This window comes from Paenibacillus mesophilus (assembly GCF_005938385.1).
GTDB classification, from domain to species: Bacteria; Bacillota; Bacilli; order Paenibacillales; family NBRC-103111; genus Paenibacillus_AB; species Paenibacillus_AB mesophilus.
Window position 1 is genome coordinate 57672 of the sequence record NZ_VCRA01000023.1, and the last position, 52748, is coordinate 110419.

Genomic DNA, 52748 nt, shown 5'->3' on the forward strand with positions numbered 1-52748 from the left:
TTATCGAGCTGATGGAACGCGACGGTCTCGTACAGCGCTCCAGAGTGATCGGGGAAACGATCCGGACATTTTTCGAGTCGCTGCGGGAGGAAATTCCGCTGATCGCCGACGTCCGCGGACTCGGGGCGATGTGCGCGGTAGAGTTTATTCATCCGGACACGAAGCTACCTGCGAAAACGTTCGTTGCCGGGTTAACGAAAGCTTGTTATGAATCCGGTGTCGTTTTGTTGTCCGCCGGCGTTCACGGCAACGTGCTTCGTTTCCTGACTCCGCTCGTCATTACGGACGATCAACTGCGGGAAGGGTTGGACATAATCGGCGATGCCGTCAGATCGATGGTTTCGGCCGGTTAAGGAACGGGGGGAGAGCTTGTGAAGAAACATTTGTATATCAACGGTCGATGGAAAGAGGCGGCTTCTTATACGGAGCTCGCCTCTCCGTTTACGGGCGAAGTAATCGCTCATGTCGCGCAAGCGGATGAAGCGGATACCGATGAAGCGATTCGGGCGGCCAAGGCCGCTTCGGTCGTCATGGCCTCGATGCCGGCGCATCGGCGTTCCGCCATCCTGGAGAAAGCGGCCTCTTTGCTTGCGGACCGCAAAGAAGAGATGGCGCGCATTCTCGCGCTCGAAGCGGCCAAGCCGATCAAAACCGCGCGGGGCGAAATCGCCCGGACGATCCAAACGTATAAATTCGCCGCCATGGAAGCTAGCCGTATCCACGGCGAAACGGTTCCTTTGGACGCGGCGCCCGGCGGGGAAGGTCGAATTGCGTTTACGATGCGCAAGCCGATCGGCGTGGTCGGTGCGATTACACCGTTCAACTTTCCTTTTAACTTGGTCGCTCACAAAGTCGGTCCGGCGATTGCAGCCGGGAATACGGTCGTGCTGAAGCCCGCCAGCCAAACGCCGCTGTCCGCGCTGGCACTCGCCGATCTATTCGCCGAAGCCGGGCTTCCCGCGGGGGCGCTCAATATTATTCCCGGCAAAGGCTCCGTCGTAGGCGAGAAGCTCGTCAAAGATCCGCGCATCGCCGCAATTACGTTCACGGGCAGCCCGGAGGTCGGCATCGCGATGAAAAACAAAGCCGGCTTAAAGCGCGTTACGCTCGAGCTTGGCTCCAACTCCGGCTTGATTATCGACGAAACGGCGGACATTACGCAGGAACTGATCGACCGCTGCGTGCTGGGTGCGTTCTCATTCAGCGGCCAAGTATGCATTTCGATCCAGCGCATTTTCGTTCATGCGGCCAAATTTGACGAGTTTGCCGTCCGGTTCAAGGAAGCGACGGAGAAGCTTGTCGTCGGCGATCCTTTCGACGAACAGACCGACCTGTCCGCGATGATCTCGAACAAGGAAGCGGCGCGCATGCAGGAATGGGTGGATAGCGCCGTTGCCCAGGGCGCGGTTGTACGGACGGGGGGAAAGGCGGTTTCGTCCGGCGTTTTCCCGCCGACGATTTTGACGAATGTGCCGTCTCAAGAACCGGTTTCATGTCAGGAAGTGTTCGGTCCGCTTGTTGCGTTGTCTTCATTCGATCATTTGGATGAAGCGATTGATGCCGTCAACGATTCCCGCTACGGCTTGCAGGCCGGTATTTACACCCGCGACATCCAAGCAGCGATGCGCGCTGCCGAGCGTCTTGAAGTCGGTGGAGTGATGATCAACGATTTTCCGACGTTCCGGGTAGACAACATGCCGTACGGGGGCGTCAAGGAGAGCGGCTTCGGCCGCGAAGGGATCCGATATGCAGTCGAGGAAATGACGGAGCTGAAGCTGATCAGCATCAAATTATAGAAGCTATGCTGCGATCCATGGGAGGATGAGCGATTTGGCCTCAAATACTAGCATTATTATTCGGCTCGAGCTGGCGAAAACGCCCGGTTCCTTCGCGGAAATCGCCGGAGCGATCGGCGAGGCCGGCGGCGACATTATCGCCGTCGATATGATTCACGCCGGGAAACAATCGACCACGAGGGATATAACGGTCAATCTGATGGGTGTTCCGGCCAATGAAATTACGGATGCGATTCGCCATATGCCGGGCGTTACGCTTGTCAACGTATCCGATCCTACATTCCTGGCTCACCTCGGCGGTAAAATCGAAACTCAGCCGAAAATGCCGATCAAAACGCGCGACGATTTGTCCAAAGTGTATACGCCGGGCGTGGCGAAAGTGTGCATGGCGATCCATGAAAACCCGGCAAGCGCATTCTCGCTGACGATCAAGCGGAATACGGTAGCGGTCGTCTCCGATGGAACTGCCGTATTGGGACTCGGAGATATCGGCCCCGAGGCGGCTATGCCGGTCATGGAAGGAAAGGCGATGCTGTTCAAGCAGCTGGCGGGCGTCGATGCATTCCCCTTATGTCTCGCCTCCAAGGACACGGAAGAAATTATCCGCACCGTCAAGCTGCTGTCTCCCGCATTCGGGGGCATCAATTTGGAAGACATTTCGTCCCCTCGCTGTTTCGAGATCGAGGAGCGTCTTAAGCAGGAGCTTAACATTCCCGTATTCCATGACGATCAGCACGGTACCGCCGTCGTCCTTCTTGCGGGACTTCTGAACGCTCTGAAGATCGTCGGCAAAACGACCTCCGACATACGAGTTGTCGTGACGGGGATCGGCGCCGCCGGCGTGTCCATCGTCAAAATGCTGCTTGCCGCAGGGGTTAAACATTTGATCGCGGTCGATCGCGAAGGCGCTCTATGCCGAACCCGGACATATTCGAATCCGATGTGGTCGTGGATTGCGGAGCGAACGAACCAGGAGCTTAAAGAAGGGCTGCTGTCCGATGTCATTCCGGGTGCCGACGTGTTCATCGGCGTTTCCCGCAAAGGGGTGCTGAAGCTCGAAGATATTAGACGGATGGCGTCCGATCCGATCGTATTCGCGATGGCGAATCCGGAGCCGGAGATCGAACCGGAGCTGGCCGAGCCTCATGTGCGGGTTCTCGCCACCGGGCGAAGCGACTATCCGAACCAGATCAACAACGTGCTTTGCTTCCCGGGCATTTTTCGCGGGGCGCTGGATTGCAGAGCGACGACGATCAATGAGGAAATGAAGCTGAAAGCGGCTTGGGCGATCGCCTCCGTAGTCAGCGACGATGAATTGACCGACCAGTACATCATCCCGAGCATATTCAACGATAAAGTCGTTCCGGCCGTCCGCCACGCCGTCATTCAAGCGGCGATCGATACGAACGTGGCCCGGAGAATACCGCCGGAGTTTCGTCAGGTGAATTAACGGAAACGACCCGGTAAATTTACAAGCCCCAGCACCCTAGAGAAATCAGAGGTCAAGTTCGGCATTAAGCGCAGCCGGAATGCAAAAAAAGGAAAAGCCCCAGGCCGTAATGCACGGTCAAGGGCTTTTTTCCTTTGCGGTAACGCAGATTACGCCTCGAATCCGTCTTCCGTCTCCGAATCTTGTTCCCGGCTCGCGGCGATCACTTTCCGGTCCGCTTCGCTTCCGCCGATGATTTCTTCGGCCGCCTCGGTTTGCTGAGCGAGCTGCTCTTCGATTTGACCGATTCCGTGCGCTTCTTGCTGCTGTTTGTTTCTGGACATGGACGTGGCCTCCTTGTTAGTCGAAATGAAAATTTGCCCTACATACGATGCGCAGAAACCGGCATAAGTATGCAACTCCTTTTACCCGCTACGGTCCGAAAATCATTTTCATTTCCGAGGTTAATAATGGCAGCCGTTGAGAATAGTAAAGGGAAAATCGATCGAAGGAGAGTCTCCAATGAACTACCGATTTACGCTGCAAGCGGATGTCCGCCAACTGACCGGACGCTTTGGCGTCACGCAGGTGCTGGCTTATGATGCGAGAGAACGCGAGAAATGTCCGACCGATTACATCGCTTGCGTATATACACAAGGAAACGAACGGATACTGGACGAGTTCCGGTGGGGACTGCTGCCGTTCTGGGCCAAGAATAGCGTGCAGGCGGACGGACTGACGGTGCTCGAGAACAAATCGTTCGACTATGGATTGAAGCGGCAGCGCTGTATCATCCCTTGCAGCACCTACTTCAGATATATACCGGAGCAGGGGAGACGGAAGGCGGAGCGGTTTATGTTTCATCAAGGGGAGATGCTCGCTATGGCGGGCGTTTATGACATTCGCTTGAGCCCGCAAGGCGAGGAGCTGCAAGCGTGCACGATTTTATCCGTCAGGAAGGCCGCTCCCGGACAGGACGAAGAGGTGCCGATCCTGCTAGGGGCGAAACAAATCGAAGCATGGCTTTCCCCGGACTTTATGGACAGACGCAGCGTGATCGATCTGGTCGAAGCGATTGCCGAATCGCAACCGAAATCGCTGCTGCCGCCGACCAGTGCGGCCGTAAAGAATGGGAGCGAGGGCGGGTTGGAGCCGTTTCCCGCTTAGTCCGACTGCTGCCAGGGCGCGGCATAGCCTCGCTTATCTGTTCTGTCGCCACGCTGCTGTGGTATAATGGAGTTACAACGATGCGCGCATACAGGATGACATTCTGAACGGAACGGATTGAAGCTGTATGAGCGAAAAAACGAACAGGCGCAAGCAGGAAAGCATTAAGCTTGATCAAATGATGCGCGTATTATTTGGCCTCGCGGTTGCACAAGGAGACGGCATCGCATTGACACGATGACGCAGAAATGATATAAAATGATCAAACGTAATCCAACAATGCGAGGAAGGGAACAAGTAGCGCTTCGATATCGGAGTCCCAGAGAGCCGGCGGTTTGGTGCGAGCCGGTACACGAGCGAACGCGAATTACGTCCCGGAGCATCCGACCCGAAACCGCACCTATGCGGAAGGGGAGGACGGACAATCGGCCGTTATCCGATTCGAGTGGAAAGCGTCTCCGCGACGGGGCGTTTTCAATTAGGGTGGTACCGCGATGACTCGTCCCTGTTACGAACAGGAGACGGGTCTTTTTGTTTGTTCATCCCATTCAGGCGATACCGACACAACACCAAAGGAGAGATATGAATGACAACCACAAACATTACCGATGCGGCATTGCTGGAGGACTTGGAATACCGCGGGCTGATTTACCAAATGACGGACCGCGAAGGATTGAAGAAGAAGCTGGAGACGGAACGCGTCGTCCTGTACTGCGGCTTCGACCCGACGGCGGACAGCCTTCATATCGGCAGTCTGCTGCCGATCCTGTGTCTGCGACGCTTCCAGCTCGCCGGCCATATCTCGATCGCGCTCGTCGGCGGGGGCACCGGCTTGATCGGCGATCCGAGCGGAAGATCGACGGAACGGTCGCTCAATACGGCCGATACGGTGGCTCAGTGGACCGACAGCTTGAAGCGGCAGCTGTCCCGTTTTCTCGATTTCGATCTGCAGGATAACCCGGCCAAGCTGGTCAGCAACTACGACTGGCTCGCTCCGCTGGACGCGATCTCGTTTCTCCGCGATGTGGGCAAAAACTTCACCGTCAACTACATGCTGGCCAAAGATTCGGTCGACTCGCGTCTCGCGAACGGCATCTCGTTTACCGAGTTCAGCTACATGATTCTCCAGGCTTACGACTTCCATAAGCTGCATCAGGAGCACGGCTGCTCACTGCAGCTCGGGGGTAGCGACCAGTGGGGCAACATTACGGCCGGACTCGATCTCATCGGCAAAATGGGCGGCGGGGACGCCTTCGGCATCACGATGCCTCTCGTCACGAAAAGCGACGGCAAAAAATTCGGCAAGTCCGAATCCGGCGCGATCTGGCTCGACCGCAGCAAAACGTCCGCTTACCAGTTCTACCAGTTCTGGGTGAACACCGATGATCAAGATGTCATTAAGTTCCTTAAATATTTCACGTTCCTGACGCGCGAGCAAATCGGCGAGCTGGAGACGGAGCTGAAGGAGCGCCCGGAAAAACGCGTCGCCCAGCGCGAGCTGGCCCGCGAAGTAACCCGGATCGTGCATGGCGACGAGGCGGTCGAGAGCGCGGAAAAAATTACGCATGCGCTGTTCTCCGGCGATGTGACGCAACTGAACGAAGCCGAGCTTGTCGAAGCACTGCAGGATATGCCCACGACCGTGCTGGACAATGAGCCGGAAACGGGCTTGATCGATCTGCTGGTGGCTGCGAAGGCGGCGCCTTCCCGCCGTCAGGCGAAGCAGGATATCGAAAGCGGAGCCGTATATGTGAACGGCGAACGCATGAACGGCATCGACAGCGTGATCAAAGCGGAGCACCGTCTGCATGGCAAATATGTCGTACTGCGGCGGGGCAAAAAAAATTATTACTTGGTCCGGTTTCAATAAGGAACTTGTTCCTAAATTGCGGTGAAGTAGGAGCTCTCCCAACGGAGGGCTCCTGTTCCTGCTGCGGCTTTAATATTCAATTCACTTTTACTATAAATACATAGCTTGCATCCCCGTCAACATACTTATCCGATGTTTTCCATTGCGCAAAAAGGCTGTACACATAAACACCCTTTTCACTTGGAAAAGAAAAGACATTGTTTACTAAATGCTCCTTTGCGGCATCGATTTGCTTCCCATCTTCAACAAGGTATCTGGATAACTGTACGATTTTAGGTTTCGGGTAGTAATCAAAATAAATTACCGCCTCCGCTCCTGGATGTACTTCAACCGGTTTCTGCCCAATACTATCAATGTGTTTTATCGGACTTAGGTAATCGGCGCATCCCCTCCAGCAATACGACGATAATGTAACCGGTAATGTTGGATGACTTGTAATGGATGGTACTGGCGGAGTACTTCCTTTAATGGGAACAACATCAAAGTAATTCACTTTAAGTTCAAGACGTGAATAGCTCGTAAAATCTCCATCCCCAATAGCTTCAAATTCATGAATAACTCCAAGCTCATTTATTTTTCCATAATCTCTTCCGCCTTCTAAAACCAACCCTTTTTCAATTTGCCCCAGCTTCAGTCCTGACCGATCGTAGAAGCTTAAAGTGAAGAAACAGTAAAGAGGATCGTTTGACTCCCGATTCTTATCTATCAATAGTTGCCCCGACACTTTTTTATTATCATTTTTAGCAACTTCTATATTGCTAACCGCTATATTCGGAAAGTTAGGATCTTTTATTACGGCATGATCTTTGGAAAATAGTACAGAAACCGTTTCATTTTTTGCATTGTATCCAATGGCAGCTCCAACTGCCTCGCTAACATAACGAATTGGCACGTATAAATGTCCGTTGTAATTAAAAGCCGCGTACTCCTCTCCCATATTCGCTTTTTTACCGTTAAAAATTAGTTTAATCGGAGATGGAGTTATTTCTATCGTGTTGGATGCTACAGCAACAGATGTGAGAGAAAATAGGATTCCAACGAGTAGACCGAGTGCAAATTTTTTCATACATTTCCTCCATAAAAAAATAGTATGACTATATTATCATATTTATTTTTAAATTTTACAATATATTACATTCATTTCGGTCTGCTGTTGGGGGCGAAGGGCTCCTCTTCTTGCAGCGCCCCACTTGATTTTACAAACCCGTACCCATAAACTAACTTATAGGCCAATGAGAGAGGATCATTACAAGAAACAAGCCGGCCGCCCGGAGGAGCAGGAACGTGGAGCAGATCATTAGCGACGACTACATGCTGAAAAATATGGCGTGCTATAAAATAAAAGATTACGTAGCCGCGAACCGTCTTAAGCCCGGAGACAAGCTGCCGACCGAGAGAGATTTGGCCTTGGCCTTGGGTGTAAGCCGTCCGGTCATCCGGGAAGCGCTAGGCACGCTGGAAGCGCTCGGCTACATATACAAAAAGCGTGGAAAAGGGATTTTCGTCAAGGAAGCCGATCTTTCCTCACTATTTCAAGAGATGCTGTTTTTGTGGAGCCATGTAGACAACCAGTCGGACAATCTTCTTGAGTTCAGAATCATTCTCGAGCAGGCGGCGGTTGCGCACATCGTTGACCGAGCCGGAACAAGCGATGTGGATCTGGAGCGGATATCCCGTCTCGTTGATGAAGCGGAACGCGCTCCGTTAACGAAGAAAGAATTCGCCAAGCATGAATACAGCTTTCACCGGGAGCTGCTCAGCTTGACGGGGAACCCCATCTTCATCCAACTTACTGATGTGATCCATAAATATTTCCAAATGGTGGAGTTGAAAAATAAGGACAACGACAGCTCGGACGGAGTAGAGGGAAGCATCCGGGATCACCGGGCGATCGTCGAGCTATTGAAGAACAAAGATAAGAACGGTGCGGCCGGCATGATCCGGAGCCATTTATTGAAGCCGCTAGGAGCAAAATAGGCAATACAGCGGGGGGCATTAGGATATGCGGCAATTTGTTTCAAGTCCCCCCAAAAAAGAAATAGTTGAATTTCACTATCCCATGTATTATATTAGGTAATACCATAGTATATATGAAAGGGGGTGAGCGAAGAGCATGGACACCTTGATCCGGAAATCGCTAAAGGATGTTGCGATAGAGAAAATCAAGCAATATATCGTCGAGCACAATCTCCAGCCAGGTGATCCGTTTCCGAACGAGAAGGAAATTATCGAGCTTCTTGGCGTAAGCCGAACCGTTGTCCGGGAAGCGTTAAAGTCGCTTGAGACGATCGGGATTCTCAAGCTTAAGCCGGGTGACGGCATTTTCGTCAGCAACGCCTCTTTGGAGCAGCTGATGGATCAGTTCTACTTTCGCTGGTTCGGCAATCAGCAGAAAATGATGGAGCTGCAAGAGATTCGTCTCATACTCGAGGTCGCCGCTGTCGAGCTCGTTATTATGCGCGCGGAACCGCAAATGCTGAATGAGCTGGATGAATGGAACGACAAGATGGAACAGGCGATCCGCAATTCCGAGCCGCTTATCGAGCAAGATATCGGATTTCATCGCACATTGTTCAAATTGACGGGCAACGAGTCTTTTTACGAATTCAGCGAAGTCATCAGCAAGTTTTTTATGGAAGTTCGCCATAAACGGCTTTCTGCTTCAGGTGGCCGTGTAACGCTGGACGATCATAGACGGATTACGCAGAGCATCAAGGAGAAAAATATCGGGCAAGCGAAGGAGCATATGTTGAAGCACCTTAGCAAGTCCAGAGCTTTGAAGGAACCGGAAGGAAATGGGACTTAGCAAGCGGCACCCGGTTTGGCATGGGCTGATCGTTCTTGTTGTAGCCGATGCGGGCGGGTAAGGATGCGGATATACGCTATCCTTTCTATTAGGTATTACCATGCTATATTTAACGGAATGTTATTATGCATGAGTTATTCTCATTTCTGTAACTGAACTGCCGCCTCGAAACGATTTAGATGATTATAGGTATTACCATAGTATATTTAATAGTAGGGAGAGTCTTGGGAATGGACAAAATAGGGAAGGTCGTCCTGGAACTCGGTCCGTCGGCCGGCAATCCGCGAAACAGCGAAGGCGCGTTTATCGATCTGCCGGATGGGAGGCTGCTGTTCGTATACAGCCGATTTATCGGCGACTCCAATGCCGACGATGCGCCTTCCTGCATCGCTTCCCGATATTCCGGCGACGGAGGCGAGACTTGGTCCGAAGATACGATAATCGCGAAGGCTGAGGAGCATGGGGCCCGCAATATTATGAGCGTATCGCTCTTGCGGATGGAGAACGGGGACATCGGTTTGTTCTACTTCGTACGCCGGGCGAGAAATGACGGAAGACTCCACCTCCGGCGCTCGAGCGACGAAGGAAAGACATGGAGCGAAGCCCGGTGCTGCATCCCCGGACTCGGGTATTACGTGACGAATAACGATAGGGTCGTCAGGCTGTCCGGCGGGCGATTGATCATTCCGACTTCTTTTCACAAAATGGCCGGCGAAGAGGCCGATTACAGCGTTCCCCATCACCAGAACGATTCGAGAGGCATCGCCCACTTTTTTTTATCGGACGACGACGGACGGGCATGGCGGGAAGCGAAAACATTTTGCGCCATGCATGCCCCCCATGCCAAATCCGGCTTGCAGGAGCCGGGCGTGATCGAATTGACGACAGGCGTGCTGTGGTCCTGGGCACGGACGGATGCCGGCTGTCAGTACGAGATGTTCTCGATGGATAAAGGGGAAACGTGGAGTCAAGCGGCACCGTCACAGTTTTCTTCGCCCCGGTCGCCGTTATCGATGAAACGGATTCCCGCCAGCGGCAGCTTGCTCGCGGTATGGAACCCGGTCCCGAATTACCAGACGCGTATGCTAACCGGCAACAACGGGGGGCGTACGCCTTTAATAGCCGGCATCAGCAGAGACGATGGGCAAACGTGGAAGCGATTTTTTTACTTGGAGAAGGAAGAGGACAGGGGCGGTTACTGTTATACCGCCATCCATTTCGTCCACGACGCCGTCCTGCTCGCTTATTGCGCGGGATTGCCGGAGGACGGAAGCCGGCTCGCCCGGCTGCGGATACGCAAAGTCGGCTTGTCCGAGCTCGGGGCTTTATAAAGAGAGGAGAATGGGTGTTGGAGACGAATAATAGCAACAAGCTGAAGGGTGTCATTTGCCCGATGGTAACGCCGCTCGACGAGCGTGAAAATATCGATGAGGCCGGAGTGCGCAAGCTCGTATCCCGGCTAATCGACAAAGGCGTGGACGGCATTTTTCTGCTCGGGAGCATGGGAGAATTTCCGATGATCGTGGAGGAGGAGAAGGAGAGGCTCATTCAAATTACCGTCGACGAGGCGAAGGGAAGGGTTCCCGTCATGGCGAACGTATCCGCGGAAGGACCGCGGAAGACGGAACGGATGATGCGGAAGGCGATTGACGCCGGCACGGACCATGTCGTGCTCGTTCCCCCTTATTTCTATAATGTGCGGGACGAGAGGGAAATCAAACAGTATTACATTACGATGAGCCGAAATTCGGATAAACCGTTAGTCATTTATAATATCCCGGTGTATACGAACAACCCGATCCCGCCCGGCATGGTGGTCGAATTAAGCGAAGAACCGAACATCGTCGGCATTAAAGCCGATCTATTCGCCAACTTGCCCATGTTTAGACAGCTTAGAGGCCGAGACGACTTTTCCATCCTGCACGGAAATGAAGGGACGCTCGACTTGGCGCTCGAACTCGGGGCGGACGGGATTATCCCGGGCATATCGAGTCTGGCGGTTGACCGCTGCGTCGAGCTGTACCGGAAAGCCAGAGAAGGCGACACCCGCGCCGCCGGCAAACAGCAGTTGGAGCTTGCGAACATACAGGAAGCCGTATTCGGCAAGAAAGCGGCTCATTGGGGAACCGGGCATAAATATGCGCTTTCGCTTCTCGGACTGTGTCAACCGTTTGTAGCCACTACGCTGCTTCCGCTTGAAGAACGGCAGAAGGAACGGATCGCTGCAGCCGTGTCGGAGTACGGGCTATCATGATGGCGGAATACTCGGCCCATATCGTCATTGTCGGAGGTAGCACGGGGGGCTGCGCCGCGGCGCTGGCCGCTGCGCGCATGGGGCATAACGTGATCATCACCGAGGAAACGAGCTGGCTTGGAGGGCAATTGACGAGCCAGGCCGTTCCTCCCGACGAGCATTCGTATATCGAACAGTATGGTTGTACCCGCAGTTACAGGCGTTACCGCGATGGAGTACGGGCTTATTACAAAAATCATTTTCCGTTGACAGCAGAGGCGCGCACCGATAGCCGCTTCAACCCCGGCAGCGCGTTCGTAAGCGCGATCAGTCATGATCCGAGAGTCGGCGTCGAGGTCATACAAGAGATGCTTGCTCCGTACGTACATAGCGGACGAATCCGGCTATTGATGCAATACCGGATCGTATCGGCAGAGGCGGACGGCGACCGAGTACTTTCGGTCACGGCGGAGCATGCTCCATCGGGCGAGCGAGCGATCCTGACCGCCCCCTATTTTCTGGACGCGACCGATTGCGGAGATTTGCTGCCGCTTGCCGGAATCGAATATACGACCGGCGCGGAAAGCGTCAGCCAAACCGGGGAACCGCACGCGCTCCCGGGAGAGCCCGATCCGGCGGATATGCAGGCCATTACGTACTGCTTCGCGATGGACTACAGAGCCGGGGAGGACCATACGATCGACAAGCCGCGAGACTACTCCTTTTGGCGGGACCACTGTCCCGACATTTGGCCCGGCAAGCAGCTCAGCTGGGTCGCGCCGAATCCGCGAACGCTTGAGTCGCAGCAGTATACGCTGTTCCCGCAGGACGGTTTGTTCTCGCTATGGTTATATCGCCGCTTGATCGCTAAAAGCAATTTCGCGCCGGGTACGTTTGAAAGCGATATCACCCTCGTCAATTGGCCGCAAAACGATTACTGGCTAGGTCCGGTCATCGACGTAAGCGAGGAACGGAAGCGCGCGAACTTGGACGCGGCCAAGCAGCTAAGCCTTTCGCTGCTGTATTGGATGCAGACGGAGGCGCCCACGCATGACGGCAAGACCGGTTATCCGGGCTTGCGCCTGCGCAAAGATGTCACGGGTACGGAAGACGGATTGGCGATGGCGCCGTATATCCGCGAATCGCGCCGCATCCGGGCGGAATTTACGGTAATCGAGAACCATTTGAACCCGCAGCTTAGAAAAAACGGACGTTCCGAGTTTTATTTCGATTCGGTCGGAATCGGTCATTATGCGATCGATCTGCATCCGAGCACGGGCAACCGAACGTTCATCGACGTGCCGAGCATGCCGTTTCAAATCCCGCTCGGAAGCCTCATTCCGGTCCGGATGAACAATGTGCTCCCGGCGTGCAAAAATATCGGAGTTACGCATATTACGAACGGATGCTACAGGCTGCATCCGGTGGAATGGAATATAGGGGAAGCGGCCGGAACTTTAGCGGCATTTTGCCTGCAAAAAGGGTATTCCCCGCGGCAGGTCCGAAACGACCCGGAAAAGCTTGCATCGTTTCAGCAAATTCTAGTGCGCGAAGGAGTGGAATTGCAATGGCCGACATCCGCGACGTGATCGACTGTCTCCGGTACGGCATCATCGTCTCTTGCCAAGCGTTGGAGCATGAACCGATGTTTGGCTCCCATCATATGGCGGCCATGGCCGCGGCTTCGGAACAAGGCGGTGCGGTCGGCATTCGCGCCAATACCCCGGCGGACATCGCCGCCATCAAGGAACGCTGTGCATTGCCGGTGATGGGCATTTACAAGCGAGAGTATCCTGATTCCGGCGTATTTATTACGCCGACCTTTCGCGAAGCGAAGCAAGTCGCGGATGCCGGCGCGGAACTGATCGCCATCGATGCGACGCCGAGAAGGCGTCCCGGCGGGCTAACTTTGCGAGAGCTGGTGCAGGCAATCAGGGATTACAATCCCCGCATCGGCATCGTCGCCGACGTATCCACCTTCGAGGAGGGGGTTAAAGCGATGGAGCTCGGGGTCGATATGGTGTCAACTACGCTATCCGGGTATACGCCGGACAGTACGTACCAGGATGGACCGGATATCCGGTTGGTCCGTGAACTGTCTGCTCTGGGCAGAATTCCCATTGTAGCGGAAGGTCGCATATGGACGGCGGACGATTGCAGACAATGCAAGGAAGCCGGTGCATACGCCATTGTGATAGGGACGGCGATAACGAGACCCCGGGAAATAACGGGGCGGTTTGTGAGGGCGATGCAAGGTGGCGCATGAAGCTGCAATAGGAGTGGATATTGGGGGAACCAAAATTCATTTTGCCGTAGTGGACGACAACGGGCAGATCCGCTGTCAGGATATCGTGCCGACGAGGGGCGAACGGGGGGCGCAAGCCGTCATGGAAACGGTGCTGACCGGTATCGCAAGCATGATCGATATTCACGGCCGTCTGGAGGAGCCGCCCCCGATTACGGGAATCGGCATCGGCAGCGCGGGGCAAATTCATTACGCGACGGGGAACGTCGCGCACGCGCTGGATGGAATACCCGGCTGGATCGGCACCCCCATTAAACGTGCCGTGGAGCAACGGTTTCCTTATCCCGTCTACGTAGATAACGATGTCAATGTCATCGGCATCGCCGAGAAGCGGTTCGGCGCCGGGCGCACGCTTGACCATTTCATTTGCTTGGCGCTCGGTACCGGCGTAGGAGGCGCGATTTTCCATTCCGGCCGGCTCCTTCGCGGAGCTTACGGAGGGGCGGGCGAGCTCGGGCATATTTCCGTCGACTTCAACGGTCCCCGCTGCAGCTGCGGCAATTTCGGATGTCTCGAATTGTACGCCTCCGGAACGGGCATAGCGAGAATAGTCCGCGAACGAAGCGCGAAGCATGGCGTTTCCGACCCGGGTATCGATTCGAAGGATGTAATGGCCGCTTGGCATGCGGGAGAGAGCTGGGCGGAGGAAGTGATGCAAGTAGCGATTCGTGCTTTAAGCGTCGGAATAAGCGGTATCATTCATGCGTTTAACCCGCAAGCCGTCATAGTCGGAGGCGGAGTTGCCTCGAACGGCGACCTGTTATTGAAGGAAGTGTCCGAGCAGGTGAGGCAAACAACCGCTTCCGCGATGTGGAACGAGGTCAAGCTGCTGCCGGCATCGATGGGGGCGAGTTCGGGGGTCATCGGGGCGGCCGCGCAGCGATGGTTTTAACGATAAAGAAAGTGTAACTTCGCAGAAGCATTAAACCGGAGTGCGACTTTCTTTACTAAGAAAAGCTACACCTTACGCAGGGTCATTCGCCGTGGAAAAGGCTTCTGATTAGAAGCTTTTCTTATTCGACTTAATGGGCTGCACACAATACGATACGGGTGAGGGAGGCAAAAGGTATGGCTGGAAAGAAACGTATGCTTTATTGCTTAATCGGAAGCATGGTGCTTCTGCTGTCTGCCTGCGGAGGCGGTTCCGCGACCAAAACGGATCCGGGCGCCGGCGGGAAGGAAGCTCCTTTAACCCCCGAGGCGGAAGCGGCGCGAGTGGCGAACAGCAAGCTGGAGCTTACGTTCCTGTATCCTCCGTCGGGTACCGAGGAGCTGTTCATGGCGAGGTTCGGAGAACAAATTAAGAAGAAATTTCCGCAATATACGCTGAAATTCATCCCGAGGCAATCGGACAACTATGCGGCGCTGCTCGGCAGCAAGCAGCCGATCGATATTATGATCGTTGCGCTGAATACGACCGGCACGTACTTGACGGGGATGGGACTGGAAAGCGACATCAGCGATCTGATCAAGAAGTACAATTACGATTTGAATAAAATAGAACCTTCGCTGATCGAGATCCAAAGACGGATGGCGAACGGCGGCATTTACGGCCTGCCTTATACGCCCGGTGCCATGACCTTCCTGTTCAACAAAGATTTGTTCGACAAATTCGGAGTCCCGTATCCTCGCGACAACATGACGTGGGATGAATTGTACGAGCTCGCCCGAAGAATGACCCGTACCGACGGAGGCGTTCAATATAAAGGAATCGCCTTCGGATTCGCTTCCGTTATCCGTAGCAACCAGCTGTCCGCTCCGTATTTCGATCCGAAAACGAATAAAGCGATGTTCACGGACGACCGTTTCGTCCAATCGTTCGCGAATATCGCCCGCTTCTACAAAATACCGGGGATGGAGCTGCCGAACAACAAATACAGCGAGCAAGCGGACTTGTTCCTCAAAGATCAGACCGTCGCGATGATGATCCATACGGGCGGCTATGTGACGAGAACCGCGGAAGCGCTTAAAAATTGGGATATCGCCGCCATCCCGATGCTTAAAGAAAAGCCGGGCGTCGGTCTGCAGGCCGGTCCGGATTATATGTACATTACGAACAGAAGCGCGCAGCGGGACGCGGCGTTCCAGGTCCTCACCTATATTACGTCGGAGGAATATCAGGAATGGATGACCCGGAATTTGGCTTTCGTGCCGGTGCTGAAAGATGCGAAGAAGGCGATGCAAAGCTTCGGAGCGAGCGTGCCGGGCATTCAGGGCAAAAACGTTCAGGCGCTCATCCAAGCGTATGCCCCGATGTCGCTCGCGTCTCCCTTTACGGCGAATGCGAACAGCGAGATGAATAATGCGCTTAATGCCTTCAGTGCGGGCAAGGACGTCAATACCGCGCTTAGAGAGGCGGCCGAGCGCCTGGACAAACTGATCGAGCAGGAGATGAAAAAATGAACGCCACCGAATTGGACTTGACATGGCATTCTCCGGCCAATCCGCCTTTTCGCATCAACGGCTTCGCCTGGTACGGGAAGGAAGGCAAATACCGCAGATTGCCGCAAGCTCCGCGCGTCGTTATTCCGCCAGTCGTAGACAAATTCGCGAACTGCACATCGGGAGGGCAAATCCGGTTCCGGACCGATTCGTCGAGCCTTACATTGAGAGTCAAATTAAGCGGTTTGGCCGATTTGAACAACATGCCCGCGACGAGTCAATGCGGCTTCGATAGCTATATCGATATCGGTGAGCGGCGTTTGTTCCACAGCTCGTCCCGCTATGATCATACGAAGCGGGATTACGAAATCGTCATGTATCAGAAAATGAAGCGCCGGCTTCGCGACGTGACTTTATACTTCCCGCTCTATCAAGGAGTGGAGGAGGTTAACATCGGGCTGGATCGGGACGGAAACGTTGCCGAGCCGGCGGATTATGCGAGCGATAAGCGAGTGGTCGTGTACGGCACTTCCATTACGCAGGGTGCAAGCGCGGCGCGTCCGGGGATGTCCTATACGAATATTCTCAGCCGGAGAATTCCGCTGGAATTTATCAATTTGGGGTTCTCCGGGAGCGGACGCGGGGAGCCGGAGGTGGCGATGCTCGTCGGCGATATTCCGAACCCTGCTTGTCTTGTGCTCGATTATGAGGCGAACTGTCCGCGTCCGGAGCATATGGAGAAGACGCTGCCCGAATTTATACGGATTTACCGGGACGCTCATCCAGCCGTGCCGATCCTTGTAGTATCCAAAATCCGCTTCGCGCGCGAGCTGTTCGATGACGAGCTGCTGAACAAACGGCTGAGCATGCAGGCGATCCAGCGGGAGACGGTCGAGCGGTTGAACCGGCAAGGAGACCGGAACGTGTTTTTTTATGACGGCTCCGGCTTGCTGGGCGATCATTTTCACGAATGTACGGTTGACGGCGTCCATCCGACCGATCTTGGCTTCATGCGGATTGCCGACGGTTTGACTCCGGTGCTGCAAAAGCTGCTGCAATAGGAGGACACCGCTATGTTCGGAAGCCGGGATAAGGATCATCCGTGCGTAATGATCGTTAACGGACAAGTGGCCGGCACGGAAGATCGGTCGGATACGCTTGTTCTCGAAGACGGGATTATCCGCTATGCCGGTCCGAGGGAGCTGCTTCCCCGGGAAATTGCCGATCGTGCGGATATCGAGGTGGATGCCCACGGTGGGTGGCTGCTCCCCGGATTTATCGACGTCCATGTTCACGGCGGCTATGGTCACGATTTTATGGAAGCGGATGAAGCGGCATTCGACTCCATTACGCGTTTCCATAGCGCTAACGGGACAACGGCGATGCTGGCGACGACGTTGTCGTCGCCGCGGGAGCGGATAAGCGCCGTATTGGAAGCGGTACAGGCGTATCGGCAGGGAGGGATGCCATATGCGCAACTCCTCGGCGTTCACCTGGAAGGGCCGTTCCTGTCGCCGAAATGGCCGGGCGCGCAAAATCCAGCCTATATCGTGGAGCCTCGGCCGGAATGGGTCCGGGAATGGAACAGCCGATTCCCCGGGCTGATTCGCATGCTCAGCTTGGCTCCGGAACGGGAAGGCGCGCTTGAGCTGATCCGTGCCTTGCACGCCGAAGGGATTATCGCTTCATGCGCGCACACCGATGCATCCTACGAGGAAATCGGGCTTGCCGTTGAGCATGGCTTGCGTCATGCGGCGCACGTTTTTAACGCGATGACCGGACTGCACCATCGGAAGCCGGGAACCGTCGGAGCGGTTTTGACCGATCCCCGCATCTCGGCGGAAGTGATTTGCGACGGCCATCATGTGCATCCCGCTTGCATAGCGCTTCTCGCGGACGTGAAACGGCACCATAATCTGCTGCTGGTTACCGATGCAATTGCCGCAGCGGGACTCGGCGACGGCAAGTATACGGTCAGCGGATTGGACGTTGCAGTGGAGGGCGGCATTGCGCGCTTGGAGAGCGGCGGAGCGCTCGCCGGCTCTACTTTGACAATGATCGAAGCTTTCCGCTACATGGTACGGACAATCGGTCTGACCGTAGAGCAGGCCAGCCTTCTTGCCAGCTTCAATCCGGCTAAACGGCTCGGACTCGAAGTGGTGACGGGACGGCTGAAACCCGGCCTGCAGGCCGATGTTCTAATGCTCTCCGACGAGCTTGAACTGAAGCGCGTCTGGGTGAGGGGCCGCGAGATGCGGCACAGGCGCGGGAACGAGCAATCACAATAATCGAATCCGGTCAATGGAGGGATTTGGAGTGGACAATCCGAAATTCGGGAATGAACCACCGGTTGAAACCGATCGCAACGCGCAGCCAGGGAAAGCAGGGGCGGGCAAACGGATGAGCCGTCGAGCAGTGCTTGCCTCTTTGGGGGTGACCGGAGCGGCTGTCGTCTCCGGCGGACTGATGCGCACGATCCATGCAGGTGCGGGAGGCGAACCTTGCAATCCTTGCGCCGCTATCGGAAGCATGCCGAGTCTGAAAACGACCGAGAAATCCACGCTTGTCGGAGCGATTAATGAAAATCACGATCGGCTGAACGCCTCCGACCAGCTTGTCGAAGGTATCCGCAAAAAGACGATGAGGATGGTCAGTCTGGACGATTTCAACGCTTTGGGTAACGGAAGCGACGATACGGCGGCCATCCAGGCTGCGATCGATTACTTGGCTTCGTTAGGCGCAGGCGTCAAGAAGGCGCTGAAAATACCGAGAGCTTATTATCGGTTCACCTCCTTGTTCATCCCAAAGGCGGCCAACAGCCTGCTCATTTTCTCCGACGGCTTGAAGGAAGCCCGGTTGATCTGCACCGATGAGAGCGCCGCACCCGCCATACGCACGGAAGCTCCGAACGTGCAGTTCAAGAACGTCGATCTGGAAGGATCGCAAAACTATGATTTCAGAGTCGTGCCGAAAATCGGAATTTTGGCAAAAAGAGCGATAGGCGAACAAGCCGATATCGATATCGAGTTCAACGATTGCCGGATCAGCCGCTTCTACCATGGAATCGAAATATGGGGCAGAGGCTTGAAGGTATCCGGCACTTTGATGTCCAACTGCAATTTCGGCGTCAATCTGGAATGGCCGAATCTTTCGGATTATGTGGAGGGAGACGAAACGGCCCAGAAAGATTTGACCGGGTACCGCGGGTTCCAATTTACGAATTGCCGCTTCCATTCGGTAGGCATGGGCGCGATCCGAAACGCAGGCGCGAATGCGGCCAAAATCAACGGAATTGTGGCGAGCGGCTGTTTGATGGACATTGGCCGAACGTTTTGGACCGGAGTTATGAAGGAAGCGATCATCAGCGGCATTACGATTACGCAAACGCCTACAGTAGGTTTCGATTTGCACGGAGGGTCCAGAGATTACCAAATCTCGGACGTTATCGTGGCGGGGGACATCCAGACGGTGCCGCCAAGAAATACGGACAACTTCATCAAGCTGAGAGGCAATCATTCGAACGGTGTCTTTCGCGATATGGTGCTGAAAAATTGCAAAAAGCACGGCATCGATATCCGCGACGGCGTCGTGACGAATATGGTGTTCGAAAATATTTCTTTTATCGATCCATGCTCCGAAGCGGGCAACTACAGTCCGTTCGCGTTCGTCGGACCGGGTCACCGGGCTTTGGTGCGCAACATTACGTTCAGCTCCTCCATTGTTCTGGGCGGCATCGTTCGAACGCCGGACGCCGCGGCGGACATTCAGGTCGAGGGCGTGTTTACGTTCGGGAATATGACGCCGGTATTGGTCGGAAGCGGCAATCGAAGCGCGAGACGTATCCACGTTGCCGGTGCGAACGATCGCATCGAGGCGATTGGGTCCGGCTCACCCGAAGGGGTAGTCACCGCCGATATCGGTTCAACGTATCGTCGAATCGACGGCCTTGCAGGTTCCGTGTTCTATGTAAAAGAATCGGGCAACGGCACGAATACGGGATGGGTGGCAAAGTAGGACGAAAAGGTGGATAACGGACCGTCCCGGCGGTATAATGGAATCTTACCGCTATTGATACCGGGGTGTCCTTATCTTATGATTGACGCTTACTTGATTCCTATCCGCTATGCATTTCTGTCGTTTCCGATTTTGGCTTTTTTATTTACGCTGCCTTTCCTGATCGTCCAATACCGCAAATACGGTTATATCAATAAAATTCGCGTACTGGTCATATATTCGCTGCTGCTTTATTTGCTGACTGCGCTGTACCTGGTCATTCTTCCGCTTCCCTCGACGCGAAATACGTGCACGGGACTGCGGGAAACGTTCATGTCCTTTACGCCGCTCCAATTTGTGAGGGATATCGTGAAGGAAACGAGGGTCGTGCCCGGAGATCCCGCCACTTACTTGCTGCTGTTCAAGGAGAGGGCATTCCTGCAGGCCGCTTTCAACGTGCTGCTGCTCGTACCGCTAGGCGCCTATTGCCGCTATTATTTCCGCTTCGGCTTCATTGGTGCGGTAATGGCGGCGTTCGGCCTTTCCTTGTTTTTTGAAGTCACGCAAGTAACCGGGTTGTACGGCATCTACGATTGTCCGTATCGGCTGTTCGACGTGGACGATTTGCTGTTGAACACGATCGGCGGGATGATCGGGTTTATCGCCGCTCCGCTTCTCATGAGGCTGCTACCTCATGCGGATAGGCTTGACGAGCATATCGATCTGAAGTCAAAGCAGGTCGGGTTCACGCGGCGGCTCGTAGCGCTGCAGTTAGACGCGATCTTGTTGTTTCCGCTTCTTGCTCTGTTTTTGCGGGATCGGAACGTTTGGATGTATTTGGCGATATGCTTCGGTTACTTCGTGCTGCTGCCATATGTGACGAATGGACGAACGGTCGGCAAATGGATCGTCCGCATCCGGGTCAAGGGGCAGGAAGAACGGATCCGTTTCATGGAACTGCTCATCCGGTACGGATTGCTTTACGGGATCGTCGGAGGCGTAAACGCCATGTTGATCGGCCGGGCCATCCAGACTCTTCCGCCGATCGCGATGGTAGTCTGTTTCTTCGTTGCCGCTTTGATCAATTTGTCGTTCGGCGTGCACGTTTTGCCGCGGTTGTTCGGCAAGGAGAAGACGCTGATCTATGAGCGATGGAGTGGTACGAAGCATGAGATTGTGTAACAATTAGTAAGACAAATGACCGTTCCTTTAACCGGGGGGAACGGTTTTTGTTCGTCCTTCGAGCAGCTATCGAACCTACGTCATGGCTGTCCCGTCTTCTTAATAACCGCGCTATCGTCCGAGAAGCGGAATCCATTCTCAACCCGTATACCCCAAAATCTTTTTCTGTTATTCTATATAAGTTGAACGAAAATAGGATTTAAGTGGGACTTGTTCATGACATTTTTGAAAAAGGTGCAACTTTTTTCGGGGGACGCCCGTTTAAAAGGTTGCAAGAGAGGGGGATCCTTGTGGTAGCGCAGCAATTGATCAAAGCTGCCCAATCGGGCGATCGCGACGCTCTAATTACCCTATTGCGTGAAATCGAAACACACGTGTACCGGACGGCTTATTACATTCTGGGAAATGAGCAGGATGCCAAAGATGCCGCTCAAGAAGCGTTGATCCGCATATATACGAAAATTAACTCTTACGAAGAAAAGGCTCAGTTCAAAACGTGGGTGCAGCGTATCGTCACGAACATATGCATCGACAAATTCCGGCGTACGAAGGCGACCGTATCGATCGAAGAGCACAATATGGTATTTACCGCCGATAACAGCGTGGAAGACGAGCTGATGTCTACGTATGTAGCCAAAGATATACAGAAGGCGATCGATCTTCTCCCCGAGCACCACAGGACTGTAGTCGTACTCCGGTATTTGCAGGATTTCTCGTACAATGAAATCGCCGAATCCCTCGATCTGCCTCTCAATACGGTCAAATCGTATTTGTTTCGGGCGAGGCAGCAGTTGCAATCTTTACTCCAAGACTATCAGAAAGGCGGTGTGCGGGGATGAATTGTCATGAGGTGATGGAACTGATGCAAAGAGATCTGGATCTGGATTTGAACGACTCGGAGCATGAAGCCATGATGGCTCATTTGCAGCAGTGTCCGGATTGCGCGGAAATGTTCTCCAGGTTGCAGCAATTATCCCAAGAGCTGGCCAACCTACCGAAGGTGGCGCCACCTTTCAGTCTCGTCGATTCCATTCTGCCCCAGCTTGCGGAAATCGATCGCGCAGGCGAAGGTCCGATAAAAACGTCCGCGGCGACTTCCGTCGGTTCAGACGGGAAAGCTGCGGCAGTAATCCCGCTTGCGGCGGAACGTCCCAGACGGTTCCGGACGGCTTGGCTCGCGGCGACCGGCGGCATCGTGGCGGCCGGGCTGCTGCTGGCCGTTTTCATCCAGGATATGGACGGTACGAAGGTGGCGGATGACGCCCAGTTCATGTACAGCACGGCGGAGAGCCGCAGCGATACGGCGAAGTCGGCCGGAGCGAAACAGAAGAGCGCGGCCGAGGAATCGGCGAAATCGGCCGATAAGGCGGAGGCGCCACGCAGCAGCGCCTTGTCGAATTCGCAAACCGGAGGCGGCTCGGCAAGCGGGACATCGGGCACAGCCTCGGGAGGGGCGCCAACCGGCTCCACTTCCGGCAGCCAAGCTTCGAAGCCGGCGACCGAGCCGTCTCAACCCCAGACCGGTACGATGAACGATCAGCGCGGAACGGCCGTACAGAACGGAAAAACGAACGCCGGTTCCACGGATGCCGCAGCCGGCCAAGTCAATAAAAGCCAAGTTGCCGACAGCAATCCGAATGCGGCGGGGGCCGGGGCCGGCATTTCGGGCTCGACCGGTTCGCCGTCGTCCGGCGCAGTGAATCCGTTTCAGCCTGAATTAAACGATACAACGAAGAAAACGACACCCGAAAGCGGCAGTTCGCCTTCGTCCGAAAGATTCGGCATAGCCGCAACGCCGGCGCCGGAACCGGCGACGGATAGTGCCACAGCCGATACCGTCAACAAATCGACAGGCTCGGAACAAACGAAAGCAGCGGATGCCGATAAGTCGTCCGAGTCGAGCAAAGGACTGACCGAGCTGCCGGGTGCGGCCGGCTTGGTGGCGGTGCCTCCGACGTCCCAGCTCGTATCGGAAGACGGCCTTCTGGTCGCGATCATAGACAACGCCAAGCGCCGAATCGCGGTTACGACCGCAGACGGCAAGCAGACGGAGATGTTCTTCTCCGCCACTTGGAAGGAGCAGGATAAGGCCAAGCTGCTCAAATGGAAAGGCAGCGCCCAGCTGACCTACTCGATTACGTCGACCGATGGGAAAACGAAGACGATCGTCGTCGACATTGCCAAACGGACGGAGACCGTGCAGCCGTAAGCGTTACGCTTGCGGCTTTTACCGCTCTAGAAAAAAAAGGACGCTTCAATCAAGCACACTTTGCGGCTTGCTGCGTATTGTATAGTAACAAAAGAGTTCGATGACCTGCCTCGTATGACCGTCCGGTGAAGGTCGCCTGGGAACCGTCGCCGGATGTTTATATAGATGTGCTGGGACAAAGGGATGATGTCAAAGTCCGAAACGGCTTTGACGTGATCCCTTTGTATTTGTTATGATGAACATCATGAAGTTTGCGGGTTGAGGTGGGAAGCTTGGAGTACAAATCGGCGGCGCGCGATATCGGCAAAGGAAACGTATTGCCCGTTTATGTATGCTACGGAACGGAGTCTTATTTACTGCGCGAATTTATCGGGTATTTGACGCAGAAGCTGGTGGAGCCCGAATACCGGGAATTTGCCGTCAGCAAATACGACTTGGCGGAGACAAGCCTCGATGTCGTGCTTGATGATGCGCAGACGCTGCCGTTTATGGCGCCGAAGAAGCTGATCATCGCGGATAACGCCGTTTTTTTCACCGGGGCGAAAGAAAGCGGCAAAGTGCAGCATCAGCCGGAAAAGCTGCTCGAGTATATGAAGGCGCCTTCCGAATTTACCGTTATCGCGTTCACGGTCGATGCGGAGAAGCTCGATGAACGGAAAAAAATCGTCAAATCGCTCAAGGAAGCGACGATCCCGTTTCTGCCGATGAATGCGGAAAGCTTGCTCCAATGGGTGAACAAGCAGGCGGAGCGCAGATCGTTCCATTTCGCGGAAGGCGCGGCGGACCAGCTCATTCTGTATACGGGCGGGGGCTTGCAGACGCTTGCCGCGGAGATCGAGAAGCTGTCGTTGTTCGTAGGAGCCGGCGGCACCGTGACCGGCGAGAGCGTGGACAAGCTCGTGACGCGCAGTACGGAGCAGAATGTCTTTATCCTGATCGACGACATCGTAAGGCTTAGACTGAATCGGGCATTCTCGATCCTATACGATTTGCTGAAGCAGAGGGAGGAGCCGGTCAAGCTCGTGCTGCTGATCGCCCGCCAATTCCGCATCGTGCTGCAGGTGAAGGAGTTGTCCAAGCAAGGGCTGTCGCAGCAGCAAATGGCTTCCCAGCTCGGGCTGCACCCGTACGCGGTGAAAGTCGCCGCCGAGCAGGGCCAGAAGTTCGCTCCGGAGCGGCTGGAGCACATTTTGGAGCAGCTCGCCGAGCTGGACTATCGGATGAAGAGCGGGAAGGTCGACAAAGTGTTGGGGCTGGAAATGTTTCTGATGAAGCTCGCGGGGTAGTGCTCGCGCCAAAAAATAAAGTCCTTGCGTCGGATGAGCAAGGACTTTTTTCGCTTAGCCTTGTGCGGAAAGCGAGTTGAGTTGTTTCGCCAAACGGGATTTTTTGCGGGCTGCCGCGTTTTTATGAATCAAGCCTTTCGTTACAGCTTTGTCCAGCTTTTTGGAAGCTGTGATCAAGGCTTCTTTTGCCGATTCAACGTTTTGGGAAGCAGCTGCGTTTTCGAACGTTTTGACAGCCGTACGCAGAGCCGATCTTTGCGAAGCGTTCTGAAGGCGACGCTTGTCGTTAGTCTTTACGCGCTTGATGGCGGATTTAATGTTAGGCACGATCGTTCACCTCCTTAAAAAAACAAAAGCATCCATGCGACTATGTCCAAGACAACCGATCAAAGTATGTCAGGTCTGTCGACAACTTTATACATTTTACCATGGGCCAAGCCAAATTGCAATCCGATTCGAATAAACGGCTCCGATTCCTCACAAACTAAAAAGCAGCGCAGGCGGAAAGGAGAGACATGATATGGAGTTGGATTTAAGCGGATATTCGGTGCGGACCGATCTGGCTCTGGAAGCGAAGGAAATGGCCTCCGGCCGGCTCGGGGACGCGATACCGGGCGTACATACCGATACGTCGGAAGATGACGGGGATATGATCGTGACGAAGATGGACATAGCGAACGACGAAGGGGCGAGGGCGGTGGGCAAGCAGCCCGGACACTACGTCACGATCGAGGTTCCGCGGCTAAGGGAGAAGGATTCCGACCTTCAGGATCGCGTAGCGACGAGGCTGGCGCAGGAATTCGCCGCGTTTCTTGGGCGTATCGGCATCGGCAAAGACGCGAAAGTGCTTATAATCGGGCTCGGCAACTACAATGTGACGCCGGACGCTCTAGGTCCCCTTGTCGTCGAGAACGTGATGGTGACCCGTCATTATTTCGAGCTGATGCCCGAGCAGGTGAGTCCGGGCTACCGTCCGGTCAGCGCCGTGGCCCCGGGAGTGCTGGGCACGACGGGCATTGAGACGAGCGAGATCGTACAGGGCATCGTGGAGAAATCGCGGCCGGATCTCGTGATTGCCATCGACGCATTGGCCTCCAGGGCGCTGGAGCGGGTCAATACGACGATCCAGATAGCGGATACGGGCATTCATCCCGGTTCGGGAGTCGGCAACAAACGGAAAGGGCTGACGAAAGAATTTCTCCATGTGCCCGTCATCGCAATCGGAGTGCCGACAGTCGTATACGCGTCCACGATCGTCAACAGCACGATGGACATGATGCTGAATCATTTCAAAAACCAGACGAACAACACGAGTCAAATTTTCGGCATGTTGGACAGTATGGAGGAGAACGAGCGGCTTCAGCTAGTCCGCGAGTTACTCGATCCGATCGGCCAAAATTTGCTCGTTACGCCGAAGGATATAGACCAATTTATCGAAGATATCGCCAACATCATCGCGAGCGGTTTGAACGCCGCCCTGCACGAGGCGATCGATCAGGACAACGTCGCGGCTTATACGCACTAGTCGCTAAGCGAATGAACCTATATTATGCTGTCAGCCCGCTTGGCCGTTTCCGGTAATCAAGCGGGTTGTTTTTCGTCAAATGGATATTGACGATGCCAGTCAAAACCTGTATGCTAAAGTTATATAATGTATATTATGGTATGACCACGACTTAGTCCGGAAATCGTTCCTAACTAATATAAAATCATTTCCTAGATCGTATTTCTTACTGGAACTTGCGGGTGCGATTGTGGAGGGGCGTGTTTCTTTCGGGCTCCTCTTTTGTTTTGTCGGAGCAACAGGCAGGATCGCATATTTGTTTCGCGAATTCTAATGGGATCAACCTAAGGGGGAATCGGCGTTGAAACGGGATGCCCGCTCATACTTGTACCGGGTGGCCATCGTGCTCGTCGTGGTGTCCGTTATACCCGCTCTTTTATCAAGCGCTTACAATACGAACTTGTTCATGAAGCAGACGGTCCGATTGGTCGATTCGAAAAACGAGACCGAGCTGATCCGCACCGGCACCCTCATGGAACGGACGCTGCAGCAAATTATAGACTTCGCAAACGCTACGGCAGCCGATGCCCGCTTCGCCAACTTGCAAACGGCGACGGAACAGTGGAAGGCATGGTCCGAGCTCAACAAGCTTCTGTACGCCAACCCCTACATTGTGGAATATATGCTGTATAACGGCGGCGACCGCTCGCTGCTCATATCGAATTATGGGATCGAGCGGAATCCTGAACGGAGCAGCGTTCCCTGGATCGTCTCGGAAGCTCCCAAGCTTCCTTTGTACCAGTTCGAGCTCAAGAACGGACATTTCGGGCAAGGCAGGTCATTCGTTTCCATCGTCCAGAAGCTCCCCGGTCAGCAAAGAGAACCGAATTACTTTATATTCAATGTCGATCTGGATAAAATCTATCATTCCTTCTTGAGCGAGCTGAACGTGAGCGCCGAGCTGTACAATTACTACTTGACCGATGCCGGCGGAACGATCATGTACCACCGGGACAAGGAACACATCGGCAAACCGATGTCGGGTATCGGGAACGACGATTCGAACATCCGGATCAATCGGCATAAACTCGGTGCCTTCAATTGGGAATTAGTCGGAGAAGTCAATACGGAGCTGCTGTACAAGGACGTTACCGTCCTCAAAAACAAAGTATTGGCCGTCGTCTTCGCCGTCATCGCCCTCGTGGCCGTGTTCATTGTGTTCGGTGCGCGCGAGCTGTATAAGCCGTTCCGCCGCATTGTCTCCCGGGTCGCGGAGAGCGAAGAGCTGTTGAGAAAATCGCTGCTGCGCCGTTTGATTCTAGGGGAAACTCACGTAAATCCGTACACGGACAGGTTGTTGCACGATATGACGCCTCGACTCGTCGTTGCCATCCTTACCCCAGCGCCGCAAGAAGACAGCGAGAAGTCCGCGGAAGCAACGACGACGCTTATGCGAAGTCTGGAAAATCGCTTGACGGCATCGTTCCGGGCAGAGCTGTTCCGGGAACCGAACGGGGACGTCTTGGCGTTGTTTCAAGCGGAGCACGGGGATGCGAACCGGTTCGTAACCGAGCTGCTGCTTGCATTCGACGCCAAGCAGTTGGAATCGACCGTGATCAGCATCGGCGGCATCCACTCTCTCGAGGACATTCATAAATCTTATATCGAAGCTATGTATGCCTACAATATCGGCCGGATCTATACGACGGACAGCCGGTTGTACTGCTACAACAAGCTGCCGATGGACTACGAGGCCACCTTGAAAGCACCCGCCATCGAGGAACTGGAGCTGGCAATCCGGCAGCAGAACGAGCGGAGCTTCACGGAGACGCTGAACGTCCTGTTCTCCGAGCAGTTGACCGTCGTAGAGTACAACCTCAACTTCTATCAGGTCGTCTCGCTGCTGCTTCGCCTGTTCGGGCAGAACAGTCTTACGTTTCTGAACGAGCTGAACCGTCTTATTACGGACAAAGGGATTATGAACGTTACCGCCGTGAAGCAGTTCGTCTTCGCCAAATTTTACAGCTACCGGGACTATGCCGAAGAGACGAAAGATTATGCCGGCAAAATCCGCGATTATGTCGTCAAGCATTATACGGTCAATTTCTCGCTGGACGAGATGGCCGAACATCTCGGCATTACGAAGCAGCATTTGATTACCGTGTGCAAGAAAAGATATAACCGGACTCCGGTTGAGTATTTGAACGAATACCGCATCGAAGAAGCGAAGCGGCTGCTATCCGACACCCGGACGAAAATCGCCGACATCGGTACCCGTTCCGGCTTCAACAGCAACAGCTACTTCGCCAAAGTGTTCAAGCAGTACACCGGCATTACGGCTTCCGAGTACAGGGAGCTTCTCTTCAACCGCAAGCGGGAGCAAGGGATGCAAACCGCCGACAGCTAAACGATGTGCAAGCATGCCCGCCGACAGCACCGCTGTCGGCTTTTTTAACGTCCGGGGCTCCCCGCATTCGAACCGTTCCCGCACCCGTAACTGGAAAACATGCCGTTAATTTTTCGATTTATCGCTTCTTGTGATAGCTTAACTGGAAAACCTGTAGTATATTTTATCGAAGTTGCTTTTTGGGCCCGATTATGACGAATATAGCTGTAGGTTTTCCCGTTATTGCTTGCTATTTGATTTTTTCTAGTTACTTTTACTGTAGGTTTTCCATTTAGTGGATCGAGAACGGTCAAGTATATAGTTTGACTTGCAAAAAGAACGAGGAAATTCAGCGCAGTGCGTGATTTGATGCGATGGATGACGGGGAGCCGGAAGTGCTTTCCGCAGTACCGGCTGGAAGACAGGTTGAAGCTGAATAAAGTGGAAGGCAGCTCGTAAGAGATCAGAGGGAATGGTTATTGGATCGGAAAGTTTGGGTGTGAATTTGACATGGACCTTGCAAAATCACACTCGCGCCGCCTTTGAAGTCGTGTTGTTACCGCCAAGTCTAATCAAGACAACACGACAGTGGGCAGCGGTTGGAGTTCAATACCCCTTCCCTCCAACGCGCTAACGTTTGGGTTTGCACACTAATGGACCGTCCGGGCGTTTTTCCAGGACGGTTTTCTTACGTTGTATTACAATATTCAACTCGTTGTACCGGGCCCCGGAAACGGGCCATTTCAACGATATGAATATATTGTGATTGAACGGCGAGCGCTTCTTGGAGTAGGGTGAGGATGTTCCGGTGTCCGGGGCCGGAATCGAAGATATTGATAAAAATAGGGAGGTTGTTTCATGAAGGGACAGATCAGAACGATATCGCTATCGCTGATGGCTATTGCACTGCTTGCGGGCTGCGGCAGCGGGGCGGCAACCGGCGGCGACAAGGCCGACAGCGGAAGCCAAGATAAGGGCAAAGCGGCGGAAGGAAAAAGCAAGGAGCCCGTCGAAATTGTTTTCTACGCCCAGAACGGCATGACGCCGGCCGATTTCGACAATCGGTACGGCAACAGCTTGAGAAAGAAATTTCCCGATTATACGATCAAGTACATCCAAAACACGGGAAAAGGGATGGACGTCGCCGGCATGCTCGCCTCCGGTACGCATTACGATGTTTATTTCGCCAATGTCGGCTACTTCGAGGACGAATTCATCTCCTACAATTTGCAATTCGACATGTCCGATCTGATCAAGCAGCACAAGGTCGATCTCAACCGGTTCGACCCGTCGATCATTAGCGGCGTCAGAGCTTCAAGCTATGGCATTTACGCGCTTCCCGTCGTAACCGATTCGATCGGCATCATTTACAATAAAGATATTCTCGATAAATTCGGCGTCCCTTATCCGAAAAACGGCATGACCTGGGGGGAAATCTACGATCTGTCGCGCAAGCTGACAAGAACCGAGGGCGAGAAAAGCTATATCGGATATGCGCCGTTTGTCAATTACATGCTATCTATGAATCCGCTTTCCATTCCGCTTGTCGATGAGAAAACAGGCACACCCACGATGAACCGGGACGAGCGATGGAAGAAATTTTACCAGACCTTGCTCATCGCCCCCACCGAGGTGCCCGGCGTTCAGGATTTCATGAAGAAGCACGATGTGCTGAACGGCTTTTTCATAGATCAACAGGTGGCGATGCTGGGCGGCATGACCGCTTTCGTGGCCAGCAGCCGTGGCGATCAATTGAGCAAATTCAACTGGGACTGGGTAGCCATGCCTTCGTTCCAGGATTTGCCGGGCGTAGGGGGGCAGCCATATACCCAATATTTCGGCATTACGCGGATGGCGAAAACCAAAAATACCGCGGATGCCGCGATGGAAATGCTGAAGCATCTCGGTTCGGACGAATTCCAGACGGAAATCGCCAGGAAGGGCTTTATGCCGGTCCTGAAAAATTTGGACGTAAGGAAAGAATTCGGTCAGGATACGAAGTATAAGGATAAAAATTGGGGCGCCTATTTCTATAATAAAATGGCGGAAGTCCCGTATAAGAGCGTGTACGAAATCCCGATTTCCAATCTGTATGTGGCTAACATGAATCAGGTCATTAAAGGCGAGATAGACTTCAATACCGCATTGCGGCTATCGGAAGAGAGCGCGACGAAGAAACTGCAGGAGCTTAAAGCAAAAGCAAAGTAGACACAACCGCTTGACGCTTGATTGTCGAGGCGTCTTTCGGAGCAGAGGAGGCTTGAAACGATGAGATTGCGCCCATGGATCAGATCTGCGCTTGCCGCTATGCTCCCGGTTCTCGCCATCGCTGCGTCCGCCTGCGATTCGACCGCTCCGGAGCGTGACGGATCGAACAACGGCCAACCGCGTAATCCGGGGATCCAAATCGTCGGGCTGAACTGCAATCCGTCCTTCGACCGGAAAACGGCCGAGGAGAGGCGGGTGCACGACCGGATACGGGAACAAACGGGCGCCGATGTCCGCATCGTCTTCTCGGACGGAGGAGCCGGAGGACCGTGCAGGTCTAAGCGGAATATGATGCTCTCCTCCGGCGAGCAGTTGGATTTCGCCGAATTGTCCATATCCGAAGCCGTACAGGCGTTTAATGAAGGCCTCATTTTACCGCTGAACGGTCTGCTCGACAAATATGGTCCGAATTTAAAGAAGAACGTAGTTCCCGAGGCGTTCGAGAGAGCGACCTATGAAGGGAACATACTGGGCATTCCGATCGAGAACGGTCTTCTTACGCTCAATGCGCTGCAAATCAGGGCGGACTGGCTCGCAAAGCTGCAGCTTCCGATCCCGAAAACGGTAGACGAATACGAGCAAGTGCTGAAAGCGTTCAAGGAACGCGACCCGGATGGGAATGGAATGCCCGATACGGTTCCGCTTGCCGTCGCCTCGGGCAGCTCGTTCAACATGCTGGAAAGCGTTCTCGGTCCGAGCTTCCTTCCGCAGGCGTTCTGGTGGTGGCAAGACGCCGACGGCAGGCTGAAGCCCCCCGAGCTCCACCCCGGCTACAAAGCGTTTCTGGCCCGGCTAGTCGACTGGAACAATAAGGGGTATTTGTGGACGGATATGCTCCTGTCGACGACAACCAAGCAGCAGGAGCTTATTGCCGGTAACCGGGCAGGCTCGGTAGCGGCCACCTATTCGGGGACGATCGTGAACGCCGGCGAGATACTCCGGAAGACCGTGCCGGACTACAACTACATCCCTGTCGTGCTGGAGGGCGCACATGGCATCAATCGGTTGCCCGCCGCCCCTATCGCTTATGCGGTATGGGTCATTTTCAAGAAAAACGCCGATCCTGCAACCGTCATGAAATATTTCGATTACCAGGGAACTTACGAAGGGAGCATGTTGACCTGGTTCGGGATCGAGGGCGACAATTATACGACAGCCCCGGGAGGTATGGTCGAATTTATCGCGGAGGACAAAACCGATCTGGCCAAAGCGAACTACTACGCCAAATACAAAACGGTATACATCAACTGGCCCGGCAAGCCGGTGTGGCCGATCAACGCCTGGGTATCCGGGGAGTACAACCTGAAGAGGGAGCAGGTAAACCGGTTGCCCCGGTTCGAGCCTATCGACTCCGGCGTGTTTTATGACATGACCAAATGGGAGTCGTACCCGAAGCTGAACGACCTGAACGCTTATCTCAACGAGCAGAAGGTCAGAGTGTACAACGGCGAAATACCCGTCGACAGCTGGGACGGCATCATGGAGCGTTGGCTCGACATGGGCGGCCGGCAATTGATTGACGATCGCAACAGGCAGTACGCGGCTGCAGCCGACCGGCAGCGCCTCCGGTGAGAAGTCGACACGACCGGAAAAGGCTCCGGTCGAAAGGCGGAGCAATGAGGTATGACCATCATATAGAAATTGGCGGAATAAGGAGCAGCCATGAACAAATATCGAGCGGCCGTAATCGGGCTGGGCTTTATCGGACTGAAGGCGGATATCCCGAGGAAACATTTGCCGCAAAGCCATGCGCTTGCTTACCGGATGAACCCGGACATCGAATTGGCAGCCGCCGTCGGCGTTCGACAGGAGCAAGGCGACCAGCTTGCCCTCGTAGCTCCGGGAACGAACTATTACATGGATTTAGGCGCGATGCTGGAAGAACAGCGGCTGGATGTCATTAGCATTTGCACCCCGGAGCACGTTCGTCTCGACCTTCTTCAGACCGTGATGTCCCGTTCGGCGGCTCCCGTCCTGTTTTTGGAAAAACCGGTCGCGACAAGCGTTCAAGAAGCGGAGGAGATTGCGGCGCTCGTAAAGCGCCACCGGCGAACCGTCGTAGTCAATCTGTCGCGAAGATGGAGCGACGGGGTGCGCCAAATTCGGCAAGCCGTTCAGACCGAAGAGTTCGGAAGGCTGACCAACATCCATCTGCGGTATACGAGAGGCGTGCATAATATCGGCTCGCATTTATTCGATCTCGTTCGGAATGTAGCCGGAGAGATCGATCGAGTCCAGGTCGTTAGGCAAGTCGCGACGAACATGGATAAGAAGGGCGATTGGACTTTTTCCTTTCTGTTTTCGCTTACGAATGGCGTTCCCGGGTATGCGGAGGCATTCGACGACCGGAATTTCCTCATGTTCGAGATGGATTTGTTTTTTGAGAAAGGCAAGATCGAGCTGCTTCGGACAGGCGATGAAATCCGCTTCTATTCCGCAGCCGGGCATGCGTCGATTCAGGGATACCATCTGAGGCTGGAGCGGGAGGAGCAAAACTTGCTTGCCCGAACTAGCCATATTCAAAATGCGGTAGAACATATCGTCGATATTTTGCGAACCGGCGCCGAACCGGTAAGTTCGCTTGAGGATGGCATCTATCCGCTGTATGTAGCGGATGCCTTGATTCGATCTCACCGGAACGATGGATCAGTCGAGCCGGTACGGCAAGCCGGTTGTAATGGAGATTACAATGATTGACGCCGAGCTGTTCTCGTTCCGATTTCAATAACGATTCTTATTTGCCGTCAGCCCGCTTGGCCGATTTCCGGTAATCAAGCGGGTTTGTTTTCGTCAATTGCTTGAATACGCGTCCGAAATGCCCGAGATTCTCGTAGCCGACCGTCTCCGAGATACGCGTTACTTTCCACTCCGTCTCCTTCAGCAGCCGCTGCGCTTCCCTGACTCTCACCGTATTGACATACTCTACGAATGAAAACCCGGTTACCTTCTTAAACATCCGGCTAAGATGAAACGGACTTACATAATGCGATTTGGCTACCGATTCGAGCGACAGCGGAGCCTCGTATGCGCCGTTGATGTATTCGACGATTTCGGAAATTTTTTTGTGCGCCGGGCTTTCGTGCTCGTACGGGGCTTGCTCCTGCTCCTGGCGGTCCAGCCTCCTGCCGCACCAGAGAAGCAGCGTGACGAGCCTTGCCGCGAGCGACGCATCGCTTCCCAGGAGCTCCTCCCGATCCTCCTGAAGCATCTCGAACAGCAGACGTTCCATCCATTCCCGCTCCGGCAAGTTCAACCGCAGCCGCCGGATTTTGCGGCGAAACGGCTCGAACAGCAGCGGCTCATCGAATTTGTGCAGAAACCGCTCGCTGAAATTGATCAGGATGCGCTCATGATTCGGAACGCCAGCGTCGCCGGTTTTGTGCAGCTCGTTTTTGTCGATGAACACGATATCGCCCTTGCTGATCCGGTACGTATTGTCTTTGATGAAATAGTTTCGTTCCCCGGACAGCAAGTAATAAATTTCGTACGGCTCGTGAAAATGGTTGGACGGCATCGAATGATGGCCGGATATTTTGCTCAGATGGATGTAAAACGGTTCTTTCACGGTACAACCCCCCATAAACGAATTGTACTATATGACAGTGCGCCGCGTAAGACGGGTAAGCGCAAGAAATGTGAAAAAAAGCGGCAAATGCGCAATAAACCGGCAGAAACTCCGAAAATATTGCGTTAAAATAAAAACGTATTCAACCATAAACAAAAGGAGTGCCATCCATGACACGGAAGAAATTCGCCTTGGTCGGTACAGGGGGCAGAGCCGAGTTTTTCTACGGCGCGCTGGCCAGAAGCTTTCGCGACAAAAGCGAGCTGGTCGCATTCTGCGACATTAACCGGACCCGGCTGGAATATGCCAACCGGCTTCTGAAGGAGAAATACGAGCATCCCGAGGTGCGGCTGTACGGCTGCGAGCAGTTCGATGAGATGATCCGGCAGGAGAAGCCCGATACGGTCATCGTCACCTCGATGGACCGCACGCATCATACGTACATTATCCGCGCGATGGAGCTCGGCTGCGACGTCGTAACCGAAAAGCCGATGACGATCGACGCCGAGAAATGCCAGCAAATTATCGACGCGGTCAAACGGACCGGACGCGATCTGCGCGTCGCCTTCAATTACCGTTACGCGCCGCACAATACGAAAATCCGCGAGCTCATCATGGACGGCACGATAGGGGAAGTACATTCCGTACATTTCGAATGGCTGCTCAACACGATGCACGGAGCCGACTATTTCCGGCGCTGGCACCGCGACAAGCGCAATAGCGGCGGGCTGCTCGTCCATAAATCGACGCACCATTTCGATCTCGTCAACTTCTGGCTCGGTACTTCGCCGGAAACGGTATACGCCATGGGCGGTCTTAGGTTCTATGGCCGTGAAAACGCGGAACGCCGAGGCGTGACGAAGTTTTACCAACGCGCCCACGGAAGCGAAGCGGCCAAAGACGATCCGTTCGCGCTTCATATGGAGAAGAACGCTCACATGAAATCGCTCTATCTGGACGCCGAGAAGGACGACGGCTACCAGCGCGACCAAAGCGTGTTCGGCGACGGAATCAGCATCGAGGATACGCTCGGCGTCATGGTACGCTACAAGAACAAGGCGATCATGACTTATTCGCTCAACGCTTACTTGCCGTGGGAAGGGTTCAACGTCGTCTTTAACGGAAGCAAAGGCCGCATCGAGCTGAAGGTGGTCGAACGGGCGTACGTCAATTCCGGCGGCAAGAAAGAAGACGAGGGAGCGCTGTCCTATAAGCTGCTGACCGTGCAGCCGATGTTCGAGCGCCCGTACGAGGTGCAGATCGAAACGAGAGCCGGAGGGCACGGCGGAGGCGATCCGATCCTGCTGAACGATCTGTTCGGGGAGCGCGAGGAAGACCGTTTCCATAGAGCCGCATCGCATGTGGACGGCGCCGTCTCGATTTTGACCGGTATCGCCGGCAATATTTCGATGCAGACCGGCAACGCCGTTCGGATCGACGATTTGGTCAAGTTTTAACAGAAAACAATTCATTCGGAGCCGACCGGGTTTTTTCGGGTTCGCTCTTAACAATTGCGAACACGTGTAATATAATAGTTGGGAGTGAACCCGAAAGCTCGGAAAGGAAGATCCCGTCCCCATGAAAGTTACGATCAAAGATATCGCCAGAGAGGCCGGCGTCAGTCATCCGACGGTTTCGAAGGCGTTAAACGGTGCGCCCGGGGTCAGCGAAGACATCCGCAAAAAAATCGTCGCCATCGCCGATCGGCTCAATTATGTTCCGAATTTGGCCGCCAAAAGGCTGGTCGACCGCAAGACGAATTCGATCGGGCTCATCTGGCCGAAAATCGAAGGCTTGTTTTTTTACCATCTCGGCTTGCAAATTCAGAAGGAAGCGGCTTCGCGCGGACTCGACGTCATTATGTCGCTCGCCGAACCGCCGGATGCGCTGCGCATTTTCAACGAGCATTTCGTCGACGAAATCGTGTTCTGGTGCCCGCCCGGCTGGCTGCCATCAGTCGAATTCATCAAACAGCGCGAGCTGTTCCACGGAAATATGCTGCTCATGGGCGGCGGACGAATGGAGCAGACGCACTATATCGGGGTCAACCGAAAGGACGCGGCGTACGAAGCCGTCCGCTATTTGGCTTCACAAGGCCACCGCAAGCTAACGTTTCTCGGCAACCGCTCCGACAAATTGACCGGTTTTACGCAAGGACTGCTGGAGCTTAGGCTCGATTACCACGATCACTACTTCGTAGCGATCGAACCGGGCGATTCGGTGACCGAGGATAAATTGATCGATCTGTTCGAGAGCGCAGACCGGCCGACGGCCTTCGTAGTCGACAGCCAGACGTACGCTTTCGAGCTGCTAAAGCTATTCCGCAAACGAAAAATCCGCATCCCCCAAGATTTTTCGCTCGTGGTGTATGACGACATCCCGGAGATGGAACGGATGGAAGTTCCGCTCACGACGGTCGGACCGTCGATCTACAAGCTGGCTACCGCCGCTCTGGACATTTTGACCGGCCGGGACGGACGAGGAGAAGGGAAATATGCCGACGTCGAGATCGGCTGCGAGATGCACATCCGCAAATCGGTCGGCCGGATACAGCTCGAGACGCGCGCCGAAAATGCTTGACCCGTTGCGAACACGTGTAATAGAATGAAGCTGTTACCGTATCCGGTTCAGACAGGAGACGAAAGATTTAAAAGAATTTCCAAGAGGAAATTCCGCCTAATTGGAACACGTGTAAGTAAAAACATCACGAGGCCTTTATATACAGGGAGAAACCGTGTTTTCGTTATTTTACCCGCTATAGGATCATAAGAAAAACGTCTATCGACGTACTTCAAGGATGAGCGACCGCTACTCTCACCCCAAAAAGTGACGCTATCCTTCGAAGATTACGCCGGGTACTTTTCGGGGACCCCGAACACCAGAAGTTTTTCTTGGTAAAGAAAGTCTCACTTCGCTTTAACGCTTTAGCAATTTTAAACTTTCTTTATCGTTAAAAAAGGGAGGCACTAACCATGAAAGTGAACAAAACAGCAGTCCTGTCGATAGTGACAGCGCTTACGCTGTCGGCTTGCGGATCGGGCGGGTCCGGTCAAACTGAGAGCGCTTCCAATTCAGGTGCACCTTCGCAGCCGAAGGAAGTAACGCTGAAGATCGGCTTGCCGGGCGGCTACGACATTACGAACAAGAAAATCATCGACGGCTTCAAGGCGAAATTTCCGCATATCAAGCTGGAAATCGACGAATCGCCGTGGGCCGATTTTACGAAAAAAATCGTCACGAACATCGCCGGCAACAACCCGCCCGATATTTGGTTCCAGGAAAACGCGGTCATACTCGGCTACGGGAAGCGCGGGGTCGCCGAAAATCTCGAGCCTTACATCAAGCGCGATTTGAAAACGGCCGACTATATCGAGTCGCTGACGGCGGCCAAAGCCCCCGACGGCAAAATATACGGCATCCCCCACGGAATCAATTCCAGCGCGCTTGCCTACAACAAAAGGCTGTTCCAGGAAAACAACGTCCCGGCTCCGACCGACAATTGGACGTACCAAGACATGATCGACGCTGCCAAGAAGCTGACGAAAGATACGAACGGCGACGGCAAACCGGATGTGTTCGGCTTCAGCACCGCTTCGAGCATCGCGCTCGGCTGGATTCCGTGGATCAAATCGAGCGGAGGCTCGGCGATCAACTTGGCCGCGAACAAGGCGTCGTTCACCGATCCGAAAACAATCGAAGGGCTGCAAAGGTGGGCGGATACGATACATAAAGACAAAATCAGCCCGACCCGAGAGCAGCAGACGAGCGTCAAATATTTCGAAGAAAGCAAGTCGGCGATGACGTTCGTGCAGTTCGCCCAACAGGTTTCCTTGAACAAGAACAAGCCGGATCTCGACTGGGATGTCGTGAAGATGCCCACGGGATTTAACGGCAAACGATTCGTCCCGATCGTCGTCAACCAATGGCTCGTTTATTCGAAAGCGAAACCGGACGCGAAGGAAGCGGCATGGACGTTCCTCAAATATTACTTGAGCGACGAAGCGCAAACGTTCCTGTCGGAAAGCGGAGCGAGCATGCCGGTCAAGAAAACGACGCTGGAAGCGCTCGAGAAGCAGACGACGAAGCCGCTGAACAAGAAGGCGTTCACGAAAGGAACCGAGGAAGCGGGCGGAACACTGGATGAGAATCCGACTTGGAACGAATGGCGTGCGGCGGCAACCCCGATCTTGAACGACATTATGGACGGCAAGACGCAGGCCGCCGACGGAGTCAAGGAAATTCAGCAAAAGGTGCAGGCGATATTGGACGACGACAAGTAGGTCGCGCCATGTGCGGATCAAACGAGGTGTTTCGATGAGAAAGCAAGGCTGGTGGGGCTTCTGCTTCACCCTACCTTTTGTGCTGCAGCTGGCCGTATTTTTCTTCTTCCCGTTCGTGTTCTCGTTTTACTTGACGTTTACGAAATGGGATCTGTTCAATCCTCCCGCTTGGGTAGGCTTAAGAAACTGGATCCAAATGTTTCAGAACAACGTTTTTTGGCTATCGCTGCGCAACGTTTTTTATTTCGCGCTGTTGTTCGTTCCGCTCCAGACGATTGTGGCTCTGCTGCTCGCCTACTTGCTCAACCAGCAAATCCGCGGAAAATCGCTGTACCGCATGGTTTACTTTTTGCCGGTCATTACGCCGTGGGTGGCGGGCGGCCTCATCTGGCTGTGGATTTATAACAGCGAATTCGGCATTTTGAATTGGGTGTTGAATGGTCTCGGGCTAGACTCTGTCAAGTGGGTGACCAGCGACAAATGGTGGCTCGTGATCGGCTCGATCGCCGTCGTCAACATATGGAAGGGCGCCGGCTATTCGATGGTGCTGCTGCTCGCGGGCATGCAGAGCATCTCGAAGGAAACGGTCGAGGCGGCGAGAATGGACGGAGCGAACGGCTGGACCTTTTTCACGAAAATTACGGTTCCGATCGTTTCGCCGATGGTCTATATGACGATGATTTTATCGACGATCGCGGCATTCCACGCGTTCGACGTCTTTCTCGTCATGCTGGGCGACATTAACGCCGTCCACGACCGCAATATGGTTCCGAACATCCTGATTTACCGCGACGCGTTCCTGAACGCGAAGATGGGCACGGCGTCGGCATGGTCGTGGGGATTGTTCGCCGTCATTCTGCTCGTGACGTTGTTCCAGAAAAAGATGGAGAAGAGGTGGGTCCATTATGAATAAACCGTCCCGCGGAATGCAGTGGGCCGCCTACATCGTTCTGACCGCCGGCGCGCTGATTATGCTCGTCCCGTTCTACCAGATGATCTCGACATCGCTCATGAAGGCGGGCGACGAGCTGACCCTGCCGCCGAAGCTGTATCCGGACCCGGTCATGTGGAGCAACTTTGCCAAAGTATGGATCGAGGTCAATTTCGTCCGCTACTCGATGAACAGTCTGTTCGTCACCGTCCTCGATCTGATCGGGACAGTGGCATCCTGCGCGATAGTGGCGTACGGCCTCGCCTTCTTCGAATTCCGGGGCCGCAATCTCATCTTCATCGCGATGCTCGGTACGATGATGCTGCCGTCTCAGGTGACGATGATCCCGACGTACTTCATCTGGAAGGAGCTCGATATGCTGAATTCTTATTATCCGCTCATCCTGCGCAGCTTCTTGGGTACGGCGTTCGGCATATTCCTGCTTCACCAGTTTTTCAAAACGCTGCCGAGAGAGCTGTACGATGCGGCTTGGGTCGACGGGGCTAATCCTTGGAAAATATTTTACAAAGTCTATTTGCCGCTGACGACTCCGGCTTTGTCCGCCTTGGCGGTGTTCACGTTCATCAGCTCATGGAACGGGACGCTCGAGCCGCTCATTTATTTGCAGGACAAAAAGCTGTATACGCTGCCGCTCGGTCTGCTGTTTCTGAAAAACGAAGTGGACAACAAAATGACGCTCATCATGGCCGGATCCGTCATAACCGTTCTGCCGGTCATCATCGTATTCTTGTTTGCGCAGAGGCATTTCGTTCAAGGTATTGCGTCGACCGGCCTTAAAGGCTGAGTAGTCGTAAAATTACATGAATGGGGAGGAAACGGCAATGGAAACGATTAGCAGAAGGAAATTGTTGGCTTCGATCGGCATCGCAGGGGCGGCACTCGCGGCAGGCGGCCTAGTTAACGCCGGTTCGCAGGTCGCATACGGCAAGACGGACGTGACGGACAGCGTATACGGCAGCGACGGAAAGTTGCATTGGAAAGACTTGGAGAAGCTCGACTTCGTAGTGAAAGTAACGCTTGCCGAGCTTAGGGGCGGAGCGGATATCCGTCCGGAAGACGCTTATTATGTAACGGATGCCGGGATGGAAGGGATTTTCCTTTACGATCAGGCGGATACCGCTACTCCCGACAATACCGGTACGGTTGTCGTTACATCCGGGGGAAAACGTTTCAAACGGGTGTACGCGGGTACGGTAAGTTGCTCCTGGTTCGGTGCCAAAGGAGACGGGATTACGGTGGAGACGCAAGCGCTGCAAAACGCCCTGAACGCGTCGGCCGGCAAAAAGCTGTTCATCCCGAAGCAGCTAAACAGCCATTACTTGACAGGACAATTGTTCGTTCCGAACGATATCGTGATCGAGCTCGAGCCGGGCACGGTCATCCAGGCAGTCGATACGCTGCTGCGCAGCGCTCCTTATGAACGTCTGATCCGCATCAAAAATGTAAAAAATGTTGCAATCATCGGCAACGGGACGACGTTCAGAATGAACAAGGCCGCTTATACGACGGGCGAGCAGGCGCACATTTTCGACATTAGCGGTTCCGAGAATGTGACGATCGAGCGAGTCAGCGCAAACGACAGCGGCGGCGACGGCTTCTATGTAGGCAACTATGAGGCGGCAACGCCGTATTCCAAAAACGTCGTGCTTCGCGATTGCATATCGAACAACAATCGCAGGCAAGGCTTATCGGTCATTTCCGTTGACGGATTTCTCGCCGACGGCTGTCGCTTCACCAATACGAACGGAACGGCGCCGAAGAGCGGCGTCGACATCGAACCGAACAATAACAGCGGAGCGGATGTGCTGAAAAAAGTCCGGTTCGTCGGCTGCGCGGCCGAAGGCAATGACGGGCGGGGCTTCCTGATCAGTCTTCACCGGATGACGGCGGCGAACGAGCGGGTCGACATCACGTTCGAGAATTGTGTTACGAAAGCAAACTCGTTCGGCTCCTCCGTTAATTATGGCGGAGACGGGGCGAGAGCGGTCAAGGGCGAAATCAAATTTATCGACTGCACGGCGGAGAAGGAGCAGTACGCCGGCTTCTCTGTACTGTCCAACTCGTCCGAAAGCGTGAAGACGACTTACGTCCGCTGTAAGGCTGTCAACTGCAATACGGTCAATGCACCGAACGATGCTTACGGGTACGGCTCCTCCTTTATAATAACGACGGTCCCGCAGCAAGTCAGAGCCTCAATCGGCAACGTCGAATATGTCGGCTGCCAATCGATCGACGACAGAGCCGTCCCGCTCATCGTCCGCGGTTTCGCGGCGAAACGCAATGCGGGCGAAATCATCCGGAATGTCCGGTATGAAGATTGTAAAGTGTCAGGCGTGACGCAAAGCTTGTATTATATCGATCCCGTTACCGAGAATGTGCATGCATCCGGCGTTCCCGAGCCTTCCGTCGCAGCCGCCGCGTCCGGACCGGTCTTGCCCGGCAGCATCGGACATACGCTGACGAACGCAGGGGCGCCCGGCGATATCGAGCTTGCGCTTCCCCAAGCGAAAGCGGGCTACACATTCCGTTTCTTGGTGGAACGTCCTCATGCGATCAAATTGCTGCCTCGAGCCGGAGCTTCGATCCTGAAGCCGGCCGGTTCCGGCGCGAACGTCCAGTCATCGAACCCGGGCGATTCGATAGCGCTGCGCGGGCGGGCGGACGGCAATTGGGAAATTTCCGGCGTCGTCGGCTCCTGGTATTAACTGCGGCATTCGGTCTAATACACAAAGTTATTCTTAGTAAATGTCAATACGTCAACCTTCTTCCGAGGTTGGCGTATTTGTTTTTGGCATACCACATATTTTGCATGCTCCTGCAAACAATGATTAGGTAACGACATTTTATGGAGGCTTGAAGCATGACACACTTCATTAGCGCCGTCCGTTTTATTGCGGTCTCATCGATTATGCTCGGCGTCCTGCTTGCCGGAAACCCGATCGCGGCTGTGGAAGCGGGAGGCGGCGATTCCGTCACATTTACGATTGTGGTCAAGGTGAGTCCGGAAGCTTCGCATGCAACGAGCGAATCGGTGACACGCAAAGATTGGGAGCGTTCTTGGAAGGAAGCAAAGTTTGAAGAGCCGGCAACCCCCTCTTTCCCTTATACCGACGTCTATATGGAAATCGCCGAAGGCGGCGGCAAACGAATGTTTGCGATTAAGGAAGACGGAGTGCTGGTCGAGGCGGGTACGAACTTAACGGTGGCCATGCCTGCGAAAATTCGCCATCAGTGGCTCGAATATGCGGACTTGCTGCGCGATAAGCACTATGGCGACATGCTTGAATGGGGACAGGCGAAAAGCAGGGTGCCGCTTAAGGGCAAGCTGACCGTGTTCGATTTGGAGACGGGTCTTTCGTTCCAAGCGCAGCGGCGGGCCGGGAGCCATCATGCGGATGTCCAGCCATTGACGCGCGCCGATACGGCCGTAATGAAACAAATATATGGCGGTAAGTGGAGCTGGAAAAGACGCGCCATCCTCGTGCTGTCGGACGATCGGCCGATCGCGGCTTCCATGCACGGAATGCCGCACGGCGGGGATGGAATTCCGGACAACGGCTTTTCCGGCCATTTCTGCATTCATTTTCTCGGAAGCTCCACGCATCGCTCCGGTCAGGTAGATTTGGCGCACCAGTTGATGGTTCATAAGGCGGCAGGGAAGCTCCCGGAGCTGCTCGGCCAAGCGTCACCCGAACGGATGGCGGAATCGCTGTTCGAAGCGCTGCACCAGCAGGACGGCGCGCTTCTGAGAGCCGCACTTCATGGAGCGTCGGCAGAGACGCAAGAAAAGTTCGAGAAGCTTCTTCGGACCGTGGACGATGTTCGAGTCGCGCCGTTTAAGCAATCCCCGGACCGTTCCGAGTCCGTTGAGGCGGAAATCCCGGTAAAGGTCACGATTCAAGGGCGGGGCGGCGGATTGCGGGAAGAAACGTTCCGGCTGCAATTCGTGAGGGAAACGATCCAATCCCCATGGATATTGACGGATGCGGATTCGGGGAAAGGGCGATGATCCATGAACATTCCTAAGCAAATGAAGGCCGGGGCTCGTATGAGGCGCGCCGCGGCGCAGATCAGTCTTGCTGCGATGCTGACGCTGGCGTTATCCGCGGCCCATGCGTCGGCGGCGGCAGGGGATACGGGCGCAGGTACGAAACGGATCGCGATCGTGATCGACGATCTAGGCAACAATATGGCGGGAACCGAAGAAATCATGTCCGCCCCGTTCCGGCTGACGGTAGCCGTCATGCCGTTCCTGCCGACAACGAAGCGGGATGCCGAATGGGCGCATCGCGTCGGACACGACGTCATCGTCCATTTGCCGATGGAGCCTTTGCGGGGCAGGCGGAACTGGCTTGGGCCGGGAGCGATTATGACCGATCTTGCCGACGACGAGATACGCCGCAGAGTCGAAGCCGCAATCGACGAAGTGCCGTATGCGGTCGGCGTGAACAACCATATGGGGTCGAAAGTGACCGCAGACGAACGGGTCATGAGGATTGTGCTGGACGTATGCAAGAAGCGCGGGCTCTTTTTTCTCGACAGCAAAACGCATTACCGCAGCGTCGTATCCCGCATCGGTTCCGAGCTTGGCGTTCCGGTGCTGCAAAACCAGATTTTTCTGGACGATATCGCCAGCACCGCCCACATCTCCCGGCAGTTCGAGCTGATCCGGAAGCAAGTCGACGAGCAGCGGACTTGCATCGCGATCGGACATGTCGGCATTCCCGGCAAAAAAACGGCTGCCGTGCTTATTCAGTCGGCTCCGACCGTGTCCGGCGATACGCAGTTTGTCCGGCTGTCGGAGATGGTCCAGACCGTTTCACAGTCCCGGGGCAAATAATCAGCGACAACTCGATTTTAACGGAAGTGGAGCGCATTCCCCAACCTCTTGCCTTCGCCGCTGCATCTTTTTGCACACTTTCTCAACAAACTCAACCTCCCGTATAGGGAGGTTTTTTAGTGAACGGGATGTCATCCTTGATCCGGCAATTGAGCTTTGGCCGTTTCTATCGCCCCGCTGATTTGGATCTCCAAATTGTACAAATTTTGTTTATGCACGACAACCAGCCGGAAGTCGGCAAGTAGGTTGTCCAAAGTGGCCGACAAAGAATGAGCTTCCCCTTTTTTGACGAGCGGGGTGAACGCTTTCCAATTATCGGCGAACCGTTTCTTGACGGCTCCCGTCGAGCTTTTTTCCGCTTTGATCGCGGCTTCCAGCGGGTCGATGTCCGCCATCGCGGCCCGGACCTTTTTTTGTTTGGCCGTCGCGCTGTCTTTGGCGGTGCGGTAAGCGGCCTCTTTCGCTTTGATTTCCAGCTTGGCCAGCTGCACGAGAATTTTCATGCTGTCCGCGCGCATTCGCAGAAACGAAGTCAGCTCCTTGCCCGGCAGCGATTTTGCCGCGGATATTTGTTTGTTCAAGGCGGTGTACGAGTCCAGAATCGGCTTATACCGTTCCTTCGTTTGCTCCATTTCCGCTTTCAACTTGTCCAGCAGGGCGGAGTCGATTGCCGCGACATCGCGGCGCAAATCGCTCAGCGCTTCATCGTTCCGACTGCCGGCCGCCTTTGTCCAAACCTCCCAATCTTTGTCCTGCTGCTGCAAGCCGATCAGTTCGGCGTACTGGGCGTCCAACCGCGGATCGGAGCCGGCCAGCTTGTCGAAAGCGGTTTTCTGGGAGGCCGATAATTCGTAAGAGGCGGCGTTTGCGGCAGCGGACGCGAAAGCGGCAATCCAGAATGCCAATAAAACAGCTGTAAGCTTGCGTATGATCATCCTTCTTCTCCCCCCGGAGGTTGCGGATTACGACAAAAAAACACCGGCAAGCAAGGCATAGCTGCCTTACCCGACCGGTGCTTCCGTCGACACAACCCGTTTTGTTTCCTCCGCTTCCAATTTACTCCATTTGGCCGAAGGTGTCAAGTCCGAGAGAGCGGCAGTAGTCTGAAACCTATACCTCCGTCCCGTCCCCGGCATAGCATATGGGGAATCCATCCTTAGAAAGGAGAGGCATTGTGAGAATAGCGATTATAGCGCCCGGCGAAATCCCGGTTCCGCCCCGGGTGGGCGGATCGGTCGAACATTGCATCGCGGAGATCGCCAAGCGGATGGTGGCCTCCCATCAAGTGACGGTGTACAGCAGAAGAAGCCCCGGGTATTCATCGGTGACGCGAAAAGGCGGCTTGACCATCGTCCGCGTCCCCAGCGGGAAGGGCGGCCGTTATTTACGCGGCGTCCTGAGTACGATCGGAGGCAAAACTTTCGACTGGATCCAGATCGACAACCGCCCCTCCTTCATTCCGACGGTTCGCAGAGCGTTTCCCCGTTCGCGGATCGCCATATTCCTGCATTCCACCACGTTCGTTACGCCTCCCAAGGCATCAAGAGGCAATGGATCCCGTTTGTTGGCCCATGCGAACCTCATCGTAGCTAACAGCCGATCGCTCGCCGCCTGGCTTCGATCGATGTTTCCGGGTCTGAAACATAAGGTGAGGTATGTGCCGCTAGGGGTGGACCTTACCGAATTCAGAATGCCTACACAGGGGCAAAAGCAAGCCGTCCGGAATGCATACGGCGCTTCGGGCAAATTCTCGGTGCTCTTTGCGGGGAGGCTCGTTCCGGATAAAGGAGTGCCGGTGCTCCTAAAAGCTATGGAGCTCGTAAGCCGCTCGGTTCCGGGCGCCAAGTTGTATATCGCCGGAGGAGCGGGAAAGCGAGCCTACGTACGGCGCCTGAAAGGAATAGCCGCCGCCAGTCGCGTTCCGGTCCGCTTCCTCGGATATGTACCGCGTAAACGCATGACTCAATTGTATTGGCTGGCGGATTGTTTCGTCTGTCCTTCCCAAGGAAAGGAAGCATTCGGGCTCGTCAACGTGGAAGCGATGGCATCCGGCACGCCGTGTGTTGCTTCTAGCAACGGCGGAATTCGCGAGATCATCAGACACGGACGTACCGGACGGCTTGTAGCCCGTTACCGGAGCCCGCATGCTTTCGCCGAACAAATCACGGCTGTCGCCCGCAATCGTAAAATGGCGGCTGCGATGGCGCTTCGCGCGCGGGAGGACGTGGTTCGCCGCTTCGGCTGGTCGTCGACCGCCGCCAGACTGGCCGGGATTTATCAGGCCAACAGGTAGGCTGCTTTTTTTACGAATGCGGATCGTAAGAGGGCTGCGGAATGTCGCGGAGCGGACAATTCGGAATCTTACTTGACCGTATAATAGGTTTCGAGATTCATAGCACGACGGTTCCTTGAGCACGCACCGGAAGCCGTGATCCGTTACTTACGGGACGCGGCGAACACCGGGTGCGTTTTTTTTGCCGGGAACTGTTCTACCGGCCGCGAACGTTTCATAGATTTGGTAACAGATAGAGTCGATAGACAACAGGGAGGGATTTCGATGAAATGGGTAGTCGCCACGATGAACGTCAGCGCCGTCACCCGGACGCTGCGTGCCGTTCGCTCCATGAGCCGTCTGTTCGCCATTCTTTCGGTCGCCGCGCTTTTGTTTTTATTCGCAACCGGTCTGATGGGCCTTGCGCAGCATAAATGGTCGGCCGCCTCGTCCTCGTCGCTCCGAGGCGCCGCTTCGTCGCTTTCCGCTTCTTTTTTTATGGACATGCTTGCGATGGAGCTGCCGCACCTTCAAGGAAACATAACCACATCGACGTTCTCGCCGAAAAACACGGTTTCGTTTCTGTTCCGGTATACGCTCGGCGTCCATCCTTCGAGTCCGATCAGCCTTCTTGCAAGCGAATTGCCGGGGATGCGGAGCGAGTCGAGCGCGCTGCTGTATTCCGGACACGCGACTCAGGCAACCGATTATCCCGCCGATTTTACGCCGCCGCCCGATGCTTTCCGCCCGAGCGACAGTCCACCCGCGGCTCAAACGCCACAGCCTTCAGCGCAAGCGCCGGCACTGCAGCAGCCCGATACGGCGCCGGCCAATCCGGCCCAGGAAGCAGCTTCGAAGGAGCCGCAAATCTTTATCTACCATTCGCATAACCGGGAATCGTTCCTGCCCGAGCTGAAATCGAAGGGAATCACGAGTCCGGATCTGGCGTACGACACGGATGTGAACGTGACTCTGGTCGGCAAGCGGCTCAAGGAAAAGGTCGAGGCGCTCGGCATCCCGGCGCTGCAATCGACACCCGACTATCCGTCGACGGTCAAGTCGTTCAACTATGCGAAGTCCTATGCCTATTCGGCGGTAACCGTGAAGGAAGCGATGGCGCAGCACAAAAAGCTCGGCATGATCTTCGACGTTCACCGGGATTCATTGAACCGGGATAAAACGACCGTCCGCATCGGCGACAAAGATTATGCTCAAGTGTATTTCGTCGTAGGCAAAAAAAATCCGGGCTGGGAACAAAACTCGGAGTTCGCGAGCAAAATCCATTCGAAGCTCGAAAGTACGATGCCCGGCATTTCGCGCGGCGTATACGGCAAAGCTTCGAACGGCAACGGCGAATACAACCAGTCGCTGTCGCCGAACAGTATTTTGCTCGAGATCGGCGGACCTTACAATACGCTCGAGGAAATGTACCGTACGGCTGATCTGCTCGCGGAGATCATTGTCGACATGCAGCGGGATGCTCTTAAAGCAAGCGCGCCGGCGGGTTCGGCGAGGTAGGCTCCGATCGGTTGAAACTTTGTCCCGGTGCTGTCGAAGCCCGGACGCGGAAGGAGAAGCATCGAATGAATAGTTGGTCCAAATGGGGGAGCCTGATCAAATCCGCCGGTTCCGCTCCAGGGTATGGCGGCGTACTGCGGCGCATATTCGCCGCATACGCCGGGATCTCGCTGCTCCTGTTCGCGCTCGCGACGGCCGCGGCGCTGTGGCAGACGCAAGCAGCGGTTTCGCCGAAAGCGGCGATGAAGCGGATGGCGGCTTCCGTATCGCCGCAGTTTTTTATCGATATGATCGGCTTGGAAGCGGCCTCCTTGAAACGGTCCGGGGAAACGACGTTCTCCGGAGGCAGTGTCGGCCGTTATTTGGCGGAGAAGCTGCTTCATGTCAATCCGGTCGAGCCGAAGTCGCTGCTCGCCAGCGAATTGCCGGGAATGCGGGGAACGAAGCGATCGCCGGACGATCCGAAGCGTACGGATTCCCTTGTCGTCAACGGCAACGGCAATGCGGGACAGGGACAATCCGACGGCAATGCCGCAGGCAAGCCGGCCGATGGCGTTCAAACGCAGGGAGAAGCCGTCGCCGCTCCGGGTTCCGATGCCGGGAAAGAGCCGCCCTTGCAGCCAACCGGAGGTCAAGGAGCGAACGGCGTCCAGCCTGATCCGATCCCGGTCAAGCCGACTACCGCAGGACGTAAAGTCGTGTTCGTCTATCATTCTCACCCGCGGGAGTCTTGGGTTCCGGAATTGAAAGTATCGAGCGCGAATGAAGCGGAGGACTCGCAAAAAAACGTAACGCTCGTCGGCAAACGGCTGACGGACAAGCTGGAAGAGCAAGGGATCGGCAGCGTCCATTCCGGAGTCGACTATCCGACCAACGTGCCGGGTTACAACTGGAACTATTCCTACAAATATTCGCTGCAAACCGTGAAGGAAGCGTTCACGCAAAACAAAGACATCGCCTTCTTGTTCGACATCCATCGCGATTCGGCGGCCCGCGACATTACGACCGCTTCGATCGGTGGCACCGATTACGCCAGAGTGTATTTCATCGTCGGCAAAAAAAATGAACGTTGGGAGCAAAACGAAGCGTTCGCAAGAAAAATCCACAACAAGCTGGAAGCGGAATATCCGGGACTGTCGCGGGGAATATGGGATAAAGGAAGCGGGGGGCACGCCGAATACAACCAGTCGGTTTCCCCGAACAGCATTTTGATCGAGGTAGGAGGTCCGTTCAATTCCCTCGAGGAATCGTACCGGACGGCGGACATTTTGGCCAAAACGATATCGGGCTTGTACTGGGAAGCCGAGAAAGTAAATGCGACAGCGGGAGCAGCCGTCGCGGTCAATAAATAAGATGCTTTTGTCCGTGAGGGCATTTACAGGGTAGGACGCAGAATGCGGACGATTAGCCGAAGGGGGAGTTACTATGCCGCGTTATTCCGTAACGTTTATCGTCGTTGTCCTGATGCTGTGCTTCGGCATCTTTTTCGGAATCGAAATTGCGACGCGAGGAATGGCCAACATTCAGGGGCCGGCTGCCGGCTACGCCGTGCAAGGGCAAAACGGCGGCGGGTCTCAGCCGCCGACGCAGCCTGCAGCCGGCGTCGGGCAGAATGCGAATGCGGGCGCTGTCCGGCCGAACGGGACGAATGCGAATGCGGGTACGGCGCCCAATCCGGCTGCCGGAAGCGGTGTCGCCCAACAGTCGGCCGCCCCGGTCCGTCCTCAGCCGAAGCCGCAGCCCCAGCAGATTACGGAAGATTCCGGGGTGAACCGGGTCGGCAATCAAATCGGCGACATGCTCCAGTCGGCCGCCCATGGTACGATCCGCGCGATCGTATCCGTGCTTGACAGTATCGTGAACTAGGAAGAAAGACGAACCCCCTGGTAGTGAAGATCCGCTTGGCAGCTTATTCCGTCGGAGAAGCTGTGCTGCTCTCGCAACAATAGCTACAACGAAAATTCGAATGTACTTCACCGAACTGCATCGATCAAGCTATTGTTATTACTTCCGGAAGAGCCCCGTAATAACATAAAGCGGTATTGGCGGAAACGACCGTTCCGTTCATACCGCTTAACCGTGTTCTATCCCCTCACAGTGGAATCTTCTATTTCCGGCGCATGAATGGCAGGGCCCGCGAGGGCCGCGTTAAGCGGAATGGCCGCTCTTTTCCCGGATTTTGCATTTCATTTCTTCCCGCTGCGTTTCGTTCAGAATCGGGCAAGTGTAACACTTTACCCCGTTTTCTTTGCGGTACCACATACAGCACGAGGAGCGGACGATCAATTTCTCTTCCGCCTTGTACGGGCTCTCGATGTAGCGCGGAGTGTGCACATACGGATTTTTCCGGCGATTGAACATGTCCGGAGCAAGGGCGAGAAGTAATGCCCGATCGTGCATGTACTTCTCTTTCAGCGCTTCGTTCGGGGCGTGGCGGGCGACATAGTCGTTGACCGAAATCATCCGGGCTCCGAACTGGTTCCAGATCAGGTCGGGCTTGAAGCCCGCACATGAGGCGGCTGCCTCGACTACAGGCGTGACCGTATGGAGGAACAAGCCGGTCAGCTCCGTTATAATCGCTTCGTCCCGTCCGGTTTCCGGGAGCGGCTTCCAGCGAACTTCGTCGATTTTGAGCACGAGGTGTGCATGGTCGTCGTGCGTTTCCAGCTGGACGGTCAAATTGCCGAGCGACAAGTCCAATACGTGGTCATATTGCCACATATACGTATGGACGGCGGCGGGGATCCCGAAGAAGGCGAGTCCTGTAAACGATACGGCGATGTCCAGACCGAGCCCTTTCAGCATATCTCGTCCCCGGCTCAGCAGGTCTTTCATAATATCCGGCTTCAGCAATTGCGCGGCGGGCACCGAAAATACCGGGTGCTCGCAGCCGTTAGGCGTAATGTGAAAATATTTGTCGGCGAGCGAAATGTCAAACGATGGCTGCATATGAACGTTCCTCCCTGCAAGGCACTATGTACATTTGTATAAGGGGTCGGCGCTGATGGGTAAAACCGCGCGACAAATCCTAAGGCCGGTCGTCTCCGGTTAGCGGAGTGAAATAGAAGTCTTTTGGGACTCTTATCTGTTGCGTGACGCAGCCGGTGCGCGATCTAAGAGACGTTTGGACTATTTGGATAAAGCATCGTTTTTGCCCAAAATAAGAGGGGAAAATAGCTCTTATCGGGCAAATCTCCCGCGTGCCTCGGCTGATTATACGGGGAAAACGGCCTAAACATGATAACGATTATCATTATTACTACTTATGATAATCGAGCGAAGCAAATCGTGTCAATGGACGGTTTCGCGCCGATACGGAAACGTTAACGATCCGGTTCGAATCGGTTAAACAGCCGCTGGTTTGTCCGTTGCGCAAATGGTATGATATAGGGGTTTAGAGTGAAGGTTTACGAAGTCAGCTTTGCTGCGCAAAGCTCAGTAGCGCTTACGAAGATAGCTTTGCTTCGCAAAGCTCAGTAGCGCTTACGAAGATAGCTTTGCTTCGCAAAGCTCAGTAGCGCTTACGAAGATAGCTTTGCTTCGCAAAGCTCTAAGGAGGAATTCGACCATGATGAACCGGCGCTTTGTCATCGAAGCCGTGCTGGTTGCCGTATACGGTCAACTGCTGGTGCCGGGCCGTCCTGTGGAGTATTTGATCCCGTATTCCACCATCCAGGAGCTGTACGAAATGAGAGACAGCAACGAGCCCGTCATGCCGGAGGCGGACGACGACGCCCACGTCAAGCAGAAAATCGACGAGCTGATCGCATTTTTCGAAGAATCGTTCAACCGCAAAAAAATCGAGCGCGCCCTGCAAATGCCTTGGAAAAAAAGTCCGCCGCTGCTCGTGAACGACGAAGTGACGTTCACCGTCGTCTACGCGATCGATAACGCCCATTACGGAGAGACGTTCGATCCCGTGGAAACGGAGCTGATTTTGACGGCGCTGCATGAGAAGGCTCCGATCGTAACGGATCAGCTTGAATTTCTGGACAAAGTGATCGACGGGGAAGTGCCCGTTCAGACATACGACGTCGAGGATTTCGAATTCGCCCTGGAGGAACATTTGACGGAAGAGGACTGGAAGTCGCTCTAAGCTTCGGGCGGCAACAGCGCCGCTCCGACGAACATTCCGTCTGTCCGGTCCAGCCCAGCCCCGTAGCCAGCCTAGTACGGGTACGGCTTCGGCCGCACGCCAAAAACGCCCTTAATCGCCAAGCGCGGTTGGAGGGCGTTTTTGTTCTTGCTTCAACAGAACTAAAGCGTTAAGGGGTATCCATTCATACGTGCTTAAACTGAACTTCCGCTCCCCTAACTGGAAAACATGCCGTTATTTTTTCGAATTTATCCGCTTCTGCGAAAGTTTTACTGGAAAACCGAGACTGTCGATTAAATCGCCGAATCCATTTTGGAGAAAACGATTCAAAAAGGTCGGTTTACCTATTAAAAAACATATTTTTCTCCCATTTCCTCCATTTTACTCGGTATTTTGGTATAATATAAAT

The 52748-nt window shown here is 54.6% G+C and carries 44 protein-coding genes and 1 other annotated feature (1 of these 45 only partly in view); of the genes, 38 read left to right on the forward strand and 6 right to left on the reverse strand.

Annotation, left to right across the window (positions count from 1 at the left end):
* The 3 genes in view from gabT to FE783_RS28575 are tightly spaced (at most 34 nt apart) and all read left to right on the forward strand, a layout consistent with a single transcriptional unit that may run on beyond the window.
* Window positions 1-353: the 3' portion of a 4-aminobutyrate--2-oxoglutarate transaminase gene (gabT, locus tag FE783_RS28565; protein ID WP_420799780.1), read on the forward strand. The gene continues 934 nt to the left of window position 1, outside the view; the window shows 353 of its 1287 coding nt (coding positions 935-1287); its start codon lies off the left edge, out of view; its stop codon occupies window positions 351-353.
* A gap of 18 nt (window positions 354-371) precedes the next feature.
* Window positions 372-1796: an aldehyde dehydrogenase family protein gene (locus FE783_RS28570; protein WP_138882797.1), complete on the forward strand. Its 1425-nt coding sequence runs from the start codon at window positions 372-374 to the stop codon at window positions 1794-1796.
* A 34-nt stretch (window positions 1797-1830) separates the two neighbouring features.
* Window positions 1831-3246: an NAD-dependent malic enzyme gene (locus FE783_RS28575; RefSeq protein WP_420799779.1), complete on the forward strand. Its 1416-nt coding sequence runs from the start codon at window positions 1831-1833 to the stop codon at window positions 3244-3246.
* A 149-nt stretch (window positions 3247-3395) separates the two neighbouring features.
* Here FE783_RS28575 and FE783_RS38065 read toward each other — a convergent pair whose 3' ends face one another.
* Entirely contained in the window at window positions 3396-3569 is a 174-nt protein-coding gene (locus FE783_RS38065; RefSeq protein WP_202916284.1) for a hypothetical protein, read from the reverse strand.
* Between the two features lie 178 nt (window positions 3570-3747).
* On the opposite strand from FE783_RS38065, the gene FE783_RS28580 reads away from it, so the two are divergent.
* The gene (locus FE783_RS28580) at window positions 3748-4392 is read left to right on the forward strand and encodes an SOS response-associated peptidase family protein (protein WP_138882799.1); all 645 of its coding nucleotides are present in this window, start codon (window positions 3748-3750) and stop codon (window positions 4390-4392) included.
* Window positions 4393-4667: 275 nt separating this feature from the next.
* Window positions 4668-4902: a binding site (T-box leader), on the forward strand.
* A 76-nt stretch (window positions 4903-4978) separates the two neighbouring features.
* Entirely contained in the window at window positions 4979-6262 is a 1284-nt protein-coding gene (gene tyrS / locus FE783_RS28585; RefSeq protein WP_138882800.1) for a tyrosine--tRNA ligase, read from the forward strand.
* Between the two features lie 76 nt (window positions 6263-6338).
* Here tyrS and FE783_RS28590 read toward each other — a convergent pair whose 3' ends face one another.
* Window positions 6339-7328, reverse strand: coding sequence for a stalk domain-containing protein (locus FE783_RS28590; RefSeq protein ID WP_138882801.1), 990 nt, complete (start codon window positions 7326-7328; stop codon window positions 6339-6341).
* A 218-nt stretch (window positions 7329-7546) separates the two neighbouring features.
* Here FE783_RS28590 and FE783_RS28595 point away from each other — a divergent pair, with 218 nt between their 5' ends.
* The 15 genes from FE783_RS28595 (at window position 7547) to holA (ending at window position 24658) form a co-directional block, all read left to right on the forward strand.
* Window positions 7547-8239, forward strand: coding sequence for a FadR/GntR family transcriptional regulator (locus FE783_RS28595; RefSeq protein WP_138882802.1), 693 nt, complete (start codon window positions 7547-7549; stop codon window positions 8237-8239).
* A 136-nt stretch (window positions 8240-8375) separates the two neighbouring features.
* On the forward strand, window positions 8376-9068 hold the full coding sequence (locus tag FE783_RS28600) for a FadR/GntR family transcriptional regulator (RefSeq protein ID WP_138882803.1): 693 nt from the start codon (window positions 8376-8378) through the stop codon (window positions 9066-9068).
* Window positions 9069-9298: 230 nt separating this feature from the next.
* Complete coding sequence (locus tag FE783_RS28605) at window positions 9299-10399, forward strand: sialidase family protein (protein ID WP_138882804.1); 1101 nt, start codon at window positions 9299-9301, stop codon at window positions 10397-10399.
* Window positions 10400-10416: 17 nt separating this feature from the next.
* On the forward strand, window positions 10417-11322 hold the full coding sequence (locus FE783_RS28610; RefSeq protein ID WP_138882805.1) for a dihydrodipicolinate synthase family protein: 906 nt from the start codon (window positions 10417-10419) through the stop codon (window positions 11320-11322).
* Entirely contained in the window at window positions 11319-12890 is a 1572-nt protein-coding gene (locus FE783_RS28615; protein ID WP_138882806.1) for an FAD-dependent oxidoreductase, read from the forward strand. Before FE783_RS28610 ends, FE783_RS28615 begins: the two co-directional genes overlap by 4 nt.
* The gene (locus FE783_RS28620; protein ID WP_138882807.1) at window positions 12869-13567 is read left to right on the forward strand and encodes an N-acetylmannosamine-6-phosphate 2-epimerase; all 699 of its coding nucleotides are present in this window, start codon (window positions 12869-12871) and stop codon (window positions 13565-13567) included. The genes FE783_RS28615 and FE783_RS28620 overlap by 22 nt, the downstream gene beginning before the upstream one ends.
* Window positions 13557-14498: an ROK family protein gene (locus FE783_RS28625; RefSeq protein ID WP_138882808.1), complete on the forward strand. Its 942-nt coding sequence runs from the start codon at window positions 13557-13559 to the stop codon at window positions 14496-14498. The genes FE783_RS28620 and FE783_RS28625 overlap by 11 nt, the downstream gene beginning before the upstream one ends.
* 176 nt (window positions 14499-14674) lie before the next feature.
* On the forward strand, window positions 14675-16009 hold the full coding sequence (locus FE783_RS28630; protein WP_138882809.1) for an ABC transporter substrate-binding protein: 1335 nt from the start codon (window positions 14675-14677) through the stop codon (window positions 16007-16009).
* Entirely contained in the window at window positions 16006-17049 is a 1044-nt protein-coding gene (locus tag FE783_RS28635) for an SGNH/GDSL hydrolase family protein (RefSeq protein WP_138882810.1), read from the forward strand. Before FE783_RS28630 ends, FE783_RS28635 begins: the two co-directional genes overlap by 4 nt.
* Before the next feature lie 12 nt (window positions 17050-17061).
* Window positions 17062-18276, forward strand: coding sequence for an N-acetylglucosamine-6-phosphate deacetylase (gene nagA, locus FE783_RS28640; protein WP_238403293.1), 1215 nt, complete (start codon window positions 17062-17064; stop codon window positions 18274-18276).
* A 28-nt stretch (window positions 18277-18304) separates the two neighbouring features.
* A complete protein-coding gene (locus FE783_RS28645; RefSeq protein ID WP_138882811.1) occupies window positions 18305-20002 on the forward strand; it encodes a glycoside hydrolase family protein in 1698 nt (565 codons plus the stop codon).
* An 81-nt stretch (window positions 20003-20083) separates the two neighbouring features.
* On the forward strand, window positions 20084-21163 hold the full coding sequence (locus FE783_RS28650) for a VanZ family protein (protein ID WP_202916285.1): 1080 nt from the start codon (window positions 20084-20086) through the stop codon (window positions 21161-21163).
* A gap of 290 nt (window positions 21164-21453) precedes the next feature.
* A complete protein-coding gene (locus FE783_RS28655) occupies window positions 21454-22002 on the forward strand; it encodes an RNA polymerase sigma factor (RefSeq protein WP_138882813.1) in 549 nt (182 codons plus the stop codon).
* Window positions 21999-23372 carry an anti-sigma factor family protein gene (locus FE783_RS28660; RefSeq protein ID WP_138882814.1) on the forward strand — a complete coding sequence of 458 codons (1374 nt, stop codon included), beginning with the start codon at window positions 21999-22001 and terminating at the stop codon, window positions 23370-23372. Before FE783_RS28655 ends, FE783_RS28660 begins: the two co-directional genes overlap by 4 nt.
* Window positions 23373-23644: 272 nt before the next feature.
* Window positions 23645-24658: a DNA polymerase III subunit delta gene (gene holA, locus FE783_RS28665; RefSeq protein WP_138882815.1), complete on the forward strand. Its 1014-nt coding sequence runs from the start codon at window positions 23645-23647 to the stop codon at window positions 24656-24658.
* 54 nt (window positions 24659-24712) lie between these two features.
* On the opposite strand, the gene rpsT is transcribed toward holA, so the two are convergent.
* Window positions 24713-24985 (reverse strand): 30S ribosomal protein S20, encoded by a 273-nt coding sequence (gene rpsT / locus FE783_RS28670; protein ID WP_138882816.1) that lies wholly within the window; start codon window positions 24983-24985, stop codon window positions 24713-24715.
* A 193-nt stretch (window positions 24986-25178) separates the two neighbouring features.
* Here rpsT and gpr point away from each other — a divergent pair, with 193 nt between their 5' ends.
* The 5 genes from gpr to FE783_RS28695 all read left to right on the forward strand — a co-directional run bounded on the left by gpr (window position 25179) and on the right by FE783_RS28695 (window position 33513).
* Entirely contained in the window at window positions 25179-26183 is a 1005-nt protein-coding gene (gene gpr, locus FE783_RS28675) for a GPR endopeptidase (protein ID WP_138882817.1), read from the forward strand.
* A 340-nt stretch (window positions 26184-26523) separates the two neighbouring features.
* Window positions 26524-28569 (forward strand): helix-turn-helix domain-containing protein, encoded by a 2046-nt coding sequence (locus FE783_RS28680; RefSeq protein WP_138882818.1) that lies wholly within the window; start codon window positions 26524-26526, stop codon window positions 28567-28569.
* A gap of 837 nt (window positions 28570-29406) precedes the next feature.
* Window positions 29407-30756: an ABC transporter substrate-binding protein gene (locus tag FE783_RS28685; RefSeq protein WP_138882819.1), complete on the forward strand. Its 1350-nt coding sequence runs from the start codon at window positions 29407-29409 to the stop codon at window positions 30754-30756.
* Between the two features lie 60 nt (window positions 30757-30816).
* Window positions 30817-32388, forward strand: coding sequence for a type 2 periplasmic-binding domain-containing protein (locus FE783_RS28690; RefSeq protein WP_138882820.1), 1572 nt, complete (start codon window positions 30817-30819; stop codon window positions 32386-32388).
* A 90-nt stretch (window positions 32389-32478) separates the two neighbouring features.
* Complete coding sequence (locus tag FE783_RS28695) at window positions 32479-33513, forward strand: Gfo/Idh/MocA family protein (RefSeq protein ID WP_138882821.1); 1035 nt, start codon at window positions 32479-32481, stop codon at window positions 33511-33513.
* Between the two features lie 37 nt (window positions 33514-33550).
* On the opposite strand, the gene FE783_RS28700 is transcribed toward FE783_RS28695, so the two are convergent.
* Entirely contained in the window at window positions 33551-34381 is an 831-nt protein-coding gene (locus FE783_RS28700; protein ID WP_238403294.1) for a helix-turn-helix transcriptional regulator, read from the reverse strand.
* 170 nt (window positions 34382-34551) lie between these two features.
* On the opposite strand from FE783_RS28700, the gene FE783_RS28705 reads away from it, so the two are divergent.
* The 8 genes from FE783_RS28705 (at window position 34552) to FE783_RS28740 (ending at window position 44453) form a co-directional block, all read left to right on the forward strand.
* On the forward strand, window positions 34552-35838 hold the full coding sequence (locus FE783_RS28705; protein WP_138882823.1) for a Gfo/Idh/MocA family protein: 1287 nt from the start codon (window positions 34552-34554) through the stop codon (window positions 35836-35838).
* A gap of 121 nt (window positions 35839-35959) precedes the next feature.
* On the forward strand, window positions 35960-36961 hold the full coding sequence (locus tag FE783_RS28710) for a LacI family DNA-binding transcriptional regulator (RefSeq protein WP_138882824.1): 1002 nt from the start codon (window positions 35960-35962) through the stop codon (window positions 36959-36961).
* 392 nt (window positions 36962-37353) lie between these two features.
* On the forward strand, window positions 37354-38661 hold the full coding sequence (locus FE783_RS28715; RefSeq protein WP_138882825.1) for an ABC transporter substrate-binding protein: 1308 nt from the start codon (window positions 37354-37356) through the stop codon (window positions 38659-38661).
* Between the two features lie 34 nt (window positions 38662-38695).
* The gene (locus tag FE783_RS28720; protein ID WP_138882826.1) at window positions 38696-39574 is read left to right on the forward strand and encodes a carbohydrate ABC transporter permease; all 879 of its coding nucleotides are present in this window, start codon (window positions 38696-38698) and stop codon (window positions 39572-39574) included.
* Entirely contained in the window at window positions 39567-40397 is an 831-nt protein-coding gene (locus tag FE783_RS28725) for a carbohydrate ABC transporter permease (RefSeq protein WP_138882827.1), read from the forward strand. The genes FE783_RS28720 and FE783_RS28725 overlap by 8 nt, the downstream gene beginning before the upstream one ends.
* 37 nt (window positions 40398-40434) lie before the next feature.
* A complete protein-coding gene (locus FE783_RS28730) occupies window positions 40435-42318 on the forward strand; it encodes a right-handed parallel beta-helix repeat-containing protein (protein WP_138882828.1) in 1884 nt (627 codons plus the stop codon).
* A 155-nt stretch (window positions 42319-42473) separates the two neighbouring features.
* Window positions 42474-43622, forward strand: a complete 1149-nt coding sequence (locus tag FE783_RS28735; RefSeq protein WP_138882829.1) for a hypothetical protein — start codon at window positions 42474-42476, stop codon at window positions 43620-43622.
* Window positions 43623-43625: 3 nt separating this feature from the next.
* Window positions 43626-44453, forward strand: coding sequence for a divergent polysaccharide deacetylase family protein (locus FE783_RS28740; protein WP_238403295.1), 828 nt, complete (start codon window positions 43626-43628; stop codon window positions 44451-44453).
* A gap of 131 nt (window positions 44454-44584) precedes the next feature.
* On the opposite strand, the gene FE783_RS28745 is transcribed toward FE783_RS28740, so the two are convergent.
* Window positions 44585-45388, reverse strand: coding sequence for a hypothetical protein (locus tag FE783_RS28745; RefSeq protein ID WP_138882830.1), 804 nt, complete (start codon window positions 45386-45388; stop codon window positions 44585-44587).
* A gap of 239 nt (window positions 45389-45627) precedes the next feature.
* Between FE783_RS28745 and FE783_RS28750 the strand changes: the two genes are divergently transcribed.
* From FE783_RS28750 to FE783_RS28765, 4 genes are all read left to right on the forward strand, one after another.
* A complete protein-coding gene (locus FE783_RS28750) occupies window positions 45628-46746 on the forward strand; it encodes a glycosyltransferase family 4 protein (RefSeq protein ID WP_158302080.1) in 1119 nt (372 codons plus the stop codon).
* Between the two features lie 264 nt (window positions 46747-47010).
* Complete coding sequence (gene spoIIP / locus FE783_RS28755) at window positions 47011-48243, forward strand: stage II sporulation protein P (protein WP_138882832.1); 1233 nt, start codon at window positions 47011-47013, stop codon at window positions 48241-48243.
* Window positions 48244-48308: 65 nt separating this feature from the next.
* Complete coding sequence (gene spoIIP, locus FE783_RS28760; RefSeq protein WP_138882833.1) at window positions 48309-49595, forward strand: stage II sporulation protein P; 1287 nt, start codon at window positions 48309-48311, stop codon at window positions 49593-49595.
* Window positions 49596-49668: 73 nt separating this feature from the next.
* Window positions 49669-50109, forward strand: coding sequence for a hypothetical protein (locus tag FE783_RS28765; protein WP_138882834.1), 441 nt, complete (start codon window positions 49669-49671; stop codon window positions 50107-50109).
* A 282-nt stretch (window positions 50110-50391) separates the two neighbouring features.
* On the opposite strand, the gene FE783_RS28770 is transcribed toward FE783_RS28765, so the two are convergent.
* Window positions 50392-51192, reverse strand: a complete 801-nt coding sequence (locus tag FE783_RS28770; RefSeq protein WP_138882835.1) for an IucA/IucC family C-terminal-domain containing protein — start codon at window positions 51190-51192, stop codon at window positions 50392-50394.
* A gap of 622 nt (window positions 51193-51814) precedes the next feature.
* Between FE783_RS28770 and FE783_RS28775 the strand changes: the two genes are divergently transcribed.
* Window positions 51815-52339: an ADP-heptose synthase gene (locus tag FE783_RS28775; RefSeq protein WP_138882841.1), complete on the forward strand. Its 525-nt coding sequence runs from the start codon at window positions 51815-51817 to the stop codon at window positions 52337-52339.
* The last annotated feature ends 409 nt before the right edge of the window (window positions 52340-52748 follow it).

Bases quoted from the DNA above. Each gene is read 5' to 3' on its own strand.
- FE783_RS38065 (WP_202916284.1), bottom strand. From the start codon at position 3,569: ATGTCCAGAAACAAACAGCAGCAAGAAGCGCACGGAATCGGTCAAATC.
- FE783_RS28580 (WP_138882799.1), top strand. From the start codon at position 3,748: ATGAACTACCGATTTACGCTGCAAGCGGATGTCCGCCAACTGACCGGA.
- tyrS (WP_138882800.1), top strand. From the start codon at position 4,979: ATGACAACCACAAACATTACCGATGCGGCATTGCTGGAGGACTTGGAA.
- FE783_RS28590 (WP_138882801.1), bottom strand. From the start codon at position 7,328: ATGAAAAAATTTGCACTCGGTCTACTCGTTGGAATCCTATTTTCTCTC.
- FE783_RS28600 (WP_138882803.1), top strand. From the start codon at position 8,376: ATGGACACCTTGATCCGGAAATCGCTAAAGGATGTTGCGATAGAGAAA.
- FE783_RS28605 (WP_138882804.1), top strand. From the start codon at position 9,299: ATGGACAAAATAGGGAAGGTCGTCCTGGAACTCGGTCCGTCGGCCGGC.
- FE783_RS28615 (WP_138882806.1), top strand. From the start codon at position 11,319: ATGATGGCGGAATACTCGGCCCATATCGTCATTGTCGGAGGTAGCACG.
- FE783_RS28620 (WP_138882807.1), top strand. From the start codon at position 12,869: ATGGCCGACATCCGCGACGTGATCGACTGTCTCCGGTACGGCATCATC.
- FE783_RS28630 (WP_138882809.1), top strand. From the start codon at position 14,675: ATGGCTGGAAAGAAACGTATGCTTTATTGCTTAATCGGAAGCATGGTG.
- FE783_RS28635 (WP_138882810.1), top strand. From the start codon at position 16,006: ATGAACGCCACCGAATTGGACTTGACATGGCATTCTCCGGCCAATCCG.
- nagA (WP_238403293.1), top strand. From the start codon at position 17,062: ATGTTCGGAAGCCGGGATAAGGATCATCCGTGCGTAATGATCGTTAAC.
- FE783_RS28660 (WP_138882814.1), top strand. From the start codon at position 21,999: ATGAATTGTCATGAGGTGATGGAACTGATGCAAAGAGATCTGGATCTG.
- gpr (WP_138882817.1), top strand. From the start codon at position 25,179: ATGGAGTTGGATTTAAGCGGATATTCGGTGCGGACCGATCTGGCTCTG.
- FE783_RS28685 (WP_138882819.1), top strand. From the start codon at position 29,407: ATGAAGGGACAGATCAGAACGATATCGCTATCGCTGATGGCTATTGCA.
- FE783_RS28690 (WP_138882820.1), top strand. From the start codon at position 30,817: ATGAGATTGCGCCCATGGATCAGATCTGCGCTTGCCGCTATGCTCCCG.
- FE783_RS28695 (WP_138882821.1), top strand. From the start codon at position 32,479: ATGAACAAATATCGAGCGGCCGTAATCGGGCTGGGCTTTATCGGACTG.
- FE783_RS28705 (WP_138882823.1), top strand. From the start codon at position 34,552: ATGACACGGAAGAAATTCGCCTTGGTCGGTACAGGGGGCAGAGCCGAG.
- FE783_RS28710 (WP_138882824.1), top strand. From the start codon at position 35,960: ATGAAAGTTACGATCAAAGATATCGCCAGAGAGGCCGGCGTCAGTCAT.
- FE783_RS28715 (WP_138882825.1), top strand. From the start codon at position 37,354: ATGAAAGTGAACAAAACAGCAGTCCTGTCGATAGTGACAGCGCTTACG.
- FE783_RS28720 (WP_138882826.1), top strand. From the start codon at position 38,696: ATGAGAAAGCAAGGCTGGTGGGGCTTCTGCTTCACCCTACCTTTTGTG.
- FE783_RS28725 (WP_138882827.1), top strand. From the start codon at position 39,567: ATGAATAAACCGTCCCGCGGAATGCAGTGGGCCGCCTACATCGTTCTG.
- FE783_RS28730 (WP_138882828.1), top strand. From the start codon at position 40,435: ATGGAAACGATTAGCAGAAGGAAATTGTTGGCTTCGATCGGCATCGCA.
- FE783_RS28735 (WP_138882829.1), top strand. From the start codon at position 42,474: ATGACACACTTCATTAGCGCCGTCCGTTTTATTGCGGTCTCATCGATT.
- FE783_RS28740 (WP_238403295.1), top strand. From the start codon at position 43,626: ATGAACATTCCTAAGCAAATGAAGGCCGGGGCTCGTATGAGGCGCGCC.
- FE783_RS28745 (WP_138882830.1), bottom strand. From the start codon at position 45,388: ATGATCATACGCAAGCTTACAGCTGTTTTATTGGCATTCTGGATTGCC.
- spoIIP (WP_138882832.1), top strand. From the start codon at position 47,011: ATGAAATGGGTAGTCGCCACGATGAACGTCAGCGCCGTCACCCGGACG.
- spoIIP (WP_138882833.1), top strand. From the start codon at position 48,309: ATGAATAGTTGGTCCAAATGGGGGAGCCTGATCAAATCCGCCGGTTCC.
- FE783_RS28765 (WP_138882834.1), top strand. From the start codon at position 49,669: ATGCCGCGTTATTCCGTAACGTTTATCGTCGTTGTCCTGATGCTGTGC.
- FE783_RS28770 (WP_138882835.1), bottom strand. From the start codon at position 51,192: ATGCAGCCATCGTTTGACATTTCGCTCGCCGACAAATATTTTCACATT.
- FE783_RS28775 (WP_138882841.1), top strand. From the start codon at position 51,815: ATGAACCGGCGCTTTGTCATCGAAGCCGTGCTGGTTGCCGTATACGGT.